Origin of the sequence: Acinetobacter sp. WC-743 (assembly GCF_000335555.1) — a bacterium.
GTDB classification, from domain to species: Bacteria; Pseudomonadota; Gammaproteobacteria; order Pseudomonadales; family Moraxellaceae; genus Acinetobacter; species Acinetobacter bereziniae.
The window spans coordinates 1-57,671 of record NZ_AMFQ01000043.1; the positions used below are offsets into that span (position 1 = coordinate 1).

Genomic DNA, 57,671 nt, shown 5'->3' on the forward strand with positions numbered 1-57,671 from the left:
CAACTACGGAGTCGATCTATCAACCATCTGATAATGGTATCAGGTTGGTGGGGTAAAGGTGCCCCATCAACCATTAAATCCGTATACCCGAAAAATGGACAGCCAAGCTTAGCTATAATTATACCCAAACCGATCATAACAGTAACTTACTCTATTATTATGGTTATCCTGATCAAAATGGTGGAGATGTCGCTCTTACTGCTTGGGGTGGCAAAGAAAGTCTAAAAAGTCATTTTGCTGATTTGAATGTACAAGGCTCATATTCACTATTTGGTCGTGAGCATGAAGCAACTCTAGGTTATAGTTATCTGCAAAGTAAACAGCATGACCAAGAATCTAATGGTTTTATCAACGATAGTAATATTAAAAATGACGATTCTCTTGGGTATGCACGTCAACTAACTACCAATTGGGCAAGTTGGACACCTCAATCAATCACTTGGTCAGCTTTTAGTGATGCCTCAAATTATACGCAAAAGCTCAATTCAGTATATGCAGCGACACGCCTGCACTTAAATGATGATTTAAAACTATTACTTGGTTTAAATTATGTTCAAGCGAAAAGTGAGGGTTATAATTACAACAAGCCAGCCACTTATGATGAAAACAAAGTATCACCCTATGCTGGAATTACCTATAACTTCACTCCAGAATATACTGGTTATTTAAGCTATACCTCTATTTTCCGTCCACAATCTGGATTAGGAACGGATAATAAAGCACTCAAGCCTGTTGAGGGTGAAAGTTATGAGGCGGGTATTAAGAGTTCATGGCTAGATGACAAACTTACTGGAACCTTGGCTGTGTTCCGTACAGAACAAACGAATTATCCTCTACGCAATTCTGATGGAAACCCACTCAATCGTAAGGTGGAAACCAGCGACTTACGCTCTCAAGGTGTTGAAGTTGGTTTGGCTGGGCAACTAACTGATCACTTAAATATCGCATTTGGTTATAGCCAATTTAGCTTAAAAGATTTAAAAAATGGTGGCGATGCACGGACCTATAATCCGAATCAGACCATTAATCTTTTGACCACCTATACTGTACCTGCGTTACCAAAACTTAAAGTGGGTGCATCATTGCAATGGCAAGAAGCCACCAAGCTGTATGATTCCTCAATCAATAGTACAATTACCCAAGATGCATATGCGTTAGTGAATCTGATGACCAGTTATGATTTAAACAATCATATATCGCTACAGGCTAATGCAAACAATGTAACAGACAAAAAATATTTATACAGTTTTCCAGATGGTCAGGCATTTTATGGTGCACCTGCCAACTATAGTGTTGCTGTAAAATTTAAATATTAATCGGAACTCGCCTTAGTCCTAAGTGATTAAGGCGTTTTTTAATTGTAAAAAAGTGCCCTTTATGCAAACTGTTCTTTACCCCTTATCAGTGTTATACCGCTTTATACTGGCATTCGGTATTGGCTATGCAGGTAGCTATTTATTATCAGTCGCATTGATTGATGTATTTTATCCTTACTTGGCAAAAGCCGAGTCTATTTATTTGGCCGCATTTATCGCACTGTTTTTTTACATTGTTTTTGTGATTATCAGTTTTTGTGTACATTCTCTAAAAAAGCTGTCGATAATCAGCCTCATACTCATGATTGCCCTCTTTCTCTTTTCAAAATTCATAGGTTAGCTCATGCATAAATCTGTTCGTCAATCTATGGCATGGTTACACTCTTGGATTGGTCTGAGTTTTGGTTGGTTACTGTTTGCAATTTTTTTAACCGGCACTGTGACTTACTATCGGCATGAAGTGAATATGTGGATGCAACCACAATTTGCCAGTATGCAAGTCAATCAACAAACGGCTGTGCAATCTGCTTATGATTATCTACAGAAAAATGCACCCAATGCTAAAAGTTGGTATATCGGTATCGCCAATCCGAATAGCCCAGTCAATAAGATTTATTGGCAAAAAGCAGATGGTGGATACGAAAGTAAAACGTTAGATGCCAATACTGGTCAAGAACTCAGTCTTTCTGCAACACAAGGCGGCGATTTTTTTTATAGTTTCCATTATCAGTTATATGGCATTCCCTATGCAATTGGGCGTTTAATTGTTACCTTTGCTGCACTGATTATGTTTATTACCTTAATTTCGGGCATCATTACGCATAAAAAAATATTCACTGAATTCTTTACTTTAAGAGTCTTTAAAAGTCAACGCTCGTATTTGGATTTCCACAATATGAGCTCTGTCATTGCATTGCCTTTTTTCTTAACCATTACCTTTACAGGGCTAGCTATCTTTTTCTACTTACTCTTTCCTGCGGGTATGAAAAAATCTTATCCAGACAATCCATTTCAATATTTCGATGAGATTCGCAATATTTCAACAACAGCGAAAGACCAAACTGTAATACCTGAAAAGATGAAACCAATTCAGTACTTTCTCCAACAAGCGCAACAACAATGGGGAAAAACCAGTTTTGATCATATCGCTGTGGACCAACCGAACACACAATTAGCCAAAGTAACAGTCACAGCTTTGGAAGACCATTCCATCACTCGAAATCAAGCACAAATGAGTTTTAATGGCGCTACAGGCACAATCTTAGGCAACACGCGTAATAACAGTGCCATCGCAACATTAAATGCGAGCATGTATGGTTTGCATATGGCAAATTTTGCTCAACCACTTTTGCGATTAGCTTTGTTCTTTTCTGGCTTGCTGGGCTGTGCAATGATTGCCTCTGGTTTATTATTATGGAGCCTAAAACGCCAACTTCAAAAGAAAAATGACCAATTTCACTTTGGACACTACTTGGTCAATCGATTAAACACAGCACTAATTCTTGGCTTACCGATTGCCATGTTAGGTTACTTATATGCCAACCGAATTGTCAGTATAAAAGCAGATGGTCCTAATTATGAAATCTATACTTTTTTCTATTTATGGCTATTCAGCTTGATTATTGCTCTAGTTTCTAAACAGCAATATTTGTGGAAAACACAGCTTAAACTAATTATTGTAATGACATTAGCATTGCCAATTTTCAATCTCTATTATCTTATTTCAAACCATTATATTCATTCAATCTATGATTATTGGTTATTCCTACGTGTAGATGTCATGATTTGGATGATTGCGTTCTTAGGTATATTTTTACATCAAAAAATTACACCAATTCAAAATAAAGCTGTGGCAAAAATTCAGAAAAAATTAGCCCATAAACAAATTCAGGAAATAAGCTCATGATATTTGCTCTTGCATCATTATTGATTTTAATAGCAAGTTATGGACTTTACCTTGTCAGTTCTAAACAGATTAATAAAACACAGAAGAGTCGATTTTCTGTGCTTAGCAAACATGTTAAATCTGTAAAACTCACTGCATTCATTTGCATTGTCATTGCCTTGTTGCTCTATAACCTAGAGTATGGCGATAGCATTTCATTTGTTGCTTTATGTGTGCTCAGCACACCGCTACTGTTTGGATTAATTCTGTCGATAAATGATTTAAAACCTAAAACCAAAAAATAGCAGTACCCTTTCCCCCAAGAAGTTCTTGAGTCTTTATCTTTAAAAACATATGACAAGATAGACAAAAAAACTGATCTACATTTTTACTTTAACAAATAAAACACTGTATGAATAAACAACAATACAGTGTTTATATGAAACATGACTGAGTCAAAACCAGTGAATAAAATTCAACCATTTAGTTTACTTTTCATCTATTTTTTTACTTATTGTTAAAATAATCGTCTTAGAATAATCCTTATCACTCTTCCCCAATAACAATTTGAATTGCAATTGCACAATTAACAAGGAATCATCATGACCACATTACAAAAAATCACCTGCGTTGCAGATATGCGTGAAATTTATCATCGACGTGTTCCTAAAATGTTTGTTGATTATTGTGATTCAGGTTCATGGACTGAACAGACATGGCAGCAAAATAGTGAGGATTTTAAAAAATACTTGTTCCGACAAAAGGTTTTGGTGGACATGGACAATCGTTCCGTGAAAACCGAAATGTTAGGACAATCTGTTTCCATGCCGGTGGCATTGGCGCCTACTGGTTTAATTGGCATGCAACATGCCGATGGCGAAATTCTTGCTGCCAAAGCTGCTGAAAAATTTGGTATTCCTTATATTATGTCGACCATGAGTATTTGTTCGATTGAAGATGTCGCTGCCGCAACTACACAACCTTTTTGGTTTCAGCTGTACATGATGAAAGATCGACATTTTATGCAACAGCTTATTCAACGTGCAAAAAATGCTAAATGTTCTGCATTGGTGTTAACGGCTGATTTACAAATCATGGGACAACGTCATAAAGACATTAAAAATGGCTTATCAGCACCTCCAAAATTAACCTTGGGCAATCTTATCAATATGTGCACCAAACCCGTTTGGTGCTTAGCTATGCTTAAGACATCAAGAAGAAGCTTTGGTAACATCGTCGGACACGTCGATGGGATTAGTAATACGGGTTCTCTTGCTGCATGGACAACTGAGCAATTTGACATGAAGTTAAGCTGGAAAGATGTCGAATGGGTCAAACAACAATGGGGCGGTAAACTGATTATCAAAGGCATTATGGAAGTGGACGATGCGATCGCTGCTGTAAATGCTGGAGCAGATGCAATTGTTGTTTCCAATCATGGTGGTCGACAACTGGATAGTGCTCCATCAAGCATTTCAGTTCTTGAGGAAATTGTACTCGCTGTCGGAGACAAAACAGAAGTATATATTGATAGTGGAATCCGTAGTGGACAAGATGTTTTAAAAGCCATTGCTTTAGGTGCTAAAGGCTGTTTAATTGGTCGAGCATTTATTTATGGTTTAGGTGCTTATGGAGAACAAGGTGTATATCGCGTCTTGGAAATCATTCAAAAAGAACTGGATTTAAGTATGGCATTCTGTGGGAAAGTGAATATTCAGGACATTGATAAAAGCATTTTAAGATAAGCCTCGCCGACTCACGTCAAATTGGATATTCAACGATTGAATATCCATTCCAGTGATTCAAACAGATCCATCAAAGATATAATTGACATGATCAATAAATCAAATCGCTTTTTTTCGATATAAAAAACTGGTGTAATCCCCACTAAAACGATACAATCAATTTCACTTTTTTACTCTCCCAATATTGCTGAATTTTGCTTAAACTGATTCCAGCATTTCAGTCAATGACATCACTTCACCGCTATAATTTAATCAATCTATAAAATTTCCATGAGGATTTTATGTTGCTGCAATGGTTTGAAAAGTTAGTAGATCCATATCCATCGAAAGGTTTAAACGAACCATTACCTACGACATTCTTTGCTTTTGTTTGGCAGGCTGCCACTGGTGTTAAACGCTATTTATTAATCTTAATACTCTTCACTGCTGCAACAGCCAGCTTTGAAGCACTATTTTTTTCACAAATTGGTCATCTCGTTGATTGGTTGACACAATCAAAACCTGAAGCGTTTTTGACCAATCACCAGCAAAATTTGGTTGTACTCTCACTTATCTTATTAGCGAATATTTTTTTCGCCAATATGCAATCCATTGTCAGACATCAAATTTTGTACAGCAGTTTTCCGATGCGTTTACGTTGGAGATTCCATAATCTATTGCTTCGTCACGGTTTGGACTTTTTCCACAATGATTTTGCAGGGCGTTTGTCAGCCAAAGTCATGCAAACTGCGCTTGCTGTGCGTGAGTTCTGGGTAATCTTGGGTGATATGGTCACTTATGTCGTGATTTACTTTATTACCATCAGTATTGTATTAGGCTCAATTTCTCCAATTTTACTGATTCCACTTCTGGTTTGGTTAGCACTATTTATCAGTGCAGCAAAATATTTTATTCCAAGATTAGGACGTATTTCCAAAGAACAAGCAGATGCTCGCGCAGTGATGACAGGTCGAGTGACCGATGCCTATACCAACATCCAAACTGTAAAATTATTTGCACATGCAGGGCGTGAAAGCCAATATGCAAAAGAATCAATGAAAGAATTTATGCGCACTGTCTTTAAACAAATGCGTTTAGGTACTTCATATGAAATTTGCATTAATTTACTGACTGCGGTTTTATTTTTTGGGGTTTTGGGGACCGCAGTTTGGTTATGGCTACAGGGTCAAGCTGCCATCGGTGTGATTGCCGCAACCACTGCTATGATTCTTAAATTAAACAGCATGGCTGAGTTTATGATGTGGCAAACTTCTGCCCTGTTCGAAAATGTAGGGACAATTCAAGATGGTATGCAAACGCTTGGTCGCCCGATTAACATTCAAGATAAAGAGGATGCAAAACCGCTTGTGGTAAGCCAAGGCAATATCCGATTTGATGATGTCACTTTTGCCTACAACAGTAAAAATGTGATTGATCAATTTAATTTGAATATTCAACCAGGTGAAAAGATTGGTATTGTGGGTCGCTCTGGGGCAGGTAAATCAACACTGATTCAGTTATTGCTACATTTCTACACCATCAATAATGGCAAAATCAGCATTGATGGTCAAAATATTGAAGATGTTACTCAAGACAGCTTGAGAAAAAATATCGCACTTGTGACACAAGACACTTCATTATTACATCGTACAGTTGCCGAAAATATTAAATATGGTCGCCCAGATGCGACTGATGAAGAAATGTATGAAGCAGTACGTAAAGCAAAAGCTGATGAGTTTATTCCTCAACTTTCCGATTTAAGAGGACGTACAGGTTACGATGCCTATGTTGGTGAGCGTGGTGTAAAGCTTTCTGGTGGTCAGCGTCAACGTATTGCAATTGCACGTGTATTTTTAAAAGATGCACCGATTTTAATTTTAGATGAAGCTACCAGCGCCTTGGACTCTGAGGTGGAAGCTGCGATTCAATCCAGCCTTGATGAGTTGATGGAAAATAAAACAGTCATTGCAATTGCTCATCGCCTTTCAACTATTGCACAGATGGATCGCTTAATTGTCTTAGATCAAGGTCATATTGCAGAACAAGGCACACATGAAGAGTTGATTGCTCAAAATGGGATTTATGCTCACTTGTGGCAAAGACAGACTGGTGGCTTTTTAGTTGAACCTGAGCAAAAAATCAAACAGGAAGATGAAGAGAAACAAGCAAGCCTGAGCTAGTACAATTAATGAAATGCTAATAAAAAGAAAAGCCACGTCATCTTGTAGACGTGGCTTTTCTTTTGAAGAAAGCGTTTAAACTCTTTTAAACTTCACAGCTTTATTCTTGATCTTTAAGCTCTACACTCTGCATCCCTTTATTTAATTTATTCAAGAAATGCACAAAAGTGACTTTATCATCAAATAAAAAACCATCCATCGCTTGACGATAAAATTCATATACTTTCAGTTGCAACTGATTCCAGAATACGTGCCCCTGTTCTGTTAACATCACTTTCTTAGCACGGCGATCAATTTGATCCGCAAAACGAATGACATGTTGGTCACGCTCTAAACGCTTAAGAACACCATCTAAATTTTGTCGGCTTACTCCAAGATATTCTGTCAAATCAGAAAAAGACATTCCTTCTCTTACCTGCTCTCTTGACAATGCCCCAAGTACAGCCCAATGCACTGGAGAAACACCAAGTTCTTTACTACTCATCCGATCAAGCGTATTGCCGAGTTGAAAGAGTCTAAAGGTTAAACGGTTATTGATGGCATATAAATTAGCATCATGTGCGCTAATCTGTTCATTTGACATTAGACTTGATCCAAACTTGCTTTATCATTTTTAGTCATTAGAGATAGATATCCATATAAATTACCTCTCTAATACAGCTAAGTAAGTTTTCATTTCTATCATATTTGTACGATGAAAAATACCGCTCAAATGACTTAAATATTAAAATCTAGCGCCGTTTCTTTCACACAAAGAGATAATTTAAACATCAATCATCACTAGTACCAATTCATCAAAGAAACACCTAAGCCGACATAAGTTGCACGATGATTATAATCAATCAAACTCTCACCATAACCATCAAACAATTGAAAATGCCCACGAAGTTTACCTTTGATTGGAAACGCCCAATCAAATTGCATCGCACCATGTGAATCATCACCACCTTTTAAAGAGTGGCGCAGCATCAGTGAAAAGTCATTATCATTCCAACGGTAGAATGCAGTTAAATCGCCACGCCCGATATAGTTCTTAATATCTGGATTATTATCGTCTTTGAAATCTTCCTCGATGCGATACCATGGACGAACCATTAAGGCAAAATTATCTTTTTCAAAACCAAGATTTAAAATCACACGGTTCCAACTACGTGAAAGCGGATCGGAACGACCATTGGATTGGTGATTTAAGGTTAATCCAAGCAAACGACCATTTAAACCCAATAAATTATAATTGGTTCTAAACATCAAGCTTGCTTCAGGCTCATAGTTTGTTTCACGAAATGGACGAGACTCTTCACTGTTATAAACCTGCCAACGCGAAGATTGTGTATAGCCCAGCCAAAGATCACCATTATTTCCAAACAGATTTTCCACCGCCTTAGTTTTTAAGGAAATTTGGAATTTAGCTTCCATTGATTTTAAATTTTGATCTTCATCTACAGTATTCTGTGGATTTGGACTATGTGGGAATTCATTTTTCTTGCTGGTCCAGAAAGCAGGAAGCAAATAAACAGGTTGATGTGCACGAATATTCCATGTGCCCAACTTACTGTCTTGAGACAACTCCCAACGGCGATCCAATAACGATGTGTTTGGGTCAATCTTATCACCATGAATGGCAAATAAATTTTCAGCAGTTTGCCCAATTTTTTCTTTAAGCGTTACTGGCTCTGGCTTTGCTTTCTCGATGTCCATCGCTGCCCGTTGTTCTGAAACCAGTACTTGCGCAGGAACTGCAGGCGTTTTAAATATCTTATCGTAACAGGCTAAACGATCAGCATTTGATTCTAGTGCCACACAAGCTTGAGTGCTTGCAGGATTCACTTGAGCCGCATCGTCTGCATAAACAGTGGTCACCAAACCAAAACTGAGCATCATTAAGATGCTCAGATTCACTGGTGTACGTTCAAAACTTTTGAACGACATAGATTTCTCCAGAAAGAATTTAGGGGCTGTGGACATTTCATAAATGGCTTGCGTTGTAGGTTAAAATTGAGCAGGTAAGGCATGAAATGAAGAGAATAGCGAGACTATTTTTAAGTTTCATAACGTAGCCTGAGATAATTTTAACCACAATCCTGAGCAAAAACAAAGCACTGCTTTGTTTGCAGCGCAAGGCGCAGCGGGGACTAGCATGTTTTTTGTCGCTTTTTCGTTCCGAACTACTCATTTAGAATAACTAAATTTCGTATTTCGCGCCTAGAATCGCCTAAAAAACACACCTAGTCGCAAACATAGACGAATTGTCCACAGACCCTTTTTTGAGTTAATTTACTTTTTTAATTTCAAAACCTAATTGTTCTAACAATTCTTTTTTGGCAACTGGTGCTACGACTGCTTTTACAGGCTTTTGCTCAACCAAATAAGTTTGTGTTACACGCTTAAGATCGTCAATAGTAACGTTTAATAATCGTTCACGTAATTGCTTTCTAAACGCAGGAGTGCGTCCATGAAGCAAGGCATAACATGCCGTGATTGCTTCACCTGCTGGAGAACCAGGTTTATCCATACTTGAAACCAACCCCAGAATTGCTTCTTCAAGTTGATAAGCATGCTGCTCCTTGTTCAACAACCAATCCAAACTTGCTTCAAAGTCTTGGAACGTTTCTGCAAGACGAGGGTCGCGATAACTATAAAAGCGGAAAGAACATGCATTGCCATCATAACTCGCTCCCCCCCCATATGCACCGCCTTTTTCACGGATTGCACTGTGTAAGAAGCCATTACGTAAATAACCAGCCAGAACCATCAAAGGTGCAGCATCTGGATGTGAAACTTCCACCGCTTGATACGCAGAGGCACAGAACTGGACATTGGCTTGAATCAACCAAGCTTGATCAGCATGACTGTCATCTTGCTCAACCTTAGACAAATATACTGGTGCTTGATCTACACTCAATTTATCCCAAACGATTTGGACTTCTTCAACCAGACGTTCTGAATGATGTTCTTCACACACCAATAAGAACTGTTTTGGTGCAAGCATTAAACCACGATGAATTGATTTTAGTTCTTCAATGAATTCATCATAAGCCACTTCATCATTTTCAATTTTAGCAACCAGATCACCCAACCAATTTAAAGCACCCAAGCCTGTATTATCATAATCACGTTTTGCCAGAGCACTCATCTGACGCGATGCAATTTGCATTGCATAACTATGACCAGAGCCAGACAAACGTGAAGCCCAACGTGTCTTACGTTGTTGTAACAGTTCGATAATGCGATCTTTCTCATCAAAACGTAATTGCTCAAAAGCAAGCTTGAGTAAACCAATGGCATCAAATCTATCTGTCAATGATTTAGTGGTCAGGGTTAACCAAGCACTAATTTGACCTTTATCATCGGTTTTAGAACGCAATGATGCGCCCATGCCTAAACCGCCACTCACCGCAGTTTGAAGTTGTTGAAGTTGCAAATAATCATATTCACCAGCACCAACTTCCCCCATTAAAACGGACAATAAGTTGAAATAAGGTGATTTTACAATTTGATCAGGAATTTGAATCAGCACTTGTTGATAGTAAATACCATTAGTGCCCGCATGATACAAATTCAATGGCGTATCAATACCATTACAGATAATCTCACGCAATTGACCTTGTACAATTGGCAACTCAGCTGGAATATCTTCCAAACCCACTTTAGGCAATAGATCTAAATCATCGGGAGTCTCTTGACGAACTTTTAAAGCTTCTGTTTGTGCAATAATTTCAGCTTTATCAGCATCCGTTAAAGCAGCACCAATTTTTGCCAAACGTGCTTTCTCTTCTTGTGCTTCCAGTGCAGATTTATTTGCATCTGGTACAAGGGTCATTTGTACACGATGTGGATTATCCAATAAATGAACTTGAATTAAGTTCGATAACCACATTGGATCTTTGAGCTCTTCTTTGACTTCAGCAATAACGGTATCTACGTCCCATGCATGAATTGGGTCATTGTGATGAATTGCGCTACCTAGACCATTCAAAATCAGTGTTAAACCATATGGAGTACCATCACCACTGATTTCACGTTGATGCAATTCAATTTGATGTAAAATCGCATCAACCATATCTTTGTCAATTGGTTTTGAAGCAACGTCTTGTAGAATGTTCAACACACCTTGTCTAAATGCTTCGGCATGTTCAGGATTGGAGCCTTGTACACCACAATAAAAAGTCATCTCATAGTTTGAATCATCTACACCCATGATTGGACCGGTAGACTGCGCATAACCACAAGTCTCAAGATAATGACGTAGTGGTGAAGCAGAGTTTTCTAATAAAATCCCTTCAACCAAACGCATACCTAAACGTAATTTAACATCACTGGTTTTTGGCAATAACCACGACAAAATATGGTATGTCTTATCTTTTAAATCTTCTGCATCAACCGCATACGTTTCTTGTACTTCAATTGGTGCCGTTAAACGTTGCTCTTCTTTTGAATAGATCGTTTCGCCTTTTGTAAACTTAGAAAGTGCTAACTTTTCAAACTGCTCTTGTAAATGATAGGCAGATTGATCACCAAAAGTCATGAAGATTGCATTGCTTGGGTGATAATGTGATTTATAGAAAGTCACCAACTCATCATAACTCAAGTCTGGAATATCCTTAGGATCACCACCAGAATTATAATGGTAAGTGGTTTTCGGGAATAAATGATGTGCCAACTGGTGATAAAGTTGATCAGAAGGTGAACTCATTGCACCTTTCATCTCATTAAATACCACACCCTTATAAACTGGCTGACCATCTTCCAGCTCAATACGAATGCCTTCTTGTGCAAAATCCAAAGGATTTAAATTAGCAGCAAAAGCAGCATCCATATAAACTTCCAACAGGTTTTGGAAGTCTTTTTTGTTTTGTGTCGCAAATGGATACGCTGTCCAATCCGCCGCAGTAAATGCATTCATAAATGTATTTAAAGAACGTCGAATCATCAGAAAAAATGGATCACGTACAGGGAATTTCTCTGAACCACATAACGCAGTATGCTCTAAGATATGTGCCTCACCCTTTGAATCCATCGGTTGAGTACGGAAAGCAACCAGAAACACATTTTCGTCGTGATCGGTTGCCAAATGGTAGTGCATTGCACCAGTCACTTTATGTTTATATTCAGACACTAAAATGTCTAAAGCTTCTACATGGTGTTGACGTACCAGCTGAAACGCAGGATGAACAGTTTGAGATAAGGTTTCAGTGACATCTACAGTCATGCGATCTCCAATATTAAATGTTTATCTATACGTTTAAGTATAACTGAAACTTAAATAAATGCGATTCATTCCTAACACTAATTCTTAGTAAATCAATCAGGATTAATCAGGACTCGTCGTTGAAATATCAAGAATGAGCAATGAGTTAAATAAAAAAAGTGATGATCAAAAGATTCGATCATCACTGTAAAACTTAAATTTTTTATTGATAATGACTTGAATCTGATTTTTTATATAAGCGTCAGAAACTTTTGGTGATTAGTTTAATTTTTGCATTTTGAATCATCGATGCTCTTTCTATCGTGAGGCGACATGGATGTCGCCATGTTGAGCGTAGATATGTGAGCAAAAACAACGCACTGCTTTGTTTGCAGTGCAAGAATGTTGTTCAACAAAAAAGTGGTTATGAAAAGCGAAGCATCGCCTACACAAACCAATTTAAACTTTAGATATAAAGCTTTGTATTGCAAGCTTTATATCATCAAACAATATCTTTATCGCAATGATTTTATTGATCTAGAAATTATATTTACTATATGGATTTTTCAACAGATTGACTATAGCTTATTGAAAAATAAAATTATAAAAATCAATATTTAAGTTTTGGAGATTAATTTAGATCAATCCCCAAAAGCATAAAGCCCCTACATGAGTTCAGATGATGCGCATGTCTACTTATTGATTCTTCTAATCTTTAATTAAAGGCTCATTATTGGGCAAAGATTTTCAATTCACTATATCAAGTATTTGAAATAGTTATAATTGGGATGATTTTCAACAAATACATAATTTTGCTTTTGATAAAATGGAGCTGCATCTTTTTCGCTATTTAAGCACAGTGCAGAAAAATGAGATTTTGCTTTTTTTTCGAGGTCTTGCAATAAACGCTTACCTATACCGCTTTTACGATATTCAGGTAACACATAGAAACGACGTACACGACCGATTTTATGCTGTGTTTCAGGCTTTTGATTGGTCTCACTATCTTCGCTCATTTGAATATTGAGACCGCCACAAGCAATCAGTTTATCGCCATTAAATGCAACCAGTAAAAATTCACCTTGACGATTAAATTTATTTTTTCCTTGTTGATACTCATCAATCAACCGTTGAATAAATTGAAAACCTTCTTTTTCAGCAACCGCGGCTAAATCTTGAATTTGTGCAGGCAATTGATCAACCTGTTGAATTAAAATATTCACTCAATCTCCAATGTGTTTTAAAACGATAGACCATTGACTCAACTTGTATCTATTCTCGATATATAACCTGATGATATAGCGAACTCAAGATAGAGCTTGTGTTTGAATCTTAGGAACTATTCAACTACTGTGCAATAGCAGAACTTATAAAAATTCATGAATGTACTACTTGAGTCATAAATGAATTTTTTTCAACAATCTACTGTAAAGTTGAGCATTGGTGTAAACTTTAGTTTTTTAACATTGATGTGATGAAGAACATGGCAACAGTTGATCTTTTTGCAATTGGTAATGCATTAATTGACCAAGAATTTAGAGTTTCAGATCAGTTTTTGACTGAACAAAATTTGCAAAAAGGTACCATGCAATTGGCTGATGGTGATACTCAAGCCCAACTCTACAACAATTTAAATGCCAGCCAAGTTTATAAAGGACAAGCTTCAGGCGGTTCTGCTGCCAATACCACAGTTGCATTTAGTGCGCTGGGGTCTTCTGCATTTTATGCTTGCCGTGTAGGCAATGATGAATTAGGACGCATTTATCTTGACGGCTTGAATGATGCTGGAATCATAACTTCACAAAAATCGATCAGCGAAGGTGTGACGGGAACATGTATGGTACTTGTCAGTGATGATTCAGAACGCACCATGCAGACCTATTTAGGCATCACTGCAGAACTTTCAGCACAACAAATGGATTTTGAACCTTTAAAAACAGCACAATGGCTCTATATTGAAGGTTATTTATCCACCAGTGATACTGCTCGCTTAGCGGTCAAACAAGCACGTCAAATTGCACGCGAACACAATGTTAAAATCGCCCTTACCCTTTCCGACCCAGCGATGGTGCAATATGCTCGTCAAGGTTTAAACGAATTACTCGACGATGGCGTAGATCTGATTTTCTGTAATGAACAAGAAGCGATGCTGTATACAGAAACGGATACTGTCGAAGCTGCTTTGGCAAAGTTAAAAACCTTGAGCCGAGACGTCGTGATTACGTTAAGTGCAAAAGGCGCTTTAGTCTCCAATCAAGATCAACATTTTTATGTCCCTGGTCGTAAAGTCAATGCTGTTGATGCGAATGGTGCTGGCGATGCCTTTTCAGGCGCATTCCTATATGCGTTAAATTGTGGTGAAAATTTACAAACAGCTGCGCAACTTGCTATTCTTGTTTCTAGTGAGGTAGTGGCTAAATTTGGACCTCGTTTAGAAATTGCAGAATATGCGACTCTGCTCGAAACATTCAAAAAGGAATGTGCATAAATGGCTGAAAAAATTGCAATGACCGATGAAATTGAAGAGCGCAAAGCACGTGCCTTCGACACAATGACAGGTGATACAATTTTTATCACTCAACGGGATGGGGCTTTTTATGCCTATCAAAATGTGTGTCCACATCTTCAAACTGAGCTTGAGTTTCTTGAAAATCAATTTTTAGATCAAGATGGCGAATATATCCAGTGTTCAACACATGGCGCTTTGTTTGAAGTCGAAACTGGTGAATGTATTTCTGGACCATGCCTTGGTGATAAATTGGAAAAAGTGAATATTTCAGTTCATTCAGATGGTGGAATCTACATTGTAGATTAATAACCAAGGACAACTGCCATGCTGGAATTCTTATTTGAACATGAATTAATGCCCTTTCATTTGAGTGTTTTGGCGTTAATTTTACTTAGCATGGCAGAAACTTTTGGATATTATCTTGGTATCCGACCTAGTACGTTTCTTAAAAAAGTGTCTCCTGATTGGTTGATTGAATCCCCTCTTTTACAAGTAAAATTTTCAAAAGTTCTTATCTTCGTTTTTTTATTGCTTAACTTTAGTTTTGCAGGCTATTTTTTACAATTATCAATATTTGCCAGCAAACAAGAATTTGCTGCTTGGTATTATGTAATTTTACCTGCTTTGGTCATCGCAATTTTTTTTACTGTATTTATGATCCACTGTCTTGATCAAGTGATTAAACCCAAAATCACCACGAATCAAGTGGACTTACTCGGACGCCTTGCAACAGTATCAAGTGGCAATGCACGACCTGGATTTTCCGCACAAGCGCGTGTCCGTGATGAAAATGGTCAACTCCACTATGTCCAAGTCGAACCTGAGTTTGGTGAATTAGAGTTTCAATCACAAATCATCTTAATACGTTTCAGAAAATCACATTATATAGCCAAAAAAATTTCAACATCGAATCAGCTATTTAGTTCAGATCAATATTAGTTCAGCATCTATTTTTGTGATTAGGGTCTGTTGATTGATCATTCGCACCTTGTATGCGTAAAAAGCCTATCATTTTGCCCATTTTGAAATTTTGCTTTGAATACGCTTAAGATATGAATCGACTTGAGCTTGGCTTAACTTTTCAGCTTTGTAGATAGATAACATGTACAACTGTGAGTTTGGTGCACAGGTACCCAATAATGCAATTTTCAATATCCGTTTTACTGGCTGCCACATAATCAGACGGTCAACCCACCATGGAGACCCCAGTGAAGTTATCGCCAGTGTATATCTTAAATGATTCAATTTAGGCTGAATCGCACCCAAATCAGATGAGTGATTATAAGCAATACCTGGTGCCCAAACTCGATCAAACCAACCTTTAAGTATTGCAGGAAAACCAAACCACCATGTTGGAAAGACCAGTATTAAAGCTTCTACAGAAAGTAAATCAACTATCTTCTGTTTAACAGCTGTTTGATCAAATGCAGGACCGTAATAAGTCAAACGTTCTTCATAGGTCAATGCAGGAGCAAAATCTGCTGCATATAGATCTTCAACCACTACTTCATGACCATTGGCAATTAAACTAGCAATTGCTGTCTTTGCCATGCGATGGCATAAACTATCATTGATTGGATGCGCAATGACAACTAAGCATTTCATAAAACCCCCTCATTTATCCCCAAAATGATGATTAATTAGTTAATATGAATAAAATTTAACCAACCTAGCATACATCAAAAACAAAAAGCAGAACTTATATTTCATAATCAAATAAATGCGACCTCACATTTAAATCATCAGTTTTAAATTTTTTAATCAGGGCTAATAAAGCCTTATAACAATCAACAATTATTTTGCTGATTCTCTAAACTCTATTTCAATAAAAATAAAACACCGGAATTAAACCAACCATTTCGATCAGAATTATTTTTAATCAAGAATAATTCAAACCATTTTGGTTGGTTTAATAAAATCTAAACAATACTATTTTGGTTGGTTTTATTTTTATTAATTCTAAGCATTTTGATCAACTTTAAAATCATTATTTCTTAGTATATTTTTTAACACATTAAAATACCAAGTATTTGTTTTAATTAATTTTAATAATATATTTTTATTTTAAGTGTTTTATCTATTTATTTCTTGTTGCGTTTTGTTTAATAATATAAGCATATTTAAATAATAGGCTTAACGCATGAGCTTAAAACCTAATGATTTAAACCGTCGGTTAGTCAGAGAAATTGCAATCATATTAATAATTAAGATTGCACTTTTAATGACGATCAAACATATCTGGTTTGATGCACCGACTATTCCTAAAGATTTTGATAACCAAGTTGCTGAGCGTATTGCTGGCAGTCCTTCCCAAATCAAGGAGACACGTTGATGATTTCTGAAAGCGTGGTCGATCTTTCGCGGTTCCAATTTGCAATGACCGCGATGTATCACTTTATATTTGTACCTCTTACTCTCGGTCTAGCTTTTATTCTTGCCATTATGGAAACCACTTATGTGATTTCTGGTAAAGAAATTTACAAAGACATGACCAAATTCTGGGGCAAACTTTTCGGTATTAACTTTGCTCTAGGTGTAACCACTGGTCTGACTATGGAATTCCAGTTCGGTACAAACTGGGCGTACTACTCTCACTATGTCGGGGATATTTTTGGTGCGCCACTTGCCATTGAAGGATTGATGGCGTTCTTTTTAGAATCAACTTTTATTGGTTTATTCTTCTTTGGCTGGGATCGCCTTTCAAAAGTTCAACATTTAAGTGTGACATGGCTAGTTGCACTCGGTTCGAATTTATCTGCACTGTGGATTTTAGTTGCCAATGGTTGGATGCAAAATCCTGTAGGTTCAGAATTTAATTTTGAAACTATGCGTATGGAACTTGTAGATTTTGGCGCTTTGATTTTTAACCCTGTTGCTCAAGTAAAATTTGTTCATACTGTTTCAGCAGGTTATGTCACTGGGGCAATCTTTGTTTTAGCCATTTCGAGCTATTACTTATTGAAAAAACGTGATTTACCTTTTGCGCGTCGCTCTTTCGCCATCGCTGCAATTTTTGGATTAGCATCAACACTTTCTGTAATTTTACTGGGTGACGAATCAGGTTATGAACTGGGTGATGTTCAAAAAACTAAACTGGCGGCAATTGAGTCTGAATGGGAAACCCACCCAGCTCCTGCACCATTTACTTTGTTTGGTATTCCAAACCAAGAAGAGCAGCGCACTGACTATGCGATAAAAATTCCATACGCAATGGGTATTATCGCAACACGCTCATTGGATAAAGAAGTAACGGGTCTTAAAGACTTGATGGTTCAACATGAAGCACGTATCCGTAACGGTATGGTGGCTTATAGTGAACTTGAAAAACTTCGTGCTGGTGACCGTTCGCCAGAACTTATGGCTTCTTTCAAAGAAAATCAAAAAGATTTAGGTTATGGCTTACTTCTTAAAAAATATACTGAAAATGTAACTGATGCATCTGAAGCACATATTCAGGCAGCAACGAAAGATACGATTCCTAACGTAACAGCATTGTTCTTTTCTTTCCGTGCAATGGTTGCTTCAGGTTTCTTAATGCTACTTCTATTTATCCTTGCAACTTTTGCAGTAGCAAAACGCAATGCTGAAAATAAACCATGGCTACTTAAATTTGCACTGTTTGCTTTACCGCTTCCTTGGATTGCAGCACAAACTGGCTGGTATGTCGCTGAAGGTGGTCGTCAACCTTGGACCATTGGTGAAGTACTACCTACACACCTATCTGCATCAAGTTTAAGCACTGGTGATGTATGGGGTTCAATCATTGCATTAGCTGCGTTCTATACTGTGCTGTTGATTATTGAAATGTATCTAATGATCAAGTTCTCACGTTTAGGACCAAGTTCTTTACATACAGGTAAATATCACTTTGAAAAACTTGAAGCTCGACAAGCTCAAGCTGGGGAGGCTCAATCATGATCGAATATGAACTTCTCAAAATTATCTGGTGGGTTTTGGTTGGTGTCTTACTGATCGGCTTTGCCCTCACTGATGGTTTCGATATGGGCTCAATGGCATTGATGCCATTTGTAGGTAAAACAGATGACGAGCGTCGTGCAGCAATTAACACGATTGCTCCACACTGGGAAGGCAACCAAGTTTGGTTTGTCACTGCTGGTGGTGCCCTCTTTGCAGCTTGGCCAATGGTTTATGCTACAGCATTTTCTGGTATGTATTGGGCACTGTTACTGGTCTTATTTGCATTATTCCTCAGACCCGTTGGTTTCGACTATCGTTCTAAACTTGAAAATACCAAATGGCGTAATTCATGGGATTGGGGTTTATGCATAGGGGGTGCTGTACCTGCACTGGTGTTCGGTGTTGCCTTTGGTAATATGTTCTTGGGTGTACCATTTACCTTAGATGAAACTGTACGATCAACCTATACAGGTAGTTTCTTTGCGCTACTCAATCCATTTGCTTTAGTTTGCGGTATTGTCAGTTTATCGATGCTTTGTGCACATGGTGGCGCTTGGTTAATGCTTCGTACAGATGGCGTATTACGTCAACGCTCTGCAAAAGCAACTCAACTCATGGGTACAATCTTTTTGGTCTGTTTCTTAGCTGTTGGTGCTTGGCTCTACTTTGGTGGAATCGAGGGTTATACCTTAGTCAAACCATTTGATACAAATGCTGTGGCAAACCCATTAGCAAAAGAAGTTTTGACTACAGGCAACCATGGTTGGATGAATAACTATTCAACTTACCCGATCACAATACTTGCCCCAGTTTCAGCAATCTTGGGAGGCATCCTGATCATCTTCGGTGCAGGAAAAAATAAAGCAGGTATGAGCTTTACTGGTTCGACTCTGGCTGTAACAGGTTCAATTTTAACTGCTGGTTTTGCACTGTTCCCATTCTTAATGCCTTCCAGTATCAATCCTACTGTAAGCTTGACCATGTGGGATGCTGTATCCAGTAAAAATACCCTAACAGTAATGACCGTTGTAGCTTCAATTTTTGTTCCAGTGATTTTAGCCTATACCACATGGTGCTATTACAAAATGTGGGGCGTCATTACCAACAAACATGTTCAAGAGAACTCACACAGCCTGTACTAAGGCTGTGTCTAAGCAAATAGGAGAATATTATGTGGTATTTCGCTTGGATTTTAGGGATCTTGATGGCATGCTTTGCAGGTGTCTTGAGTGCCCTTTATATCGAACATCATCAAGATTTGGATGAGGAATAAACCATGGCAGAGATCGCAATGACAACAAAAGAAAGGAAGCCGAACAAGTTTGCAATGGCCATTTCGTTTTTGATGGCATTGCCACTTGCAGCAGTATTACTCATCCACCCTGGTGCAATGCTTGATGCCAATGGACACTACAACCATAGTGCCCTAATGATGGTCATGATTGGCATTTCAGGTGGGTTTATACATGGTGTAGGATTTCTGCCACAGTTTTGGTTATGGAAATGGTTGTTTAGCCCTTATGTGGCATGGCCACTTATGTTATGGGGCTATTACACTTGGTTCTTGACCTAATCTAAAAAACAATAAAACCCTGATTTATTCAGGGTTTTATTGTTTCATATCAACTCAAATCCTATCCGCTATGCTCTTTTTCATTTCAACCAAGTGTAAACCCACAATGGGGATACCTACATTTGCACTTAAAGGATAATCATCAATGTGCCCTGTTGATTGATAACCACGGCGCTCATAATATGCAATCAGCTCATGACGAACACTGAGCACCCACATTACAAAATGCGTTAAATCAGGATGAATAGACAGCATTTGATCACGCACATAATGTTCTGCAAAATCAAGTACCTTCTTACCAACCCCATGATTTTGCATTTTCGGTGCTATACAAAATGTACCAATTTCGACTTGGATTGGATTAAATGTTAAACCTATACAGCCCACGATCTCTTCAGCGTGCTCAACAACAAATAATTTGAAATGATCATCTGCCAACATTTGTGCCAATTGTTCGGCATTAATTCGAGCGCCAGTGACTATTTCTACTTCACTGGTCCAACTATTTTCCTGTTGTTGCCGATAGGCTGAATTGATCAAATTAATCAATTTCTGAATATCTAAAATTTGTGCAGTTCTAAATTTAAGTGAGTGTTTCATTGAATTTTAGGTCTATCATTTTATTGTGAGCAAATGACTTTATAAAACCTAATGACTATTTTGGAAAGCGGTTTTGAAGAGTAATCTTCAATCGTAGATTTGAATAGAAATATTAAGATCGGATATCTTCTTTAAACAAGAAAATAATTCCTTTAATCAATCAACTCTTAAAAAAAGACCATCGAGATGGTCTTTAATATTATCTAAAAAATTTCTGCTGTCATAAGCGTCTGCGAAGTGTCAATTGACGCTATTGATCAGCCAACCAAGTCATAAACTTTTGACGTTCTGCTTTGCTTGCTTTTTGCCAAATTTGAATCAATTGTTGATCAGCAGCATTGCTATTGGTTACAGCTGGTACACTTTTTGGCGAAGCATTTGAAACAACTGCGTGAGATGGCGCGGTATATACTGGCGCAGGTTGATTCACAGGCGCTTTATTACTTGAGGTTAAATCAATCACACGCCCAAATACGCCAGAACCAAACCAAGGTTTTGCTTCAGTATTGGCACCTGTTTGTTGAACCACGAGTCGATTATTATTGTCTAAAATTGCAATCGTTGGCTGTTCTGCATATTTTTTTGCATCATCAAAGTTATTTGGAGCACCCACCAGAGCCAACTTGTAATTTTGCCCATCTTTTAAATCAGGTGCTGTAATCGTGACCACACCTGATTTTAAAATATCGTGTTCACCATTTAAATGCTCAAAATATTGCTGATAACGTACACTCACAGCAGTCTGACCGGGATCAACTTGATACTCGTTCTTTTTACGAATCAAACCTGAATTGACTTCTTGATCATTCACAGCCAATACAACAATTTCTTCTGGCGCAGATAGCGTAACTGCTGCAAAAACTGACCCACTCAACATTAAACCCAATGCAGCAATTCCGTATTTAAATGCCATGTTGCTCTACTCTTATGTCAAAAATATGTAAAATTTATTGCACTATGCAATGTGGTGATGACAGTTTTATGACAACAACTGGCGTTTTATCATGAAGCTTAAATCTTTGGTTTTTTATTTTTATTTATAGGATTCATTTTTTAGTCACCATATTGATCAAAAGCATCTGATTTGACAGAGATTTATCCAAAGTCTATGTCAATATAAAATCGATTTTTGCTTAAAATATTGAATCTTTATTTGACTTGTAAAATGGTAATTTTATCCTTATGCAATTTATCACAACACTTTAAATGATCATACCGACCATATTTTTTAAAAGTGACAGTTTTCATTACAGTGATTTAAAAATCAGAACAATTTATCGCAAAAATACAACAGCTCTATCGGGTATGCGACATAACAATTGATTTTTGGCATCTACAGCATATATCTGATCTTGTATTCATCTGAAATAATACCGCTCATCCCTTTGTCCTAAAAACACATGTCAAAGCTATATTGACTCTACTATAAGTAAACAGGAGCTTCGTGTACAAATATTCGAACAAAGAAGTTCATCATTCTAACAAAAACAACAGGGATATATTCACTATGGAACAGAAACCTACTCCTCGATATAAAGCGATATTAACGGCTTGTATCATCGGCATAGCTTCAATTTCAGCAACATCAATCACAACTCAAGTGGTGGCAGCAAACAGTAATGTAACTTCGATTACACCAGCCCAGCTTTCAAGTGTTGCCTATAGCATGAATGCCAATATGGCACAGCGTAATTTGACAACATCTGAAAGAACTCTGTATCAGCAATTGTATAATATCGCCAATAGCCAAAATTCATTATACAACCCATCTATTTTTTCAATCGTTCAGCAGTACGAAAATGTTCGCAGCAAAATCCGTCAACAATTTGCAGTCGTACAACAGTTGGCTGAGAATACCTACGGCACCCGTGCCCAACAGAAAGTTTTACTGGCAACCAATGCATTTATCTTGATGTATTACGATGCACTCAGTCGGAACAATCCCAAATTTTATTGGCCAAATCTAGGAGTCTTCGTCGCTAATGATGTACGTTCTACATATGCATTGAGCTATTCTTTATCCAATGCCTTAGATCCTTTGAATGTCAAAAACGGACAAAATGTTGTCATTGCTGGAATGCCAATCCCAACATTGCAATCGACCATCACCAAAGCCAATAATGAGTTAATTCAAGGACAAGCCAATGTGATGGCAGATATCGGTGGGCTAAGTGTCATGCATCAGCATTATGATTCAACAATTTTGGCACAACAGCTCAGTGGCTACGGTGCAAACCTGTCTCAAGCATTTAAATTACAGAAACTTGCAGATGAGGAAGCATTGCGATCTGGAATTTACTCATCACAGTTTAAAAAGCTCGCAACCAATGCTGCTATCAGTTTTGGCATACATGAACAGGAAAAAATTTTACAACCGATGTGGGACAAGCCTTTGATGCGAGACTTTGCCAACATCAACAATTTTATGCTGTCATTAAGCCTAGAGAATTTGGGCTTAAGGGGGGATATTTTTGTTGGGGTAAATAAATTTAAACTGATTTTTACACCTTATCTCATTATTCGCGCACCCTTTACTGCCACAAATCTCGCCAATTTACAGCATCGAATCGCTATTGCTCGTAATGGCTTCAACGTCTTAAACGAATGGAAACAAAATATCTTTTTTGCACCGTGGATTCCGATTTATCAAGCACAGATTGGTCGAGGTGAAGGATTGTACCAGCCAATAGGCGCGAGATAACAATTAGCTCACTGTGCATAACATTACATTTTTTTCAAAGCGACTACATTTTGAGCACAATTCTTGCTTGTTTAAATGGGTGTATATCGCACAATAAAAAATACTCAACAGAAAAGAGGTGCAACATGATTTTTAAAGACCATATTGTCCGTGTTGAAAATATCAAGACGATGCAAATGCTAAATGATGCAAAAATAGACCATCAAGTGATTGCATTGTTTATGACCTGTGAAGGTATTCCTTTATCCACAGAAGACGTCAGCTGTATTTTAAGACAGTATGATTGCCTAAGACAGCACAAAGTTTCAGCCCAAAAGGCGAAAGCTTTGTTGCAGGCTAAAATGGAGCATTTTGAGGACTCAAAATTACCTTGCCCTGCTGCTTATTAGTTTATATCAGTATGAGCGTCGCACTTTAACCCAACTTTTAGTGGCAAATAGAATTCAGCTTGTATTTGCCACTTTCATAAAAAACCGTTTAATACTGACAACCTCAATACTGTTATTTTTGCAAAGTGATGATGAATATTTGGTTTTCAATATGATAATGCAACCCTGATTGCTGCATTTTTTCTTCTAATAATTCAGAATGGTCAATACATTTCAAAGCGACTCGTTGACCAATATAACGATTTTCGATTGAATTAATTTGAATCTGTCGAACTGTCCTCAGTGGAAAAATACCATAACGACATTCAATGTAATTTGGTGTTGGAAAAATTAAAAAATGATCCCATACTGATACTTCTAATGTATCAATCAGTTGAATGCGATAATTAAGATTTAATCTTTCAATCTCATTGAAAAGCAATACGATTGCATCCATCATCATCAGATATGAATATTTTATAAAACATTCATTTTAAGCAATCAGCTTTCCTCAATATAGATGTGTATAATGAAAAATCCTCAATAATTTTGTATTTAGCCCTATATGCTTCAAATTCTACAGAAACAGCTTGATGAAAGTACATTTTGCCCACTGTGTCAGGCAAGTATGTATTATGTCGAGGCTGAGGAGTTTGAAAAAGACGTTCACTTCCATCAGTGCAGTCATTGTCATCATCAAGTGTTCCCCAATAATCAAGGCAACTGTCATTGTGAAACGTGTCAAAATAAACGACGTAAATTGATTAAAGAAACGCGCCTGCAAGAAACAAGAAAACTCAAAAGAAAAGATGATTTTGAATTGGGCTTAGATCAACTCAGCTTTTTACATAAGTTATTTTTATTGAGTATTTTAGACAATCAAGTACATGAAAATAGCCAACATCAAGAGTTTATTGATTGGGAAATCATTAAATATCATTCAATTACACCCAACTATTATTTTCAAAGTCAACTTCTCAATCAGTTGATTAAAGAAAACGTTCTTGTGCCAAAAGATTTTAGTGATGATGCACATCAATACTATATCAATGTCCGCTTAGATGGTTATTCCGAACCCAGCCTCTTTAGCATTACCACACAGCTTCGCCATTGGTTTTATGAAAATTTAAGTCAAGGTATACCATTCAGACATTCAGAAGAAGTCAAGAACACACTCTACGTGTTGTTATATCAAGAAATCGTGCAATTTACTCAACATTATTGTCGTACTTGGGGAATTCAAATTTCGGGCAATAAGAACTTCCAAACATTTTGTTATCGACTACTTGATGTTTTGGCTGTAGGGCAAATTTTCTATTTGATTCAGACCGCTTTGGAATATTTATATCAGAAAAAAGCCTTGCAAATCCGAAATGAAAATTTTATTAACACCAATATTTTAAAAAAAACCGTTCAGCAATATCGTGAACGTGCTGTCGCAGAAAAATGGGAAACATCGACGCTACCTCGCCCACCCAACATCCCTTTAAGTCGCATGAGTGAAATTCTGTTTTATCATTTTTTAGGTTACGATGAAGGAATTTTCTTCCAACCAGTCTGGAAGTCTTGGAAAAAGATTGAACCGCGCTTAAACTTTTATTCACAAAAACGCTGTATGTACTGTGGTTCAAATGAACTCACTGTTGAATATGATGCACAAAATTACGTGACACTGCTCTGTCGAAACTGCAAGCATCAAGATCACTACTTTACGCAGTAAGGACTTTATATGAATCATCCTGAAAATATTACCCATTCTCAAACGGATCAACTTCATATCCAGACTGATGTTATCTTACAGAAAGTTGTGGATGCTTGGACAGAATTACAAACCCAACAACCGTTGGTACACTGCATTACCAACAGCGTTGCAGCCAATTACGCAGCCAATATTTTATTGGCGGCTGGTGCATCACCTGCAATGATTGATAATCCCTTTGAAGCAGAAAGTTTTGCCTCTATTGCAGCGGCATTGAGTATTAATCTTGGAACACCAACATCTGAACAAATGCAAGCCATGCAAATTTCAGCACAGACTGTTGCAAATAAAAATACGCCTTGGGTACTTGATCCTGTGGGTTATGGTCCATTTCTAAAATGGCGTAGTGAAATGGTCGATCAATTGGTTTTACTTCATCCGACTATTATTCGTGGCAATGCATCTGAGATCAGTGCGCTCGCAGGCAACCAAGTTGAATCCAAGGGTGTTGATAGTGCAGTGTCAAGTAATGAGGTTTATTTACAAGCTCAAGCGCTGTTAAATCATTGTGAATGTGTTGCAATTTCTGGTGAATCCGATTTCGTCCTTTCAAAAGAACTTCATCATGTGATTCAAATTAATGGGGGAAGTTTTTTACAGCCTAAAGTTACGGCGACAGGTTGTGCTTTAGGTGCTTTAATTGCGGCATATAGCGCTGTGACCACTCCAGCAATTGCCACTATTTCTGCACATATTCACTTTGCCATTGCTGGAAAATTGGCTTTTGAAAAAGCCTCGGCTGTAGGAAGTTTTAATGTGGCGTTCCTCGATGAAATTTACCAAATGAGTGCCAATAAAATTTGGGAATACAGTGATATTCAAGTATTAGGTCTCTAAATTAATCTGAAATTGATTAGAGGATAATACTGAACAGCATTTAGAAGATTTAATTGCATATTTGTCTAGGTTTGATCAGCAACCATTTATTTTGTTTGGAAAAAACTGCAACTTAAAACTTTCATGACTTTATCCTACTGAAATTGCAGAGCTTGCCACAATTTTGCAAGCAGACTTTACCAAAGAGCATGGACTATATCATTTCTATGGCTATTTATCAGATGATCGTTTTCTTTATTTTAGGTGCTGGTTAATTCTTACAGGAAAAGAATTTTTTGAGGGCACATTGCATGAGATTGAAAACTTCGTCAGTTGTACTGTTTGAATAAATTGCTCAATTAAAGCGTGAATAAAAAATGGGGCTTATCGTTAAGCCCCATGATTGATCATTTTTTTACAAATACTTTCTTATAAATTTCTCTCGGCATTTCAGCAAATTCCACACAGAGCTGAATTTCCAGACCTTGAGCTGAATAATCTTGAAACGACTGTAAAAATTGTGACAGATTTTCCGTCATTAAATTTTTTTGTTCTTCACTGCGTCCGCTTAAACCTTGTAAACGAACAAAGATGAATGCTTGTTGATTGTCTCCAAAACCGATCAGATAATCTGAAACTGATTGAATACGCGACTTAATATCATGTGCATCGCTGACTAAGCCCGTATCAAACAAAGCATGATTTAAACCCAACATCAATTTCTTTTGATCTAAATTCTGAATATTGTCTGAATAATCAATAAACATTTGTGGCATCGTATTAACCATATGAAAATATTATAGATTAGTATTCAGTATAGCATCCCTACTCTAGAAACTGTAAAATTAACGCAAATTTATAACTTTAGTTGTATATACTTCATTAAAAAATAAGCAAAAATTTAGATATAGTACTATTATCAAAGCATTGGTTATCAAATTTTTGCTTAGAATTCTCCACTCCCAAAATCTTGTTGAATGTAACTTTCTGATCGTTGCATCATATTCATTAATTTTTATATCACTACCACGACGTATACACGACCTCATAACCAAGGCAGGTATACTGAACGAAAAAATAAATTTAGCGCCATAATAACTTCGGAATAAAATGACATTTCTCATCTAACCAACATAGTTTTTCTTGAGTTTCCAATCGATCATGAAGTCCCATTAAATGTAAAACATAACGGTCTAAATCACTGGCATCGACAGGTCTTTGGCTACTTATTCCCTTTTTCGGCATTTGATCATACCAAATCAGGATTGGTACACGATAACCTGCTTCTGTATCCGAACTATGACCTGCATAATTGAGCTCATGACCCACTTGATTTCCATGATCAGATAAAAAAGTAAATGATCTAAAATCAGCCCTTTTGGACAAAAGCAAATCAAACAGTTTAGAAACAATCCAATCTTGATAAAGGATACTATTATCGTATTCATTACGTTTTAACTGAATAAAATGATTGATTTTATTTTGCTCTAGCGTCCTTTCAACTTCATCATTTGTCGCATCATTAAATTTAGAAAACTGTTCAGGATAACGTAACTTATAATTTGGGTGTGAACCAATCAGATGTAGAATAATGAGCTTACGAGGCGTTGGATCATCTAACGCAGCTTTATAAGCTGGAAGAATATTTTCATCCAATGAACGACTGCTCCGACCGGACTGTTTATTGATAAAAACCACTTCGTCGGCATAGTTTGCAAATAATGATGAGATATAAACATCATCTTGATTACTGATCCAATACACCTTGAATCCTGCAGCTTTTGCATAGCCCATAATATTTTCTGGTGCTTGGTCATCCATCGCATTGCGTGTGCCATCATTAAATAAATAACGTAGCGATTGAATGGTAGAAGATGCAGGCGAATAACCTCGACAAAATACTTTGAACTGCCCACTACGTTTGCTTAACTCAGGTGTTGTATTTCGAGGATAACCACATAAGCCAAAATTAAAACTGGTAATACTGTCTGTTAAAACCACTGTATGGGTTTGCTGTTCAGCAAACGGTTTACGTCTATCCAATCTTTTTTTTGCATTGAACGTCCAAGTTTGATGTATATGATGGTGTTGTGAAACACGTGACTGAAAATCTTTAATTTTGCCATAATATCCATGCCAATAAGGTAGCGGATGTAAAGCAAAAGAAGGTTTTAGCACATAACTGACCACACACAGTAATATCAAAAAACCGAGGATTGAGCGCACTACTACACGCATTGGATAAATATGGTAATGTGGCTGATCAAAATATTTAAATAAGACTAAAAGATACAATCCCAATGTGGTTAAAAAACACAACAGCAAAAGCCCAAACAGTCCTGCATGTTGTTGCATGAACTCTAAACTTTCATTGAATGTGGTATTTGCAATCGACTCAACTATTAAATAGCCTTCTGCATCACTGTTAAATAACCACCAGCTCAGTGAAAGTAAGGTTGTGTGCAAGAAAAAAATAAACCACCAAAGTATCGCGGATATTTTCCAAAACAACTTTGACTTGCTACTCGCTTGGAAGCATAACCAAACACCAGGCATTGCTAAAAATGCCAAACGTAAACTATCCGCCCAGCTTCCAGCAAAGCCCAATGTGAAAAAAACAATCAAGACAGGCAACAGCAAATAAAATGCAAAAAACCATCGTTGTATATCTATCGGCAGTTGATTAAATCGGCGCATTGCACTTAAACGCTTCAAACTTTGAAAAAATAATGTTGAACGAGAGCAGCAACACCAATCGTTAAGAATACCAGTGCACCAATTTTATGAATCAATGAAATTGGAAGTTTTTCTGCAAGTTTGTTGCCAATAAATACTGCTGGAGCATTCACCAACATAATTCCCAAAGTAGTCCCTACTGTCACCCAGCCGATACTGTCAAAACGAGCAGCTAAAGCAACTGTTGCAATTTGGGTTTTATCCCCAATTTCTGCCAAAAAGAACAGCAGAAATGTTGCACCAAATACACCATATTTTTGCCATTTATTGATACTTTCGAATTCATCCCCCAACTCATCAGGAATAAGCATCCATATCGCCATCCCAATAAATCCTAATGAAACAATCCATAACAGTACAGTTGGACTCAATACCGTGGTGATCCACTGACCCAATATGGCTGAAACACCATGATTGACAAGTGTGGCTAAAAAAATCGCCAATAGAATGGGAATGGGTTTTCGAAATCGTGCAGACAGAAGCAGAGCTAAAAGTTGAGTTTTGTCACCCATTTCAGATAAGGCAACAACAGCAAGAGAGATAAGGAAAGCAGACATCATAATACTTTTCTCTGGCTAGCAATAATTCCCAATGATTTATAACTCTAGCTAGCCAAAGCAGAGTAACAAATCAAAGGTCTTGCCAACAAAAAGAAATTATGATTAAAAAGATCTTTTGGTTCTTTGCTATGATGACCATGCCCATTTGAGCAATTATGTTGACCATCACCTTTTTCCCCGAAGTAAAAAGCGGCTACTCCCCAATGAAGTTTAGCTATCGTGAAGAATACTTGAGCAATTTTCAAACATAATTTTGCGATATCAAAGTTTCCCATTTGATCTAGCATTGCGAGCCTGCAATAGTAGGTTTTTACTCGATCTGTGCAACTTATAGCATCTAAGATGCAACGATTGAGTTGATGATCAATTCTAAATTTTCATCATCATCAAATTGTTCAAAAGAAACACTTCAATCTATTCATGTTCGCGCATGATAAAATGAGCACAACTGAAAGCTGAGATTATCATCCTTCATATGCTTATATTCTGGGAATATTGCAATATACGAATTGAGTAATTTTTCTCAACCTTATTCATACTTCCATCATTAGAAGGATTTTTATTCGACAAATAGTAGGGCTAAACGCACTTGGTCATATCCCATTTTAGGGCTGGTCAACTCTACGATTGGGCGTAATTTTATCGCACCATCATCATTAAAATGACTTGGATCTTGCCGTTTCATTAATTTTTTATAAATGGTCCGTATTTTCTCGACCACCTCTTCACCCGGATTAGCAACAGAAATATCAAGCCCTTGTTCCTTATGCAGTCTCGCCAAATGATTGATGATTGTTGCTGGGGTTAAACCTCGCTCAATGGCAATATCTTGAATTTCGTAGCCACTTTCAAACAACTCACGCGTTTCGTCCAATGTGGCTGAAGCATAGTTGGCTTTACCGTTATTACGCGCCAATTTTTTTTCATTGCGTTCTATTTCAGTGGCATTCAATGTCCCACCACAATGGCGAATAAAAGCATTATGTTGGGGGGTTAAGTCAACCTCCGCATAGTGCTGTTCAGCTTCACTGGAAAGCTCTTGAAAACGACGATCTGCTTTGATTGCCAAACTATCAAGTTCTAATGCTTGATCGTTGAAGCCAAGCAATCTAAGCCCCTCAATTGATTTTAACCGTGACAAAGCAACATAACCTTGCCCTTTTTCAAAAGTATGACTCAAATTAATTTCAGCAGCTTCTAAGGTCATGCCTTGTGATTTATGAATAGTAATTGCCCACGCCAAACGCAATGGAACTTGTTGTAAACTGGCAATCGTTTTACCGCCTTCATTGTCCACTGACCAAGTTTCAGGAGCGACCAATAAAGTTGTTCCATCGGTCATTTTCACCTTGGGCAACATCCCCATTTCATCATCTTCTTCAAAACCAATCACTTCACCTAAACTGCCGTTGATATATCCCATGTCAAAATTATTTTTAACAAACATGACTTTGGCATGTTTTTTTAATGTCAGTTCTTCAGGCGCACGAACTGAAGATTTTAATGTTTCTATCAGCTTTTCGTTCCCATCTGTCACTGCAACGAATTGATGATCATCACCCTCGATTGCATTTAAATGCTGAAAATTGATGCTATCCACATCCATGTTGTGCGTATATAAACGGGTGAACGTTTCACCTATATCTTGATGACGCGTATTTTGTAAGGCTTGAATATGTTGTGGCTGAATATTCTGTGCACGAATTGCATTGAGAATATCATTGAGTGCAGAATCATCTTGACGATGCTGTTCAGTCAAATAACAGACCCGAAATTTTGCCTCAACCCATGCATTAGACATAAAACAAAATTTATCACGATTCAGCTCATTATTTTTTCCTACAGGCGGAAGCTGAAAAAAGTCGCCGGCAGCAATCACTTGAATTCCACCAAAAGCATCATCAGATTCTTTAAAATATTTCAAAACTTGATTGACCAAATTTAACTGTTTGGCATGTAACATTGAAATTTCATCAATAATCAATACTTGAGCATTTTCCAGATGCTCTTTGAGATATTTACGCTCTTTCATCCGCTTCAAATCATCGTCTGAAAGCGTATCTTTAATACCTATACCAGCCCATGTATGAATGGTCATTCCATTCATATGCGTCGCCGCAATCCCTGTAGAGGCTGTAATTGCGACAGGTACTTTACGGACTTTTAAATAATTGATGTATTGATTCAACGTATAGGTTTTTCCTGCACCAGCAGAGCCAGTCAAAAAGACATTTTCACCCGCTTTCATGAGTTTGAGTGCAGTTTCTTGTTTCATAACAGCCTTGAATTACCTTAACAGGATGGGACGGCTATAGCCTAACGATTTTTAATTAAAAAGTTAAGCCCAAAATAGCTTAGAAAAAAGAATAGACCCTGTTGATGATGTTTATAAGTTACCGAGTTCTTCATTCGGTTGAATACTACTTTTCCATTTTAAATGTTGATTCACATTTTCGATAAATGCCAGTGCCTTGCTTATATAAGATTGATCTGGAATATGATTATTAGGCAAGCGAAGTTGATCAAAGCTCAACTGCCCTAATTTATAGTAACAACCTAAAGTCATGACTTGATTGGGTTCAGCTATATTTGACATATGGAATGCTGCATATTCACGCTCCACTATTCTTGTGCTGTAGGAGACAGCTAAACAATGTTTGAAAACGACTGACTCTTGAGTAATTCGTTGTAGACTGTTGAGTTCCTCATAACACCAATCTTCAAAATAAATCTTTTGCATCGGCGCAATGCGATCCCACGAATCCACAGTAATTTTTTCTTTGAGTTTCGACATTGTCGTAACAAGATCATTGTGCAAATGCCATCGCTTCGCTTGTTGATAAAGACCAGACCAAGTCACATTACGTTCGATTTCATGATGCGTATTAAATAAATGCATCACATAGTCCAGAACAAAACTGTCATAAATACTATAATGCGGCATTCGATCGGTATTGATATGTTTAAACTTCTTACGAAAATCATCTACCTGAATATTATGTTCGCGCATTTGAATAAAAAAATCAGGATGTTGCTGTAACTGAGGATCGATGAATCTGATTAATGGCGCAGGTAATTGATTGGCAATATGCTGAACAAACAACATAAATGCCTGAACAACACGACTGATTTTGACAAATATTTTCTTATAAGATTGGGCTTGATCACCAAGGATCAATGTAGCGAAATCCAACCATTCTTCGATATATAAATAAGAATTTGAAATCAACTTGTGCTGTGATTTATGTTCACTGACCGATTCTATAAAGCGGTAGCGGCTATTTTTGGGATGATTTTGCCATTCATTTGTAATGGCAAATGAATGACATTCTATTAAGAATAACCGTGCAGCACTATTTTCAAAATATTTTAATACAGCCAATATTACTTCAGGAGAGATTTTTGAAGTATCAATGAGGCTTAATACCGTGATTGTCACTCTAACGTTTACATCTGTAATATGCCGACTAATCCAATCATTAACCTGTTCATTTTGTTTATATAGCCAATTCACAGTACGTTTTAAAGCAAATATCGGCAATTTTACAAGTTGATCCAACTCCCAATATTCATCCTCTGACTGCAAAAAATGTTGTTTATTCAATAAGTCCTGATACTGCCAAAAACCACGTTTCATATGCTTGGCATATGCCAGCATTTGTGGAAACTCTTGTGCATGTTTCGACAATAATTGATAACTTGTAAAATATTGCTCAATCTCGCACAAACGTAATGACTCGGGGTGAAAAACTTTAAAAATCCGAAAAAAATGTTTGGGTAGAAACTGGTCTAATGCAAAAATAGCCTGATAGAATTTTGGAATAAATTGCTGGATAGATAAGAACGTTTGCCCCAAGACAGAATTAATCAGCAATAAATGCTTAATATTAATTTCCACACTTAACGGAATAGCTTTACCATATTGAGCAAAATCAGAAATGTAAGCATGATCAAAATAGTTATAATGGATTAAAATTCGATCAATCTGCTCAGCATCTGCTTGATTGATATTATACAAATACTGCTCTACTCTGTTTTCACCATCAATCCAATCAAAGATCTGCTCAATCAATGTTTGACGAAGAATTTGTGCTTTGGTTTTTAAATCAGTGGGATGAATTTCATCATAAGATTTGGTATAAAAAAATACCTCTTGCGACACATATTGAATCAGTCGCTTAGGATAATGCGGTGACTCAGATAAATGTGCCAGCTTATCCTGATCAAACTCAAAAGACAGCCCTGCTGTCTCATCAAATTTAATCTGCAATAATTGGTTGGCTATACCGAGTTTGTGCTGTGCATGATCAAATTGGAAAAAGTTATCTGCATTCACCGCTTTTAAATAGTGAAGCTGATCAAGATAAATACGCTCTAAGCTTGCTGAAACTTGAATTAATTCTTGTGCAGCAAGTTGGTGTCTGTTTGGCAGCTGATCTTGAACTGTCTGCACCATAATCTGCTTAATCCATCTCTTTAAAATTCTATCGAGTTGAATATTCTATGCGAACCATTTAACAAAACAAATCGTATTAGATTATCTTTTGCAAAAGTTTGTTAAGTCTCTGTGGAGAATTTCACAAACGATTTACATTGTGGGTTTAAACGAAAAGGGTTCTGCTATTTTGAACAGCAGAACCCTTTCAAGCAACAGTGGCAATTCTGACAGAATTTCAAATTAAATGTTTACAGTTTCATTAAGAATGTACTGGTTTGATTCCCATACGATCCTCGATCAAATCGTAACACCATTGGAAAATAAAGGTATAGATTAAAATACATGTGGTCATCCCTAAGTCCAATAGGACCGCCTGCCACAATGTCATATCCATTGCATAAGCAACCATTGGAATAGTCGCCAACATCAAGCCACCCTCGAAACCAATGGCATGTAGGATACGCACGCCAATAGTACGTTTAAGCTTTCTTTTATGCTCAAATTTCTCGAAGAAATGGTTAAAAATCATATTCCAAACTACAGATGTCACAGCCATAGCCACACCCAATACACCTGTAACTTCCATTGGAACTTCAAAAATAAAACTTAATGCAATCGCTATGATCACCAATAGGATGATTTCATAGCTCAATGCATGAATAATCCTTCTTTTGGAAATCATCATTTAAAACTACTCTTTTTGTTTCGACTGTTGCATTATATTTTTATAATATTGATCAATCGAGTCAGATTCTTTCAATTTTATTGAAAGATTAACTTTATTCTGTTTGCGATATTTCTTTCATTTTCACATGATCTCATTTACTAATGGCGGTCCAATATGAATATCAATCAAGAACAGTTGATGATTTTTAAAACAGTCATGGAAACGGGTTCTTTTTCTGCTGCCTCAAGACAGCTTGGAAAAGTTCCATCTGCGGTCAGCATGTCGATCGCCAACTTAGAAATTGATTTAAATCTTAAACTTTTTAAACGGGTCGGACGCGAACCTATACCAACATCACAGGCACAGCTTCTATATGAAAAAACCGAACAACTTCTAATTGAAATGAATCAATGGAAACAACAAGCAATTGCCCTCAGCGAAGGTTTGGAATCCTCACTGAATATTGTGGTGGTTTCAGAGTTGGTACATACCGATTGGACCGAATATATTGCATTGCTTGCTCAACAGTTTCCAAGTTTACAAATCAACATTTTTTCTGCGCCACAAGAAGATGCACTTAAAATGCTTATGAATCAAACAGCGCAATTGGCGTTGATGTTTGAACGTGAAATGTTAGAAAGCCGCGAACAATTTGTTGAGTTAAAAAAAGAAGCTTTAGTGCCTGTATCTGCAATCAATCACCCTCTATCTGCCCACTCAAAAGTAAGTTTTGAACAAATATTGCAATCCAGACAAATTGTAGTCGCCAGCCGAGATCGCACGATTAAACCCGAGTTACTCTATTCTAAAAATTACTGGCGCACAGACAATCATCACTCAGCTTGTTCGCTGATCTTAAAGGAATTAGGTTGGGGAGTACTTCCCTTAGAAATGTTTAATGAAAACCCAGAGCTCAAACATAAGTTAAAAATACTTGATTTGCTCGATTTCACACCAAAATTTGAATATTTTGTTGATTTGGTTTGGAGTCGTGAGAGTAATTTAGGTTCAGCTGCTCGTTTTTTGATTAATCACATTCGAAATCAAAGAATTCATACAAAATAATATGTCTTTCAGTACATTTTCCTATTTTGCTGAAATGGCATTGTGTTATAACTAAATCACAAATATTTTAACTAAGAAATAACCGGTAATGACTCAATCTGCATTAGACCAATTAAAACGCTTAACCACTATTGTTGCTGATACAGGTGATTTAAACGCTATTCAACAATTTCGCCCGCTAGATGCAACGACTAACCCTTCACTGATTACAGCTGCCGCACAACAGCCTGAAAGTCGCACCTTGATTGAAGATGCTTATGCACAAGCTAAACAAGAAGGCTATGCACTTGATGAACTGGTCGAACGCACCATTGATATTCTGACGGTAAAACTCGGTGTAGAAATTTTAAATCTTGTCGAAGGACGAGTTTCTACGGAAGTTGATGCGGCACTTTCTTACAATACCGAAGAAACAATTGCGAAAGCCAAAGAACTATTGGCGCTGTATCAAAGCTACGGAATCAATCAAGATCGAATTTTGATTAAAATTGCATCTACTTGGGAAGGTATTCAGGCGGCTAAAGCACTTGAAGCAGAAGGCATTCATTGTAACCTGACTTTATTATTTGGTTTACATCAAGCCAAAGCATGTGCTGACGCTAAAGTCACGCTGATCTCTCCATTTGTTGGGCGTATTTTAGATTGGTATAAAAAAGCTGAAAATGTTGACAGCTACCCGATTGAGAAAGATCCGGGTGTACGCTCTGTCAAACAGATTTATCACTACTACAAACAGAACCAAATTAAAACAGAAGTTATGGGCGCAAGCTTCCGTAGCGTAGATCAAGTTCTAGGACTTGCTGGTTGTGATTTACTGACTGTTGCTCCTGCACTGCTTGAAAAACTGGAAAATGATCAACGTACAGTAAGCGCTCAGTTGAACCATGAACAATCACATCAAGATCAACCACATCAAGAAATTTCTAAAGCTGAATTTAAACAGCAACTCGAATCAGACTTGATGGCATTCCAATTATTACAAAGTGGAATTGATGGCTTTATTAAAGCCCGTGAACAATTGGCTTTATTGTTACGCCAATCCTTTGGGCTTGAAGCTGATTTTATTGATTGAGTTTCAATCATTGACAGTGTTTAAAATGCACTAAAATTGCTCACATTCTAAAGCCGAGTTTGTTATCATAAGCACTCGGCTTTTTTTATTCGCTTTTCTTAAACTGTGAGAATATTGTGTTTGGTATTACGGATGTCGTGACATATATATTAGGGACAATTTTTATCGTCATTCTCCCGGGTCCAAACTCGCTCTATGTGATGTCCATTGCGTCAAGATTTGGGATTAAAATAGGCTATATCGGCGCGTTTGGTGTTTTTACTGGTGATTTAATCCTGATCCTTTGTACCGTATTGGGTGCTGCATCCTTATTACATGCCTTTCCTTGGTTATTTGTAATTCTTAAAGTTGTGGGCGCGACTTATTTATCCTATCTAGGAATTCGATTATTAATTGCCAGTGTTAAAACTTGGCGTAGCACACCACAAACGATTCAATCAGATGCTCTCTCATCAACCACGACTGAACAATTTCATCCTTTTCGCACAGCATTGACGATCAGCTTGTTAAATCCGAAAGCGATTTTATTTTATTTGTCTTTTTTTGTGCAATTTGTTGACCCAGATTATCCTTACCCAGCGCTAAGTTTTGCTGCTCTTTCTGTGATTCTACAAATCATTAGCATGAGTTATTTAACCATTTTAATTTTTTCTGGGGTTAAACTCGCAACCTTCTTTAACACCCGCTATAAAGTTGCGGCAGGATGTGTTGCAGCGGTCGGTCTATTGTTTTGCGCCTTCGGTATAAAGCTCGCAGTTTCAACCATGTAAAAGCATATAATGTGTTAGGTACGCTTAAATTTAAAGCGTCTTACACATTGGGTCTATACACATTTTATAAATGGCTTGCTTTGAAGGTTAAAATTGAGCATTACTTTGTTTATAATGCAATAATGGGGTTAAACAAAAAAAGTAGTTAAGCAAAGTGAAGCATCGCCTAAGTCAGGATCAAGTAATGTTAATGTGTAGATTTGCTTGATCATAAAAAGCTTGAATTATCCAGCAATGATAATAAATTCAATTTTTCTATTTGCTTTTGATATTAAATTCTAATTAACGCTGTCAGCTTTAAAATGATCCATGTATGATGGATGCATTTTCAACCATTCAATCAAATTTAAAAGCAAGGGATCATGCAAAAGCTTCTCCAAGACTTCTCAGTACCTGCCGTATTTGCAGGCTTTATTACTTTCCTTATCGGTATCAGTGTTTCAGCTGTTTTAGTGATCCAAGCTGCACAATTACTTGGCGCGAATCCAGAACAAATTACCTCTTGGTTTTGGGCATTAGGTCTAGGTATTGGTCTCTCAGGTTTAATTCTGTCTTGGAAATTTAAATATCCTGTTGCAACCTCATGGTCTACTGCTGCACTCGCATTAATCATAGCAACAGCAAGTGGTTATTCACTTTATGAAGCAATTGGCGCTTTTTTAGTATCAGGTTTGCTTACAGCTGTACTTGGATTTTCAGGTATTTTTGAAAAAATCATCAATTATATTCCACAAAGTCTGACCAGTGCGATGTTGGCTGGAGTATTGCTAAAATTTGGAATTGCCTTATTTGCCAGCATGCAAAATGACTGGGCTTTTATCCTCAGTTTATTGGCAGTATATGTGATTACAAAGCGCTTATGGGCTCGTTATTGCATTGTCATCACTGTGATTGCAGGGATTATCATCTGCCCCTTCTTTATGGAGTTTCATGTTCCAACGCTTCACTGGGGATTAGCAAAACCTGTATGGATGATGCCTGAATTTACATGGTCAGCAATTTTAGGGCTAGCGCTACCACTATTTGTGATCAATATGGCATCTCAATACTTACCTGGGATAGCGATGATTAAAAGTTATGGCTATCAACCGCATGTCAATCAGTTAATAGGTTGGACTGGAACCGCTCAAACATTACTTTCACCTTTTGGCTGCTATACCGTGAATATTGCTGCAATCAGTGCCGCAGTAAGCCTAGATGATCAAGTGCATCCTGATCCATCTAAACGATATATTGCTGGTATGAGTTGTGGATTTTTCTATATTTTAATGGGCTTGTTTGCTGCAACCTTAACCAGCTTGTTGATGTCGTTCCCGCACTTATTTATCGTTGCTTTAGCAGGTATTGCTCTATTTGGTACGATCAGCCACAACATTGCGATTGCATTCCATGAAGTTAAAGACCGAGAAGCTGCATTACTGACCTTTCTCTTTAGTGCCTCAGGAATACAATTTTTCGGTATAGGTTCTGCTTTTTGGGGACTTTTATTTGGTTTTGCCGTTTCGTTTATCTTAAATTTTAGAATCAGAAAATAATCAAACCCGATAAGGTGAGTTGCTTGACTTACCTTATCTAAAATTTAACTGAATAAATGTATTCACACCTCTACTGTTCAAAACAATAACTAACTGATGTTACGCAGTAACTCTAAAATTAAATTTTGGAGCTAGAAGAAGTGGATACGCGAAAACGTCATCCGCAATTGCTTGAGGCAGGACTACTTCTAATAAGTAAAGTTTCTGCGAAACTTTGAATATTTTGACGATAATGAACGAGTTCTGCGGTGAGCAGCGATACCGCTGCGCAAGATGGTTTCCCTTGCGGAGCTTCGCTCCTCATGCCAAAACAAAAGTACCTCGAGCCGAAGGCTATTCCATAAATTTAAACTTTGGATGTAAGACTCCGTCGTGTAAATTTAGCTTTTTCTTTTTCACCTACTTAATTTAAATCAAGTGCGTAACGTCAGTAACTAATCATATTGAGCAAAGGTATATGAGTAAAAACAAAACACTGCTTTGTTTACAGCGCAAGAATAATGTTCAACAAAAAATGGGTTATGTAATGTGAAGCACCGTATACGCAAATCGATTTAAACTTTAGATCTAAAGTATGGCATTACAAGTTTTATATTATCAAACAATAGACTCATCACATTGATTTATTGATCTAAAAATTATATTTATGCATGTTTTTTTTAGCATATTGACTGTAAAAACACCAATACAAAGAAAGGGAATTTTAGCTAAAAAAAAGCTTACCCTAGGATGGATAAGCTCGAAACTTGAAACAACAATAGAAACTTCAAAAAAGAATCTGGTGCAGATTATAGTGATGAATAATTACTCAAACCAATATTTAAAAAAACTTAGTGAATAGTTTTTCTTACAAAATAAAATTAAACTGTTCACAATTATAAAAAATTAACACTTAACACATCACGCTTTTTAAGCATAAAAATATATAACAATCATCAAACTTTCCAAACTTGAGACTAAAGTATTAGATTTCTGGATAGTTACCTGTACCTTCAGGCCAAGGTGTTAACAGCTCAAACCCTGTTTCTGTCACAGCAACCATATGTTCCCACTGTGCAGATAAAGATTTATCTGCTGTCACAACAGTCCAACCATCTTTTAATTCTTTGACACTGGCTTTACCCGCATTAATCATGGGTTCAATGGTAAATACCATGCCTTGTTTAAGCACTAGCCCCTGTCCTGGTTTTCCATAGTGCAATACATTGGGCTGTTCATGATAAATTTTACCAATGCCGTGACCACAATATTCACGAACGATACTATAGCCTTCACGTTGACCTACACTTTGGATGGCATGCCCAATGTCTCCAAGTGTTGCACCGGGTTTTACAGCATGAATACCTGCAACCATTGCCTCATATGTAGTTTCTACTAATTTTTTAGATTCAGGCTTTACAGTACCCACATAATACATACGACTGGTATCACCAAAATAACCATCTTTAATGATTGCTACATCAATATTAATAATATCACCATCATTCAAAACAGTATTTTTAGATGGAATACCATGACATACCACTTCATTGGGAGAGATACAGGTAGTTTTTGTATAACCATAATACCCGACATTGGCTGGAATAACTTTGAGTGTATTCACAATATAATCATTACAGATGTCATCCAAATATTCAGTCGTTACCCCTGGCTTAACATATGCACCAATCATTGCTAAAACTTCGGCAGCTAAACGCCCTGACACTCTGAGTTTTTCAAGGTCTTGTTCAGTTTTGATGGTGACTGTTGAAGCTTTCATTGGATCTGTCCGCAAAAGTGAACCGATATTATATGCTTTTTCGATTGCTTTAGGGCTTTTTCTTGTTGATGATGAGAGTTAAAAATGTCGATTGGTATGCATAATTATAAAAATAAGCTTTAAACTACGAATTTGCGTTTTTTAATCCTATAAAATTTTCTTTAAAATTGGCTTGTACAAATTTAACCAAATTAAGCGCTGAATCATCCACATAAATATAACTCATATGGTTAATTGGTTAAAATTTATAAAAAACAGGAATATTACCCATAAAATAAAATACAAAAAATCTCGCATTTCCACTAAAATCGCTGTTTTGCGTTTTTAACCACACTTTATGACTAATCTCCGTACCAAGGATATTATTGCTCTAGGGTTCATGACTTTTGCCTTATTTATTGGGGCAGGCAATATTATCTTTCCACCCATTGTCGCTCAACAAGCGGGTGAACATGTATGGCTAGCAGCATTGGGTTTTCTAATCACCGCTGTAGGCTTACCTGTCATCACCATTATGGCGCTTTCAAAAACTGAAGGTTCGATTGCAATTTTAAGTTCACCTTTAGGCAAAGTTGCAAGTTTAATCTTGACTGTAGTGTGTTACTTATCAGTCGGTCCACTTTTTGCTACACCACGTACTGCTACAGTTTCGTATGAAATCGGTTTTTCATCTTACTTTGGTACAGGTGGCACTCCGCTATTTATTTATAGTGTGATCTACTTTGCCTTTGTTACTTTAGTGTCTCTTTATCCAAACAAACTGTTGGATACCGTAGGTCATATTCTTGCACCTCTTAAAATTATTGCACTTGCCATTCTTGGTATTGCAGCCTTTATCATCCCGACTGGTTCAATCTCTCCTGCCATCAATAATTATGCAACTAGCCCTGTTTCTGAAGGCTTTGTAAATGGTTATTTAACCATGGACACTTTAGGTGCATTAGTGTTCGGTATCGTGATTATCCATGCCATACATTCTCGTGGTGTCACCGACAAAAAACTGGTAACTAAATATGCAATCATTGCAAGTTTAATTTCTGGCGTAGGCTTAACACTGGTTTATATCAGCTTATTTAAGCTAGGTTTAGGTAGCCATGATGCAGCACCAAATGCAGCAAATGGCGCCGTGATTTTGCATGCTTATGTTCAGCACGCTTTTGGTGATCTTGGCTCATTATTTCTTACTGCTTTGATTTTTATCGCATGTATGGTCACAGCGATCGGCCTAACATGTGCATGTGCTGAATATTTCTCTGAGTTGACTAAGATTCCTTACAAAGTTTTAGTGATCATTCTGGTTTTATTCTCTTTGGTCATTTCAAATTTAGGTTTGACTAAATTGATTGCATTTTCTGTACCAGTTCTCAGTGCGATTTACCCGCCCGCTATTGTCGTTATTCTATTGAGTTTCTTTTGGAGCAAATTTAATAATCCAGCAACAGTGGTTGCACCAGTAACTGGCATTGCATTCTTATTTGGAATTATTGAAGGTATTAAAGTAACGGAATTTAAAGATAGTTTACCGCTATTGATCCAAAACTTACCGTTAAATGAACAAAACCTTGCTTGGCTTATTCCATCATTGATTGTTTTAATTATTTGTGTCGTTATCGATAAAGTTAAGAAATAAAGCGTCTTAGCCATCGTCCTTAAAATTTGATTTTACCCAAATCTAATTTTAACTGTGATCAATAATTGTCATGTTTACCCAACAGACTGTTATTGTTTGCGACACAACTTAAAAAAATTCAATGTATTGCATGTGATTAATCACACACTGATAAAAATTACTTTTGCATTCTCAGTTTTGTCGATCATTTTTATTCTTTAGATGACAAGAACATTCCTTGAATATACACAGCAATCAACTGATTAAAGTTTAACCATAAAAAATATTAACTTACAATTTGCTGCAATCAAATATAATTTTTCATCATTGATCATAATTTATTATAAAATTTGCATAAATATTGCATAACTTTCATCGACTTTAGTCAAAATTCTCTTGCACTTGTTATAAGTTGCTGTATTTTAATTTGATAACCACTTCACACTTCTTCAACAATAAATACACTATTTAAGAAAAAAATCACTCATATTTTCATTTTTTATAAAATCAGTCATGTTTGTAATAAATATGTCATAATTATTTTAAATAATAAGAGTATTTGCTCTTGAAATAATTACTAGATATGGTACAACTGAATAAACCAATCCAGACTAAAACAATTAGGTTTTTGTCGAGCAGACAGGAGGGATGGAGATGTTATCATTACATTTCAACAAGCAAGTCTTCATTAATTCTTTGAAGGCAAACACAAAATTAGTCACATATTTGAGTACAACGATTGCCCTTTTGGCTACCCTGCTCATCCACGGACTTATTCAAGGCAATTTAAAACCTGAATATTTTGCTTATGCGTTAGCGGTATCTGCGGCTTTCTATATTTGGGACGTTGTAGATCATAAATCGCGAAAACTCGCAAAAATCACTGAATGAAAGATGGATGCCAAGCATCCATCTTCATCAATAATAAAAAATTATAATAATCCTTTAATCATCCCTAAAAGCAAGATTCCTGTCGCAAAAATCTCTCCAATCACCAATAAAATCATCGCTAAACGAAGTAAAATTTTCGGTAAATGTACAGCACCTAATTGATGAGGTTGCTTAAATTGGTTGGTCGTATCTTTGAGCCAACCATGTAAAACATAACTTGCAATAGAAAAACTAAAAAAAACTAAATTTACGATCACACAGAGTAAATTAATTATTTCCTGAAAACTCGAACAATACGCCATCACAGCTAAAATCAAGCTAGCAGGCGCGTAAAGCAAGCTACTTCGATGTGCTATATCGACATAGTAGTGTGCTCTGGCAAGTTCTGAACGACTGATCTGGACGTACTTCCAGACACCTGTGAGCATCCCTACCCACAAATAAACCCCACTAAAAATAAGTGCCAGTTTTACCGATAAGTTTAAAGTGATTAAATCCATTTGATAAAGTTCCTATTTTTCCTTATCACATTTAGATCTGACTTAAGAGTCATCTTTCAAACAAGTTTCTTTTTAGAACTTGTGTAAAGTAGTTTTAAATTGAACAGCTTTGGATTGTACTATGACAATATATGAAAATTTAACCATAAGCTGCGCAGATAGCTATAGCTTAAGTGCACGTTTTTATCCGGCAAAACAATCAACTCAGCACTTACCTGTACTGGTTTGCCCTGCTACAGGAATTACTCAGGGCTTTTATCATCATTTTATCGAATGGCTTACTCAACAAGGTCTAGATGTGATGGTCTTTGATTTCCGTGGTATTGGAGACTCATTACATGGACCATTATCTCAATCCAAAGCAAGTATTCAAGATTGGGGACAGCTCGACATTCCGGCTGCCATTGAGTCACTTTTAAACAAGACAGGAAAGAATCAACTGACTCTCATTGGTCATAGTGCAGGGGGTCAGTTACTCGGTATTGTTCCAAATTATAAGAAAGTCGCACAAGTTATTTCGATATCTGGCTCTACTGGTCACGTAAAAGGACTTAAAGGTCGCACTAAACGCTTAGCACCTGTCATGTTTAATTTAGTCTTCCCAATTTCCAATCGCATCAAAGGCTATGGTGCAACTAAAATGCTCGGCATGGGAGAGAATCTACCGCAAAAAGTAGCACAGCAATGGGCTGAATTCTGTAGCCAACCTGGTTATGTAATAAATGCTGTAGGTAAAACCGTATTTGAAGATTATCATCATGAGATCGAGTGCCCTATCACCTCTTATTGGTCTTCAGATGATGAGATTGCAACTTCCGCTAATGTAAAAGACCTGCTTCGTCTTTACCCTAGAGCCACAACTGATATGATCGAGCTGAGCCCACAACAACATGGTCATAAAGTGATTGGGCATATGTTAATGTTTAAGAAAAGCCATCAAAATCTCTGGCCAATCATGACCCAAAAAATATTTAATCCAAAACTTTAGTTTTCAGCACTTAAATACGTAATCCTGTTTAAGTGCTCTTTTTATTCAAAAAAAATGCCTCAGGGCTGAGGCATTTTTATCGAGGATGAATGATTTAAATCACTTTACAAACAATGATTATGAAAACTGCTCTGGACGAGTAATTTTTACCGTTTTGATTCGATTCTCATCCATTTCAATCACTTCAAACCCAATCCCTTCATGCTCTATTTGTGTACCCAAATGCACATCGCCTTGCGTTTTATCGAGAATTAATCCAGCGACGCTAAAGTAGCCAGAATCCTCTTGAACAAGGTCAAGCATTCCCAACTCCAATTCAAGTTGATACAAATCGAGCATACCTGATGCCTTCCAAGTACTTTCATCCACTTTAATCAGCTCCAACTGTTCATCTGCATCTGGAAACTCACCTGCAATGGCTTCAAACACATCAAGCGGAGAAATCAAACCTTGAATATTTCCAAACTCATTACTCACCAAAACCAATGAACCTTTGGAAGTTCTTAGTGTATGAATTGCATCAATGACCTTCATTTTCTCAAAAATAAAGATGGGACGATTACGTTTCAATAAAGCTTGAAGCTGTTCTGGCTCGTCCAATACATCAATTAACTCTTTAGCACGAACAACCGTAACCACTTTGTCTAATTGCCCACGACAGACAGGGAATAAACTATGCGGTACAGCTAAAATTTGTTGACGTATGCTCTCTGCATCATCTTCTAGGTTAATCCATGAGATCTGAGTTCTTGGTGTCATAATCGATGCTACAGAACGTTCCGCAAGGGTAAGTACGCCACCGACCATATAACGTTCTTCATCACCAAACGCTTTTTGTGCTGCTAAAGCTTCAGGGCTTTGCAATAAATCAGCATCTAACTTACTGCCCATCAATTTTAGAATTGAATCCGCAGTACGATGGCGCAATGGCGTTTTAGCTTGATGTTTTTCAGCATTACGGCTTGAGAATTGATTAAATGCTTCGATTAAAATCGCAACGCCAATACCTGAGTAGATATAGCCTTTCGGAATATGGAAACCAAAACCTTCCGCAATCAAGCTAACCCCAATCAACAATAAGAAGCTTAGACATAGAATCACCACTGTAGGGTGCTTATTTACGAATGTGGTCAATGGCTTAGATGCAATTAACATTACAATTACAGCAATCGTAACTGCCGCCATCATCACATAAATATTATCCACCATACCAATCGCAGTAATCACCGAGTCTAGTGAAAATACGGCATCTAAAACAATGATTTGCGCAACAACAGCCCAGAAGCTGGCATATACAGCTGCTCCTGAACTTTTGACTTCAGGCTTCCCTTCCATTTTTTCGTGTAATTCAGTGACAGCTTTATAAACGAGGAACAATCCTCCAAATAATAAAATTAAGTCTCGTCCTGAAAAGGATAGTCCCCCAAATGCAATTAAAGGTTTAGTTAAAGTGACTAACCAAGAAATAATCGTCAATAAACCTAAACGCATGATCAACGCCAAAGAAAGACCGATGACACGTGCTTTATCTCGTTGTTCTGGAGGAAGTTTATCTGCAAGAATGGCAATGAATACCAGGTTATCGATACCCAGTACAATTTCTAAAACGATAAGGGTTAAAAGTCCAACCCAAATTCCAGGGTCTAATAAAAATTCCATTATTAGATCTCCCGCTTATTTTTATAAGTATATAAATTGGAGAAAAATAGGCTTAACCTACACGGCGACGGATCCATGAATGATACCTTTTCAACTAAATTACTTTAATTATGCACAATATCGACGACTTGTAATTATTTTTCATGAAATTTTTACATTTATTTAATCTTTAAGTATTATCGATTTTTTCAAAGCTACATCTGATTATCAAGCTTTCGCGCTGTTGCCAATAAGAGATTCAATAACTTTAGAAAATAGTCGAAGATTTCGATAAATTTTAATTATTTTTCACCTGTTGATTTTATTGATTTTTTTAAATTAAAAATTGATATATTATGCATTTATATAAAAAAATTGTGAAATTCATTAGCTACAATCGACAATATTTTTCATAAAGCCAACTTGGTTTTTTTTATTTTTCAGATATAATAACAATTGATGTTAATTTGTTTAACAAATAAACCTATTTTGTTGCAAAACATTGTTGAAATTTATGGCTTGAATCATGGAAATCAAACGTTGAACAAAGTTCTTCATGATTGTTTTTCAAACAATGGCTAAACCATCTTTCATTTTGATTAGCAATAATCAAAGGGGTTCACTGTCGATTATAGTATGATTTTTTTAAGAGTAACTAATCAATTCAGTTTTTTTAAAAAAATTATAATGCACTATAAAGACTGTAAAACATGAAACTGGTAATCAAGCAATTGCATGAAGAAGCAACTATTTTCCGCTATATGAAGTTGTCACCTATTCATATAAAAACTGCATTTTAATGTATTTTTGGAATAGTTTAACTTAAGTTAATTTTCTAGATGGATCTATTTTTCGTCGATTTTTCTAGTTTTTTGGCATTAAGTGTGACGCACATATTGATTCAGATATTCGAAATAAAATATTATTAGTGCTTAACATATGGCAATAATTACAAAAAAACAGGGACATTCAGATGACTAAGAAATATTCAAAATTTCTGCCTTCTGCGGAAAATTTTAATATTGAAAATTTTCCTTATTATTGGGTTACACAAGTCCATGCTCAGTACGTCTTAAACTTAGATCAAGTGCTCAAAAAGTATGGAGTTGATAATTCACGGCGTCGTTTATTGGTTTCCTTAGAAGCCAAACCTGATGCCAGTGTATCTGAGCTTTCCGAAATGATTGTCTCTAAAATGTCGACAACCACAAAAATTGTCTACCGTTTAAAAGAAGAAGGGTTGGTAGACACGTATTCTTGCAAAAAAGATAAACGGATTACACGCGTCTGTTTAACTGAAGAAGGGAAACAAATAACCCAAAAAATCAATGACTTAATGGGTGTAATTTTAGAACAATCCTTTGAAGGACTTACCCCACTTCAAATTGAAAAAACCATAGAGAATTTAAAAATTATTTTTAAAAATCTTGCACATTGATGTTGAAAATTATTCATCAAATATACTTAACTGTGGAGAGTTGATGTCATTACGTTGTTTAGGACAATAAAAGCATTCAAACTCCTCCACAGGAAATCCCTCTATAAAACTCGAAATATCAGGCTGTTTCAAGTTCAGCCATGCATCCAAGCGATGATGTGGAATCACAACAACAGAACGCTTATCTGTTCTTGGCTCATGAAACTCTCTCATCATGGGATGAAAATGAGCATCCATGCTAATCATAGTTGCTGACCGAATTACTTCACCATTTTTTAACCGTGCAATTTCGTATAATGCTGCAATATAAAATGCCTGACCATCCTTCCGTCTAACACCCCATCGCTGTGGCTTTCCATTGACATATTTAGACTCGTAAAACTCAGTAACGGGAATAATCCCGAATTGGCATTTACTCAATGCTTCTGTAAAACTACGTTTTTCTATCAAGGTTTCATTACGCGCATTATAAGTATGCTTCCCCGCCTCTTTATCTTCAGCCCATTTTGGAATTAAACCAAAATTGACCAAACGCCACTCAAGACTTTTTTGAGCGTTAAAAAGTAATGGCATTTCAAAACTAGGAAATACTTCTGGTTGATATGTAAAAGGAATAGCAGGTAAGCCAAGTTGTTTTACTTGTGTGGCTGTGATCGGTTTAAAATTAGCGCACATAAAAATGATAATGGGTTGATCACATTCATTCTCTTGATTCTATGAATGTGATCTAACTCAATACTCCTGGGATTCAGAATTAACCAAAGTCCGTCTAAAATAGCCTATCCAAAGATTTTTTTAACTTTCGCACTTAAACCATGGAAAAACTTATGTTTAGCATTGGCTTTTTCACTGGTCAAAAAGTTAATTTGAATCGATTGGCGTTGCCCTTCATAAGGAATATAGCCATGCCAACCATTATCAGTAACTTTAAATGCAACCAAAGAGCCCGGACCAGCGCCAATCTCAGCAACATAGTTATTGATATCTTTGTCGTCATTTAGAATACGTAAACGACCATTCGGTGCATCCCATGATTCATTTAGATAAATCAGAATAGTCAATAGTTTACTTTTAGAATCACTGTGAATACGACCATCTTTTTGCCGAGAGTAACCACGCAAAGTGATCATCATCGGATGTTCCATCACATTAACATCAAATTTATCTGTCAGAATTTGGCGAAACTCTGGTGTATCTAAAGATTTTAAAAAACGATCAAAATTAGGTTTAATTTCCACATCTTCAATATTAAAACTTCCACCCTGTTCAATTTTTGGGAAGTCTTTGATCACTGCTTGAACTTCACTGTCTGCCAACGCATTTTCAACCACAAAAAACGGATAAGGTGTCGTGACGACTTCAGCATTTTTCAGCGCATCTAATTTCAGAATTGATGTCATTTATAATTCAACATAATAATTAACTCCTTTAAATTGTAGCAGAGTTTTCATGTTGTTGGCTTAAACCAGAATCAGCGAAAACAAATTTTCTGGGCTTAAAACTGTCTTTTTGCCACTTTAGAAAGCCATAAAGCCTCCGAAGAGGCTTTATGTTTGATTTAAAATCTACAGTGTAAAATTAATCACCTGTATAACCTTTTAATTTTAAACGGTATGCATGCAATAATGGTTCTGTATAACCTGATGGTTGCTCACCGCCCTTAAAGACTAGATCATAAGCAGCTTTGTAAGCATAACCATCGAAGCTTGGTGCCATGTTGGTATATTCTGGATCATTGGCATTTTGCTCATCCACAATTTTTGCCATACGTTGCATAACTTCTTCAACTTGTTGCTGAGTTACAATGCCGTGACGTAACCAGTTCGCAACATGTTGAGATGAAATACGCAATGTTGCACGATCTTCCATTAAACCAACATTATTGATGTCTGGCACTTTAGAACAGCCTACGCCCAAGTCTACCCAACGTACAACATAACCCAAAATCCCTTGAAGATTGTTTTCAAGCTCTTTGGTTTTCTCTTCTTCAGTCCAGTTTGTATCAGTCGCCAAAGGTGGAGTAAGTAAATCATCTAAAGGTAAGGCTTCAGTTTTCAACAATTCTTGCTGACGAGCTGAAACATTGCACTGATGATAATGAATCGCATGAATCACCGCACCTGATGGAGATGGAACCCAAGCACAGCTTGCACCAGCTTCAGGATGCTCGATCTTGGTTTTGTACATGTCTAAAAGCATATCTGGTTTTGGCCACATGCCTTTACCAATTTGTGCTTTGCCACGTAATCCAGCTTGAAGACCTACCATCACGTTACGGTTTTCATATGCAGGGAACCAAATTTGCGCTTTTACTTCACCTTTACGAACAAATGGTCCTGCTTCCATGAATGTATGGATTTCATCACCAGTACGATCCATAAAGCCTGTATTGATGAAAATCGTACGATCTTTTGCTTGAGCAATACAGTTTTTCAAGTTTACAGAAGTACGGCGTTCTTCATCCATAATCCCGATTTTCAAAGTTTTCGCTGGTAGACCCAAGGCTTGTTCAGCACGTTCAAACAATTCAACAGCGAAAGCAACTTCTTCTGGACCATGCATTTTTGGTTTAACGATATACATAGAACCTTTACGAGAGTTCTTATTTTCGTTTTGACCTTTGATGTCCGCAAAAGAAAGCAATGGCGTGATTAAAGCATCCATAATGCCTTCGTAAATTTCAATACCATCTACAAGGATCGCAGGGTTTGTCATTAAATGACCCACATTACGAAGCAACATCAAAGAACGACCATGAAGTGTCGTTTCACCACCAATGAGGTTCTTATGGCTACGATCTTTGTTTAATTTACGGGTAACGGTTTTACCGTTTTTCTCGATAGATTCTTCAAGAGTACCCTTCATCAAGCCTAACCAGTTACGGTAGCCTTCAACTTTTTCTTCTGCGTCTACAGCTGCAATGGAATCTTCCAAATCTTGAATCGTCGTTACTGCTGCTTCTAACACAAGATCTTTAACGCCAGCCGCATCTGTTTTACCGATTGGACTATTTGCGTCAATTTCAATAATTACGTGCAAGCCATTATTGAGCAGTACGATTTCAACGGGTGCAGATTCTTCACCATTGAAACCCACAAATTGAGCTTCTTTTGCTAAAGTGGTTGTTGAACCATCTTTAAGCGTTACCACTAATTTTTTATCTTCAACCGCATAGCGAGTTGCATCTGCATGAGAGCCATTTGCAAGCGGGAATGTTTCATTTAAGAAGTTCTTTGCAAATGCAATAACTTTATCGCCACGAACAGGGTTATAGCCTTTACCCTTTTCTGCGCCACCCTCTTCAGAGATCACGTCAAAGCCGTAAAGTGCATCATATAAAGAACCCCAACGGGCATTTGCTGCATTTAGGCAGTAACGTGCATTACGCACAGGTACAACCAACTGCGCACCAGCCAATAATGCGATTTCTTCATCTACATTTTCTGTGCTGATTTGGAAATCTTCTACTTCTGGTAATAAGTAGCCAATTTCTTTTAGGAAAGCTTTATAAGCTTCAAGTTCAAATTTATTGTTGCGGTGCCATTCATCAATTTTAGCCTGAATCTCGTCACGCTTTGCTAAAAGCGCTTTATTCTTTGGGCTAAGATCGACAACAACTTGCTCAAAGTTTTTCCAGTATGTTTCACTGTCTAAACCAGAACCTGGTAGTGCTTCATTTTCGATGAAATCGTAAAGTTCTTTAGCAATCGCTAACTTGCCTTTTTGAATACGTGCAGTCATTGTCTTTCCTGATATTGCTACTTTTTATAACAAGAGTTTCTAGTATACCGATTTAAACCATGCTGAATAGTATTATCACATTCCTAAATAGTGATCATTTTAATTAAAATAAATACATACATTAACTTAAAAAATAACGATCAGAAATCCGACAATATCATCAACTTGAATGGCTATTTACAGTGTATAAATTTTTTAAAATGTCTAAATTAGACCAAAGTGCTGAATCTACGCTAATTTACTCATTTTTTAATACACTTTTTTTTCCTTGAGCAAAGATTAAGCCACGAATAAATCTAAATGTCGATAAAGTAAAGTGATATTTCTATGTAAAGAATTGTTCGATCCTTTATGGCTTGAATTTTTAGCTCAATGATTGTCTAGAAAGTATGATCAACTCCTTTTAAAGGGGTCACTAAAGTGAACGAAGACACTTTAGTGTCGCTTGTTTTGTTTTAAGATTTGATAAAATCAACGCAAATAAAAACCTGCTTAAAATGGGCATCTTAAGCAGGTTAGATGTGATCAAACAAAGATCAGACATCAATCAAACATAGATTTGAGATTTGATTTCTTCGATCTGATAGAAATTTAGTTAAATGTTTTGAAACGTGCAGCATCATCAATAAATGCTTTTTCACCAGCAGGTGCTTCAATTGAACCAAATACCAATTGCGCACGAAGTTTCCAATCCGCAGGGATTTCAAAAGTTTCTGCAACTTGATCATCCACGATCGGGTTATAATGCTGTAATGAAGCACCAATACCTGCTTCAGATAAAGCTGTCCAAGCTGCAAATTGCGCAATTGCAGTCGAGTGTTCAGCCCAAACCGGGAAATTATCTGCATAAAGTGGGAACTGCTCTTGCAAGCCTTTCACTACGCTTAAATCTTCGTAAAACAACACCGAACCTGCGCCAGCAATAAAGCTGTTAATTTTACCAGCAGTTCCTTCAAATGCTTCAGCAGGAACAATTTTACGTAAAGTTTCTAAGACAATTGTCCAGAATTTTACGTGTGAATCACCAAATAAAATTACTGCGCGAGAAGATTGTGAGTTAAATGCAGATGGACTATGTTTTACTGCATCTTTGATGATTTCTTCAACTTTTGCTTGGTCTAAGCTGATATCTTTACCCAATGCATAAATTGTACGACGTTGTTTGATTTGATTTAAAAATGACATAATGATAATCCTTCTTTGGCGCGATACGCCGTTTTCTTTAACATAGACAAAGTTTATTGCATGATTTTGACTGTTTCCATGCATAAATACATAACAATGTGTTCTATATTTAGAACAATATTAGAAATAGAAAGACTTTTAAACAAATATAGCTTTATTAAAAATCACATTAATATTTTGATTTTTATAAAAATTAAGTCTATGCAGTTAATTTAAAAAAAATAGTGTTTCCATTTTCTTCAAATTGTTATTGCGTAGACCACAAAAGAAATTAAGGTAAAAATCATCTTTAATTCAACACAGATCAAGCTATTCTCAGCATCTGGTACGCTAAATACTTTAAAGCATAAATTTAAACAAAAAATAAAAACTCCGCATCAAGCGGAGTTTCCAAATCAGCGAATCAGACTACAATCATTTGTCTGTTTCAAATAAAGCAGCTACAAATGATTTAGCAGAGAATGGGCGTAAGTCATCTATTTTTTCACCAACACCAATAAAACGGATTGGTACATGTGTACGACTAGCAATATTAAATAGCACTCCACCTTTTGCAGTACCATCCAATTTAGTAATCGTTAGACCTGTAAGACCTACAGCTTCATCAAACATTTCTACTTGGTTAATCGCGTTCTGCCCTGTACCCGCATCCACAACCAACATCACTTCGTGCGGCGCTGTTGCATCAATTTTCTGCATTACACGTTTTACTTTGGTCAGTTCAGACATTAAATTGCTTTTATTGTGTAGACGTCCAGCGGTATCTGCGATAAGAACGTCAATTCCCTTAGCACGAGCACTTTCAAAAGCATCAAAAATCACAGACGCACTATCAGCACCATGACCTTGAGCAACAACAGCAATATTATTACGCTCCCCCCAGATTTGAAGCTGTTCAGTTGCTGCTGCACGGAATGTATCACCTGCGGCAAGCATGACTTTTTTGCCTTCACCCTGTAAACGCTTTGCCAACTTACCAATTGTAGTTGTTTTACCCACACCGTTTACCCCAACCACTAAAATCACAAATGGATTTTTATTTAGGTCGATATGCAATGGTTTTACACGTGGTGCAAGTAATGTCACCAACTCTTCTTGCAAAGCTTTATACAATGAATGTGAATAGATCAAATCTCCACGTTCAGTACGCTCAGTTAAATTCGCAATAATGGTTTTTGTCGCTTCGACACCAATATCAGCAACTAAAAGCTGTTCTTCAACTTCTTCTAGCAATTCATCGTCAATCTCTTTCCCGCCGATCAATATGTTGACCATACCATCTGCGAAGCTTTTGCGTGATTTAGACAAACCTTCTTTCATACGACTGAAAAAACCACCTTTGGCTTTTTCTTCAGTCGCTTCAATCTGTTGTTCTTGACTATCAGCTTGAGTAGATTCCGTTTTCGGTATTTCTACTTTATTATTTTCAATAATAGGCACATTGACGGCTGGTAAACTAGGTAATGTGACATCGTCATCCCCGATATCCGCATCAATCAAGAATTTATTTTGCTGTTCTTGCATGCCGATTCCTTGAAAAGCATAGCGTTAAAAAAGAATGAGTTTAGCATAGATTGAAACATTTTTAGCGTTAAAGCAGTGATAAAACAAGCAAACCAAAATGCAACACGATCGCCTTGCTTTAAATGATTCATTTTTTAAGAATAGTTATAAATTTAGAATAATTTTTTTAGGTCATCTGTGTATATTTTGAAATCTATATTCTTACAACTTATGCAACACTCCAAAGTTATTATTGCGCCTTTATTATTCTTATGCACTTATACGTTCAATACTCAGCTTCATTCAGCCCCAGAAAGTCAACTTGCACGTACAACTTTTGAAACCACGCTAAAGAATGGTCTAAAAGTCATTATCCGCGAAGATCACCGCTCCCCTATTGTCATGACTCAAATTTGGTATGGTGTCGGCAGTAGTGATGAATCTGGGAATGTGCTCGGTATTTCTCATGTACTTGAGCATATGATGTTTAAGGGAACCAAGAAAGTTCCAGATGATGAGTTTGCTCGGTTAAGCCGAATTTATGGTGGACGTACTAATGCAGCAACCTATACCAATTACACCAATTATTATCAGCTTTATCCTAAAAAATATTTTCCCTTGGCTTTAGAACTTGAAGCAGATCGAATGACCAATTTGGTGTTGAGACAGCAGGACTTTGACCCAGAAATCAAAGTCGTTATGGAGGAAAGACGGCAAAGAACAGATGATAATCCACGTAATCTTGCTTTTGAACGTTTTAAATGGATTGCCTATCCAACCAGCCATCATCGACAACCCGTGATTGGATTTATGAAAAATCTACAAAATATTCGTTTAGATGATCTCAAACATTGGTATCAAACTTGGTATACACCCAATAATGCAACACTCGTTATTGTAGGAGATGTCAACTCAGAACAAGCATTAAAACAAGTCGAAAAATATTTTGCAGCAATCCCGAAAAAAGAACTTCCTGATCGCAATGATGTGCTGGAATTTGATCGAATGGGTTATCGACATATGGAAGTTCACCTTCCAGTACAAGTTCCAAACTTGTTTATGGCATGGAATGTTAAATCTATCGCTACAGCAAAAAACCCTCAGGATGCTTATGCATTGACCATCATTCAGTCCTTACTCGATGGTGGAATTTCGGCACGTTTGCAAGATCGCCTTATTCGCGATAAAAAAGTGCTTACGGCCATTAGTGTCAGTTATGATCCATATAATCGAGGTGACAGCTTATTTATGATTTCGGCAATACCGAGCGATGGTGTATCCCTGCCAGATGCGCAGAAAGCAATAGAAAAAGAAATGAACTTATTTAAAACAGAATTAGTTAATCAAGCCGAACTAGATCGCGTAAAAAATAACTTCGTTTCCAATTTAATTTACAGCCAAGATGATATTGGTGGTCAGGCCAACATGATTGGCAACTTAGAAGTGAATGGTTTAAGTTTTCGTTTGATGGATGAATTGCCAAAGCATTATGACAAAGTGACACCACAGGATTTAAAACGGATTGCCAATATTTATTTTGTCAAAGACAATCTCAGTAGTATGTATTTATTACCCGAAGATTCAAAAGAATAAATAAGGAAGCATCATGAATTTCAAACCATTCTCTATTTATTCATTTAAAACACCATTACTCGTATTGATCACCTTACTCTACTCAAGTGTCAACTATGCTGAAGTCGAACTTGATAACCACGAAGAAAGTGAAAACGTGATGGATGATTCCACATTAAAGGCCAATTTAACCTTACAAAGCTTAAAAAATTTAGATAAACAGCAGCAATATCAAACACCTTTTGTTCAAGACTTGGAAAATAACCAAAAAGTCAGAACTTTATTCGTTTCGACCACGGACCTCCCGATCGTCGATATTCAACTGACATTCAATGCAGGTTCTTCTCAAGATCAAGCATTGGGACAGGGCTTATTTGGTATGTCGAATATGGCTGCCAAACTGATTACAGAAGGTACAGATCAATATTCTGCAAAAGAAATCGCCTCAACCTTTGAAGGCTTAGGTGCTCAATTCAATGTAACCGCATATCGAGACATGTTTGTCGTAAGATTACGCGTATTGTCAGATCCGGAAAAATTAAATCCAGCTGTCAATATGATGTTACATGTACTCAATCATGCCCAGTTTAATCCATCGGGTTTAAATCTTATCCTCAACAATACCAAAGTTGGGCAAAAACAAATTCAAGAAAATCCAAGCAGAATGATGAACATCCGTTTTTATCGCGCACTCTATGGACAACATCCTTATGCTGAACCCACTGTTGGCACCAACGGCAGTTTAAAAAAAATTACGCCAGAGCTACTACGTTCATTTAGACAAAAATTACTCGTTGCTCAAAATATGAATATTGCCATTACAGGGAATCTAACTGCTGCTGATGCGACTCAACTTGCCAATACCATTAGCCAAAATATGACACAAGGTGAAGCGGCTGAAGCATTACCGGAACCGCAAGAACAACATGATTTTAATATTCATTACATTTCATTTAATTCTACACAAGCCAATGTCATGATGGGGCATCTAGGTGTAAAACGAAGTGATCCTGATCGAATAGCTTTAGAAGTGGCTAACCAAATGTTTGGCGGTAGTGGTTTTAATTCAGTACTTATGAAAGAACTTCGCGTCAAACGTGGCTATACCTACGGCGCATATAGCACCTTAGCGACCACTTTAGCACAAGGCTTTTTTAGCTTGAACTATGCAACTGAACAAAATCAATTGATGGACAGTATTCAAGTTGCACATCAAGCATTGCGTGATTTTGTCAAAAAACCTGTACAAAAGAAGCAACTTGAGGAAACCAAAGAAGGGATGCTACGTTCCTTTCCAATGACCTTTAGTTCAAATGCTAATATTAATGCACAGATTGCATCAATTGGATTTTATCAACTGCCTGCCGATTATTTAGCCCAATATCAGAAACAATTGAGTCAAATTACCGTCAAGCAGGTTCAAACAGCAATCCAAAAGCATCTCCGCGCGGATCGTCTCACTTTGGT

General features: G+C 36.9%; 50 protein-coding genes, 1 pseudogene and 1 riboswitch (1 of these 52 running past the window's edge). Of the genes and pseudogenes, 29 read left to right on the top strand and 22 right to left on the bottom strand.

Going from position 1 to position 57,671, the window contains the following annotated elements:
* Positions 1-80: 80 nt before the first annotated feature.
* The 6 genes and pseudogenes from ACINWC743_RS06035 to ACINWC743_RS06060 all read left to right on the top strand — a co-directional run.
* Positions 81-1,316 (top strand): annotated as a pseudogene (locus ACINWC743_RS06035) (TonB-dependent siderophore receptor); the annotation flags it as partial.
* Positions 1,317-1,377: 61 nt separating this feature from the next.
* Positions 1,378-1,656 (top strand): hypothetical protein, encoded by a 279-nt coding sequence (locus tag ACINWC743_RS24780; RefSeq protein ID WP_004830455.1) that lies wholly within the window; start codon positions 1,378-1,380, stop codon positions 1,654-1,656.
* 3 nt (positions 1,657-1,659) lie between these two features.
* On the top strand, positions 1,660-3,222 hold the full coding sequence (locus ACINWC743_RS06045) for a PepSY-associated TM helix domain-containing protein (protein ID WP_009584796.1): 1,563 nt from the start codon (positions 1,660-1,662) through the stop codon (positions 3,220-3,222).
* Positions 3,219-3,506: a hypothetical protein gene (locus ACINWC743_RS06050; RefSeq protein WP_005031974.1), complete on the top strand. Its 288-nt coding sequence runs from the start codon at positions 3,219-3,221 to the stop codon at positions 3,504-3,506. Before ACINWC743_RS06045 ends, ACINWC743_RS06050 begins: the two co-directional genes overlap by 4 nt.
* A 297-nt stretch (positions 3,507-3,803) precedes the next feature.
* On the top strand, positions 3,804-4,946 hold the full coding sequence (locus ACINWC743_RS06055) for an alpha-hydroxy acid oxidase (RefSeq protein WP_009584777.1): 1,143 nt from the start codon (positions 3,804-3,806) through the stop codon (positions 4,944-4,946).
* A 284-nt stretch (positions 4,947-5,230) separates the two neighbouring features.
* Positions 5,231-7,105, top strand: coding sequence for an ABC transporter ATP-binding protein (locus ACINWC743_RS06060; protein ID WP_049044323.1), 1,875 nt, complete (start codon positions 5,231-5,233; stop codon positions 7,103-7,105).
* 100 nt (positions 7,106-7,205) lie between these two features.
* Here the strand turns inward: ACINWC743_RS06060 and ACINWC743_RS06065 are convergent, their stop codons facing one another.
* The 4 genes from ACINWC743_RS06065 to ACINWC743_RS06085 form a co-directional block, all read right to left on the bottom strand.
* The gene (locus ACINWC743_RS06065; RefSeq protein ID WP_004830449.1) at positions 7,206-7,688 is read right to left on the bottom strand and encodes a MarR family winged helix-turn-helix transcriptional regulator; all 483 of its coding nucleotides are present in this window, start codon (positions 7,686-7,688) and stop codon (positions 7,206-7,208) included.
* 197 nt (positions 7,689-7,885) lie between these two features.
* Positions 7,886-9,034 (bottom strand): phospholipase A, encoded by a 1,149-nt coding sequence (locus ACINWC743_RS06070; RefSeq protein WP_004830448.1) that lies wholly within the window; start codon positions 9,032-9,034, stop codon positions 7,886-7,888.
* 340 nt (positions 9,035-9,374) lie between these two features.
* Positions 9,375-12,314 (bottom strand): insulinase family protein, encoded by a 2,940-nt coding sequence (locus tag ACINWC743_RS06075; protein WP_009584767.1) that lies wholly within the window; start codon positions 12,312-12,314, stop codon positions 9,375-9,377.
* 734 nt (positions 12,315-13,048) lie between these two features.
* Positions 13,049-13,516: a GNAT family N-acetyltransferase gene (locus ACINWC743_RS06085; RefSeq protein WP_005031989.1), complete on the bottom strand. Its 468-nt coding sequence runs from the start codon at positions 13,514-13,516 to the stop codon at positions 13,049-13,051.
* Positions 13,517-13,776: 260 nt separating this feature from the next.
* Here ACINWC743_RS06085 and ACINWC743_RS06090 point away from each other — a divergent pair, with 260 nt between their 5' ends.
* The 3 genes from ACINWC743_RS06090 to ACINWC743_RS06100 are packed head-to-tail and all read left to right on the top strand — an operon-like array spanning position 13,777 to position 15,741.
* On the top strand, positions 13,777-14,781 hold the full coding sequence (locus tag ACINWC743_RS06090) for an adenosine kinase (RefSeq protein ID WP_005031990.1): 1,005 nt from the start codon (positions 13,777-13,779) through the stop codon (positions 14,779-14,781).
* A gap of 18 nt (positions 14,782-14,799) precedes the next feature.
* Entirely contained in the window at positions 14,800-15,108 is a 309-nt protein-coding gene (locus ACINWC743_RS06095) for a Rieske (2Fe-2S) protein (RefSeq protein WP_010591332.1), read from the top strand.
* Between the two features lie 18 nt (positions 15,109-15,126).
* Complete coding sequence (locus ACINWC743_RS06100) at positions 15,127-15,741, top strand: OB-fold-containig protein (protein ID WP_004830441.1); 615 nt, start codon at positions 15,127-15,129, stop codon at positions 15,739-15,741.
* A gap of 69 nt (positions 15,742-15,810) precedes the next feature.
* On the opposite strand, the gene ACINWC743_RS06105 is transcribed toward ACINWC743_RS06100, so the two are convergent.
* A complete protein-coding gene (locus tag ACINWC743_RS06105; RefSeq protein WP_009584786.1) occupies positions 15,811-16,407 on the bottom strand; it encodes an NAD(P)H-dependent oxidoreductase in 597 nt (198 codons plus the stop codon).
* A gap of 535 nt (positions 16,408-16,942) precedes the next feature.
* On the opposite strand from ACINWC743_RS06105, the gene cydP reads away from it, so the two are divergent.
* From cydP to ACINWC743_RS06130, 5 genes are read left to right on the top strand one after another with little or no spacing between them, the layout of a single operon-like run.
* Positions 16,943-17,134, top strand: a complete 192-nt coding sequence (cydP, locus tag ACINWC743_RS06110) for a cytochrome oxidase putative small subunit CydP (RefSeq protein WP_004830439.1) — start codon at positions 16,943-16,945, stop codon at positions 17,132-17,134.
* The gene (locus tag ACINWC743_RS06115) at positions 17,134-18,720 is read left to right on the top strand and encodes a cytochrome ubiquinol oxidase subunit I (protein WP_009584793.1); all 1,587 of its coding nucleotides are present in this window, start codon (positions 17,134-17,136) and stop codon (positions 18,718-18,720) included. Before cydP ends, ACINWC743_RS06115 begins: the two co-directional genes overlap by 1 nt.
* Complete coding sequence (cydB, locus tag ACINWC743_RS06120) at positions 18,717-19,862, top strand: cytochrome d ubiquinol oxidase subunit II (protein WP_004830436.1); 1,146 nt, start codon at positions 18,717-18,719, stop codon at positions 19,860-19,862. The genes ACINWC743_RS06115 and cydB overlap by 4 nt, the downstream gene beginning before the upstream one ends.
* Positions 19,863-19,891: 29 nt before the next feature.
* A complete protein-coding gene (gene cydX / locus ACINWC743_RS23780) occupies positions 19,892-19,993 on the top strand; it encodes a cytochrome bd-I oxidase subunit CydX (RefSeq protein WP_002120988.1) in 102 nt (33 codons plus the stop codon).
* A gap of 3 nt (positions 19,994-19,996) precedes the next feature.
* A complete protein-coding gene (locus ACINWC743_RS06130; RefSeq protein WP_004830434.1) occupies positions 19,997-20,293 on the top strand; it encodes a cyd operon YbgE family protein in 297 nt (98 codons plus the stop codon).
* Between the two features lie 54 nt (positions 20,294-20,347).
* Here ACINWC743_RS06130 and ACINWC743_RS06135 read toward each other — a convergent pair whose 3' ends face one another.
* Together ACINWC743_RS06135 and ACINWC743_RS06140 are read right to left on the bottom strand one after the other, a co-directional pair.
* Positions 20,348-20,893 carry a GNAT family N-acetyltransferase gene (locus ACINWC743_RS06135; RefSeq protein WP_009584787.1) on the bottom strand — a complete coding sequence of 182 codons (546 nt, stop codon included), beginning with the start codon at positions 20,891-20,893 and terminating at the stop codon, positions 20,348-20,350.
* Between the two features lie 250 nt (positions 20,894-21,143).
* Positions 21,144-21,806, bottom strand: coding sequence for a DUF2057 domain-containing protein (locus ACINWC743_RS06140; RefSeq protein WP_009584805.1), 663 nt, complete (start codon positions 21,804-21,806; stop codon positions 21,144-21,146).
* A gap of 594 nt (positions 21,807-22,400) precedes the next feature.
* On the opposite strand from ACINWC743_RS06140, the gene ACINWC743_RS06145 reads away from it, so the two are divergent.
* Both ACINWC743_RS06145 and ACINWC743_RS06150 read left to right on the top strand, forming a co-directional pair.
* Complete coding sequence (locus ACINWC743_RS06145; protein WP_009584794.1) at positions 22,401-23,594, top strand: hypothetical protein; 1,194 nt, start codon at positions 22,401-22,403, stop codon at positions 23,592-23,594.
* Positions 23,595-23,719: 125 nt separating this feature from the next.
* Positions 23,720-23,983 carry a hypothetical protein gene (locus ACINWC743_RS06150; RefSeq protein WP_009584784.1) on the top strand — a complete coding sequence of 88 codons (264 nt, stop codon included), beginning with the start codon at positions 23,720-23,722 and terminating at the stop codon, positions 23,981-23,983.
* Positions 23,984-24,095: 112 nt separating this feature from the next.
* Here ACINWC743_RS06150 and ACINWC743_RS06155 read toward each other — a convergent pair whose 3' ends face one another.
* Entirely contained in the window at positions 24,096-24,419 is a 324-nt protein-coding gene (locus ACINWC743_RS06155; protein ID WP_009584792.1) for a DUF6678 family protein, read from the bottom strand.
* A 108-nt stretch (positions 24,420-24,527) separates the two neighbouring features.
* On the opposite strand from ACINWC743_RS06155, the gene ACINWC743_RS06160 reads away from it, so the two are divergent.
* The 3 genes from ACINWC743_RS06160 (at position 24,528) to ACINWC743_RS25255 (ending at position 26,883) form a co-directional block, all read left to right on the top strand.
* Positions 24,528-25,682, top strand: coding sequence for a hypothetical protein (locus ACINWC743_RS06160; protein ID WP_009584773.1), 1,155 nt, complete (start codon positions 24,528-24,530; stop codon positions 25,680-25,682).
* Positions 25,683-25,691: 9 nt separating this feature from the next.
* On the top strand, positions 25,692-26,558 hold the full coding sequence (gene thiM, locus ACINWC743_RS06165; RefSeq protein WP_009584791.1) for a hydroxyethylthiazole kinase: 867 nt from the start codon (positions 25,692-25,694) through the stop codon (positions 26,556-26,558).
* 163 nt (positions 26,559-26,721) lie between these two features.
* Positions 26,722-26,883 carry a DUF4240 domain-containing protein gene (locus ACINWC743_RS25255; RefSeq protein WP_009584788.1) on the top strand — a complete coding sequence of 54 codons (162 nt, stop codon included), beginning with the start codon at positions 26,722-26,724 and terminating at the stop codon, positions 26,881-26,883.
* Positions 26,884-26,944: 61 nt separating this feature from the next.
* On the opposite strand, the gene ACINWC743_RS06170 is transcribed toward ACINWC743_RS25255, so the two are convergent.
* The 6 genes from ACINWC743_RS06170 to aceI form a co-directional block, all read right to left on the bottom strand.
* Entirely contained in the window at positions 26,945-27,313 is a 369-nt protein-coding gene (locus ACINWC743_RS06170) for a 5-carboxymethyl-2-hydroxymuconate Delta-isomerase (protein ID WP_005032003.1), read from the bottom strand.
* Between the two features lie 307 nt (positions 27,314-27,620).
* Positions 27,621-29,234: a phosphoethanolamine transferase gene (locus ACINWC743_RS06175; protein WP_009584781.1), complete on the bottom strand. Its 1,614-nt coding sequence runs from the start codon at positions 29,232-29,234 to the stop codon at positions 27,621-27,623.
* 14 nt (positions 29,235-29,248) lie between these two features.
* Positions 29,249-29,830, bottom strand: a complete 582-nt coding sequence (locus tag ACINWC743_RS06180) for a TMEM165/GDT1 family protein (protein WP_171064873.1) — start codon at positions 29,828-29,830, stop codon at positions 29,249-29,251.
* A gap of 72 nt (positions 29,831-29,902) precedes the next feature.
* Positions 29,903-30,047: riboswitch (yybP-ykoY riboswitch) on the bottom strand.
* A 345-nt stretch (positions 30,048-30,392) separates the two neighbouring features.
* Positions 30,393-32,108, bottom strand: coding sequence for an AAA family ATPase (locus tag ACINWC743_RS06190; protein WP_004830420.1), 1,716 nt, complete (start codon positions 32,106-32,108; stop codon positions 30,393-30,395).
* A 111-nt stretch (positions 32,109-32,219) separates the two neighbouring features.
* Entirely contained in the window at positions 32,220-34,289 is a 2,070-nt protein-coding gene (locus ACINWC743_RS06195; protein WP_009584782.1) for a hypothetical protein, read from the bottom strand.
* Positions 34,290-34,530: 241 nt separating this feature from the next.
* Complete coding sequence (gene aceI / locus ACINWC743_RS06200; RefSeq protein ID WP_004830418.1) at positions 34,531-34,956, bottom strand: chlorhexidine efflux PACE transporter AceI; 426 nt, start codon at positions 34,954-34,956, stop codon at positions 34,531-34,533.
* A 156-nt stretch (positions 34,957-35,112) separates the two neighbouring features.
* Between aceI and ACINWC743_RS06205 the strand changes: the two genes are divergently transcribed.
* From ACINWC743_RS06205 to ACINWC743_RS06220, 4 genes are all read left to right on the top strand, one after another.
* Positions 35,113-36,003: a LysR family transcriptional regulator gene (locus tag ACINWC743_RS06205; RefSeq protein WP_004830417.1), complete on the top strand. Its 891-nt coding sequence runs from the start codon at positions 35,113-35,115 to the stop codon at positions 36,001-36,003.
* 88 nt (positions 36,004-36,091) lie between these two features.
* Positions 36,092-37,075, top strand: a complete 984-nt coding sequence (tal, locus tag ACINWC743_RS06210; RefSeq protein WP_009584807.1) for a transaldolase — start codon at positions 36,092-36,094, stop codon at positions 37,073-37,075.
* A 116-nt stretch (positions 37,076-37,191) separates the two neighbouring features.
* Positions 37,192-37,845, top strand: coding sequence for a leucine efflux protein LeuE (gene leuE, locus ACINWC743_RS06215; protein WP_004830415.1), 654 nt, complete (start codon positions 37,192-37,194; stop codon positions 37,843-37,845).
* Between the two features lie 362 nt (positions 37,846-38,207).
* Positions 38,208-39,380, top strand: coding sequence for a benzoate/H(+) symporter BenE family transporter (locus tag ACINWC743_RS06220; RefSeq protein ID WP_009584789.1), 1,173 nt, complete (start codon positions 38,208-38,210; stop codon positions 39,378-39,380).
* Positions 39,381-40,344: 964 nt separating this feature from the next.
* Here the strand turns inward: ACINWC743_RS06220 and map are convergent.
* The gene (gene map, locus ACINWC743_RS06230; RefSeq protein ID WP_009584770.1) at positions 40,345-41,139 is read right to left on the bottom strand and encodes a type I methionyl aminopeptidase; all 795 of its coding nucleotides are present in this window, start codon (positions 41,137-41,139) and stop codon (positions 40,345-40,347) included.
* Positions 41,140-41,476: 337 nt separating this feature from the next.
* Here map and brnQ point away from each other — a divergent pair, with 337 nt between their 5' ends.
* Positions 41,477-42,769: a branched-chain amino acid transport system II carrier protein gene (brnQ, locus tag ACINWC743_RS06235; protein ID WP_035300475.1), complete on the top strand. Its 1,293-nt coding sequence runs from the start codon at positions 41,477-41,479 to the stop codon at positions 42,767-42,769.
* Between the two features lie 633 nt (positions 42,770-43,402).
* Entirely contained in the window at positions 43,403-43,639 is a 237-nt protein-coding gene (locus ACINWC743_RS06240) for a hypothetical protein (protein WP_004830410.1), read from the top strand.
* Positions 43,640-43,680: 41 nt separating this feature from the next.
* On the opposite strand, the gene ACINWC743_RS06245 is transcribed toward ACINWC743_RS06240, so the two are convergent.
* Positions 43,681-44,139: a hypothetical protein gene (locus ACINWC743_RS06245; protein WP_005032019.1), complete on the bottom strand. Its 459-nt coding sequence runs from the start codon at positions 44,137-44,139 to the stop codon at positions 43,681-43,683.
* A gap of 121 nt (positions 44,140-44,260) precedes the next feature.
* Between ACINWC743_RS06245 and ACINWC743_RS06250 the strand changes: the two genes are divergently transcribed.
* The gene (locus ACINWC743_RS06250; RefSeq protein ID WP_009584766.1) at positions 44,261-45,127 is read left to right on the top strand and encodes an alpha/beta fold hydrolase; all 867 of its coding nucleotides are present in this window, start codon (positions 44,261-44,263) and stop codon (positions 45,125-45,127) included.
* Between the two features lie 117 nt (positions 45,128-45,244).
* Here ACINWC743_RS06250 and ACINWC743_RS06255 read toward each other — a convergent pair whose 3' ends face one another.
* On the bottom strand, positions 45,245-46,786 hold the full coding sequence (locus tag ACINWC743_RS06255; protein WP_009584804.1) for a TerC family protein: 1,542 nt from the start codon (positions 46,784-46,786) through the stop codon (positions 45,245-45,247).
* Between the two features lie 952 nt (positions 46,787-47,738).
* Here ACINWC743_RS06255 and ACINWC743_RS06260 point away from each other — a divergent pair.
* Positions 47,739-48,203 carry a MarR family winged helix-turn-helix transcriptional regulator gene (locus ACINWC743_RS06260; protein WP_004830405.1) on the top strand — a complete coding sequence of 155 codons (465 nt, stop codon included), beginning with the start codon at positions 47,739-47,741 and terminating at the stop codon, positions 48,201-48,203.
* Between the two features lie 9 nt (positions 48,204-48,212).
* Here the strand turns inward: ACINWC743_RS06260 and ACINWC743_RS06265 are convergent, their stop codons facing one another.
* From ACINWC743_RS06265 to ftsY, 5 genes are all read right to left on the bottom strand, one after another.
* On the bottom strand, positions 48,213-48,878 hold the full coding sequence (locus ACINWC743_RS06265) for an SOS response-associated peptidase (RefSeq protein WP_009584775.1): 666 nt from the start codon (positions 48,876-48,878) through the stop codon (positions 48,213-48,215).
* Between the two features lie 104 nt (positions 48,879-48,982).
* Positions 48,983-49,603 carry a 2OG-Fe(II) oxygenase gene (locus ACINWC743_RS06270; protein WP_004830403.1) on the bottom strand — a complete coding sequence of 207 codons (621 nt, stop codon included), beginning with the start codon at positions 49,601-49,603 and terminating at the stop codon, positions 48,983-48,985.
* 178 nt (positions 49,604-49,781) lie between these two features.
* Entirely contained in the window at positions 49,782-51,944 is a 2,163-nt protein-coding gene (locus ACINWC743_RS06275) for a malate synthase G (protein ID WP_009584765.1), read from the bottom strand.
* 591 nt (positions 51,945-52,535) lie between these two features.
* Positions 52,536-53,129 carry a nitroreductase family protein gene (locus ACINWC743_RS06280; protein ID WP_009584790.1) on the bottom strand — a complete coding sequence of 198 codons (594 nt, stop codon included), beginning with the start codon at positions 53,127-53,129 and terminating at the stop codon, positions 52,536-52,538.
* A gap of 414 nt (positions 53,130-53,543) precedes the next feature.
* A complete protein-coding gene (ftsY, locus tag ACINWC743_RS06285) occupies positions 53,544-54,653 on the bottom strand; it encodes a signal recognition particle-docking protein FtsY (protein WP_009584768.1) in 1,110 nt (369 codons plus the stop codon).
* 177 nt (positions 54,654-54,830) lie between these two features.
* Here ftsY and ACINWC743_RS06290 point away from each other — a divergent pair, with 177 nt between their 5' ends.
* Together ACINWC743_RS06290 and ACINWC743_RS06295 are read left to right on the top strand one after the other, a co-directional pair.
* A complete protein-coding gene (locus tag ACINWC743_RS06290; RefSeq protein ID WP_171064872.1) occupies positions 54,831-56,225 on the top strand; it encodes a M16 family metallopeptidase in 1,395 nt (464 codons plus the stop codon).
* 13 nt (positions 56,226-56,238) lie between these two features.
* Positions 56,239-57,671 carry the 5' portion of a M16 family metallopeptidase gene (locus ACINWC743_RS06295; RefSeq protein WP_009584771.1) on the top strand. The gene runs 178 nt beyond the window's last position, so 1,433 of the gene's 1,611 nt are visible here — the first part of the coding sequence; it begins with the start codon at positions 56,239-56,241; its stop codon lies beyond the right edge, outside the window.

Coding starts and splice junctions, on each gene's coding strand:
- ACINWC743_RS06075 (WP_009584767.1), bottom strand. CDS start 12,314: ATGACTGTAGATGTCACTGAAACCTTATCTCAAACTGTTCATCCTGCG.
- ACINWC743_RS06270 (WP_004830403.1), bottom strand. CDS start 49,603: ATGACATCAATTCTGAAATTAGATGCGCTGAAAAATGCTGAAGTCGTC.
- ACINWC743_RS06160 (WP_009584773.1), top strand. CDS start 24,528: ATGCTTCAAATTCTACAGAAACAGCTTGATGAAAGTACATTTTGCCCA.
- ACINWC743_RS06090 (WP_005031990.1), top strand. CDS start 13,777: ATGGCAACAGTTGATCTTTTTGCAATTGGTAATGCATTAATTGACCAA.
- ACINWC743_RS24780 (WP_004830455.1), top strand. CDS start 1,378: ATGCAAACTGTTCTTTACCCCTTATCAGTGTTATACCGCTTTATACTG.
- ACINWC743_RS06195 (WP_009584782.1), bottom strand. CDS start 34,289: ATGGTGCAGACAGTTCAAGATCAGCTGCCAAACAGACACCAACTTGCT.
- ACINWC743_RS06250 (WP_009584766.1), top strand. CDS start 44,261: ATGACAATATATGAAAATTTAACCATAAGCTGCGCAGATAGCTATAGC.
- ACINWC743_RS06045 (WP_009584796.1), top strand. CDS start 1,660: ATGCATAAATCTGTTCGTCAATCTATGGCATGGTTACACTCTTGGATT.
- ACINWC743_RS06255 (WP_009584804.1), bottom strand. CDS start 46,786: ATGGAATTTTTATTAGACCCTGGAATTTGGGTTGGACTTTTAACCCTT.
- ACINWC743_RS06065 (WP_004830449.1), bottom strand. CDS start 7,688: ATGTCAAATGAACAGATTAGCGCACATGATGCTAATTTATATGCCATC.
- ACINWC743_RS06220 (WP_009584789.1), top strand. CDS start 38,208: ATGCAAAAGCTTCTCCAAGACTTCTCAGTACCTGCCGTATTTGCAGGC.
- cydX (WP_002120988.1), top strand. CDS start 19,892: ATGTGGTATTTCGCTTGGATTTTAGGGATCTTGATGGCATGCTTTGCA.
- ACINWC743_RS06170 (WP_005032003.1), bottom strand. CDS start 27,313: ATGCCACAAATGTTTATTGATTATTCAGACAATATTCAGAATTTAGAT.
- ACINWC743_RS06070 (WP_004830448.1), bottom strand. CDS start 9,034: ATGTCGTTCAAAAGTTTTGAACGTACACCAGTGAATCTGAGCATCTTA.
- ACINWC743_RS06100 (WP_004830441.1), top strand. CDS start 15,127: ATGCTGGAATTCTTATTTGAACATGAATTAATGCCCTTTCATTTGAGT.
- ACINWC743_RS06150 (WP_009584784.1), top strand. CDS start 23,720: ATGATTTTTAAAGACCATATTGTCCGTGTTGAAAATATCAAGACGATG.
- cydP (WP_004830439.1), top strand. CDS start 16,943: ATGAGCTTAAAACCTAATGATTTAAACCGTCGGTTAGTCAGAGAAATT.
- aceI (WP_004830418.1), bottom strand. CDS start 34,956: ATGATGATTTCCAAAAGAAGGATTATTCATGCATTGAGCTATGAAATC.
- ACINWC743_RS06115 (WP_009584793.1), top strand. CDS start 17,134: ATGATTTCTGAAAGCGTGGTCGATCTTTCGCGGTTCCAATTTGCAATG.
- ACINWC743_RS06275 (WP_009584765.1), bottom strand. CDS start 51,944: ATGACTGCACGTATTCAAAAAGGCAAGTTAGCGATTGCTAAAGAACTT.
- brnQ (WP_035300475.1), top strand. CDS start 41,477: ATGACTAATCTCCGTACCAAGGATATTATTGCTCTAGGGTTCATGACT.
- ACINWC743_RS06050 (WP_005031974.1), top strand. CDS start 3,219: ATGATATTTGCTCTTGCATCATTATTGATTTTAATAGCAAGTTATGGA.
- ACINWC743_RS06205 (WP_004830417.1), top strand. CDS start 35,113: ATGAATATCAATCAAGAACAGTTGATGATTTTTAAAACAGTCATGGAA.
- ACINWC743_RS06245 (WP_005032019.1), bottom strand. CDS start 44,139: ATGGATTTAATCACTTTAAACTTATCGGTAAAACTGGCACTTATTTTT.
- ACINWC743_RS06180 (WP_171064873.1), bottom strand. CDS start 29,830: ATGTCTGCTTTCCTTATCTCTCTTGCTGTTGTTGCCTTATCTGAAATG.
- map (WP_009584770.1), bottom strand. CDS start 41,139: ATGAAAGCTTCAACAGTCACCATCAAAACTGAACAAGACCTTGAAAAA.
- ACINWC743_RS06130 (WP_004830434.1), top strand. CDS start 19,997: ATGGCAGAGATCGCAATGACAACAAAAGAAAGGAAGCCGAACAAGTTT.
- ACINWC743_RS06140 (WP_009584805.1), bottom strand. CDS start 21,806: ATGGCATTTAAATACGGAATTGCTGCATTGGGTTTAATGTTGAGTGGG.
- ACINWC743_RS06260 (WP_004830405.1), top strand. CDS start 47,739: ATGACTAAGAAATATTCAAAATTTCTGCCTTCTGCGGAAAATTTTAAT.
- ACINWC743_RS06105 (WP_009584786.1), bottom strand. CDS start 16,407: ATGAAATGCTTAGTTGTCATTGCGCATCCAATCAATGATAGTTTATGC.
- ACINWC743_RS06095 (WP_010591332.1), top strand. CDS start 14,800: ATGACCGATGAAATTGAAGAGCGCAAAGCACGTGCCTTCGACACAATG.
- cydB (WP_004830436.1), top strand. CDS start 18,717: ATGATCGAATATGAACTTCTCAAAATTATCTGGTGGGTTTTGGTTGGT.
- ACINWC743_RS06190 (WP_004830420.1), bottom strand. CDS start 32,108: ATGAAACAAGAAACTGCACTCAAACTCATGAAAGCGGGTGAAAATGTC.
- ACINWC743_RS06055 (WP_009584777.1), top strand. CDS start 3,804: ATGACCACATTACAAAAAATCACCTGCGTTGCAGATATGCGTGAAATT.
- ACINWC743_RS06265 (WP_009584775.1), bottom strand. CDS start 48,878: ATGTGCGCTAATTTTAAACCGATCACAGCCACACAAGTAAAACAACTT.
- tal (WP_009584807.1), top strand. CDS start 36,092: ATGACTCAATCTGCATTAGACCAATTAAAACGCTTAACCACTATTGTT.
- ACINWC743_RS06155 (WP_009584792.1), bottom strand. CDS start 24,419: ATGGATGCAATCGTATTGCTTTTCAATGAGATTGAAAGATTAAATCTT.
- ACINWC743_RS06280 (WP_009584790.1), bottom strand. CDS start 53,129: ATGTCATTTTTAAATCAAATCAAACAACGTCGTACAATTTATGCATTG.
- ACINWC743_RS06145 (WP_009584794.1), top strand. CDS start 22,401: ATGGAACAGAAACCTACTCCTCGATATAAAGCGATATTAACGGCTTGT.
- ftsY (WP_009584768.1), bottom strand. CDS start 54,653: ATGCAAGAACAGCAAAATAAATTCTTGATTGATGCGGATATCGGGGAT.
- ACINWC743_RS06135 (WP_009584787.1), bottom strand. CDS start 20,893: ATGAAACACTCACTTAAATTTAGAACTGCACAAATTTTAGATATTCAG.
- ACINWC743_RS06240 (WP_004830410.1), top strand. CDS start 43,403: ATGTTATCATTACATTTCAACAAGCAAGTCTTCATTAATTCTTTGAAG.
- thiM (WP_009584791.1), top strand. CDS start 25,692: ATGAATCATCCTGAAAATATTACCCATTCTCAAACGGATCAACTTCAT.
- ACINWC743_RS06175 (WP_009584781.1), bottom strand. CDS start 29,234: ATGCGCCGATTTAATCAACTGCCGATAGATATACAACGATGGTTTTTT.